The sequence below is a fragment of the Niabella drilacis genome (genome assembly GCF_900101395.1).
Taxonomy (GTDB): Bacteria; Bacteroidota; Bacteroidia; order Chitinophagales; family Chitinophagaceae; genus Niabella; species Niabella drilacis.
This window is the reverse complement of the sequence record NZ_FMZO01000003.1, coordinates 449745-502435: the sequence shown is the minus strand read 5'-3', so window position 1 is coordinate 502435 and position 52691 is coordinate 449745. Positions and strand designations below refer to the sequence as shown.

Genomic DNA, 52691 nt, shown 5'->3' with positions numbered 1-52691 from the left:
AGGACACCATGTGGATGAAAGGCTATATCCTTGCGGCCAATAATAATACTATAACCGACAGCACCGGCATTGCTTATATTGAACTCATCAACAATGCCGGAGAAGTAGTAAAAAGAACCGCAGCTCCCTGCTACTGGGGACGCTTTCAAAGCAGCATTCCGCTAACAGCAGACAATTTTCCACAGGGCAGCTATACATTGCGGGCTTATACCAGCTGGATGCGCAATTTCGGAGACTCTCTCCTGTATGAAAGTCGTTTTACCATCATTAATCCCAGGGCTGATGAATGGAACGCTCGTATCCGGGAAGTAAAATTTACGGGCAGTCGCATTACCTTAACTGCAGGGTTAACCACTAACACCCTCGCCCCTGTTGCGCGGAAGAAAATATCGGTAAAGATCCGCGCAAAAAACAGGAACCTGCTTCGTTTGCAAACCCAAACAGATGGCGAAGGAAATTTATACATTGATACAATGCTTAAAAACAACCCGGACAACAAGGATCTCGTAATTGAGATCGCGGATAAAGAAGACCTCAAAATACAGGTGCCCGTCAAGGCCGCCGGGCAGTCTGCCATAGATCTTCAGTTCCTGCCGGAAGGAGGCAGCTTTATTGCCGGCAAAGAACAACGCCTGGGCTTTAAAGCACTCAATGTATATGGAAAGGGAATGGAAGCAAAAGGAGTTATCCGGGATGCGCAGGGACAGGAAGTAGCAAAGTTCGCAACGATCCATAGAGGTATGGGCGTAGTGGCGTTTACCCCGAAGAACGGGAGTCATTATACTGCATTTCCCGAGAACGGGAAGCCGGTGCCGTTGCCCGACCCGCAACCCTCCGGCACACTGCTGCAGGTGCAGGCAGCCCCCGCTTCTGACAGCATCCGGGTAATGATCGACGGCACACCCGATCTTTATGGACGGAAATACTATTTTGCAGCAACGGCCGCGGGGATCTCATTTGCCCGGGGCTCCGTTACACTGTCGTCTAAACCCATAAGGCTGCATATTGCCAAAGAGATGATCCCTTCCGGTATCGCAAGACTGACCCTTTACGACAGTCTCATGCGCCCCGTAAATGAGCGGGCCATCTTTATCTGGCATAAGGATCCGCTGCAGTTATCGCTGGTATCCGACAAAGAAATCTACCGAAAAAAAGACAGCGTTTCACTCCTGCTCACTGCCCAGACCGCAGGGAAGCAACACCTCTCCGGAAGCTTTTCCATAGCCGTTATCGATACCAGCCAGGTAAACATCAACCAGCAATCCGAAAACATCCTGAGCTATATGCTCCTGAGCTCCGACCTGAAAGGAACCATCGAGGATCCCTATTATTACTTCCAGAGCCCCCTACCCCAGGCCGTTGACGCGCTGATGCTTACCCAGGGCTGGGTACGCTACGAATGGCAGCCCGCAAACTTTACATTTGACAGGGAAAAAGAATTTATGATCACCGGAAAAGCCACCAATATTTTTAATAAACCATTTGCCCGCACAAAGGTGACTGTATTTGGAAAAGAAGGGAAAAACGGTGTGTTCCTGATGGACACCACCACCAACGATAAGGGCGTATTTACGCTGGAGCACTTCCCCTATTTTACCAATGACAGCATCAGCATGGTCATCGAGGCTTTTAATAAAAAGGGGCGGGCCTTTAATATCGGTATCGAATTAAACGAACCCACATTCCCCTCCTATACCAATATCTCAACCGCCATAGCGCAGCAGAATATTTTACTGGACACCGCTACCGCTCATTTTGTTAATAAGCAAATGGACATCCGTAAACTGATCCGGAAGAACGGCGATTTCCTGGACGAAGTAGTGGTGAAAACAACCGCTGCGATCGCCGGTTCCAAAAACCTGAACAAGAATGGCGGTGCCGACCAGGTGGTCAGTGAAGCAACGCTGGATAAAACACCCAAACAAACCCTGCTGGATGTTTTATACAAACAGGTAAAAGGATTCCGCCTGAGTTCACCTCCCAGAAGCACGCAGCTGCTTTATATGATCAATACCAATATTGTGCGGTTTATTATCGACGGGGTTGATCTTCATTTTTTCTACAACCAGGAAGGTGGTGGGGGAAGCATGAACGACTACCAGCTCTTTGTAGACTCCTACCTAAAATATTTTTCAGCCGAGGATATACGGGCTATCGAGATCATGAACACCTCAAAATATAATAGCAACTACCGCTCTATGTACTTAACTATGGAGGAACAAATGAACTCCGGACCCGCAACCAGGGATTTTTCATTTGTGGAGATCACCACCCGGTCCGGCTCTGGTCCTTTCTTAAAGAAAACCCCGGGTATTTACCTGTACAAACCGGTGGCCCCGGTGCTGGCAAAACAATTTTACAGCCCGCGCTACACTACACCCGACGAAAAAACCGTTGTGCCGGACCTGCGCACTACCGTATACTGGAACCCGGAGGTCATTACCGATCATAACGGCAAAGCACGGGTCTCCTTTTATACATCCGAAAGTGCAGGCAATTATATGATCATTGTACAGGGCACCAACCTCGCCGGAGGGCTGGGTGTATTGTACCAGCCTCTGAAGCTTGAAGAGACCAAAAATTAAAAGGCCATGCTAGTTTTCTATGCAGGACGTTTTATGTAAACGCCCTCCTGTAAAGCTGATGCTGTCCCTGTTCTTAAAAGCCAGTTTCCCGTTTTTTTCTTCCATTGGACCATAGCCTTCAGTAGCAGTACTGTCGCCAAGCAGGAAAGCCACTTCACGCAGGGAGCTCTTTCCTTCTGAAACAAAGGTATAATCTGCGATCAGCGTATCACCGCTCAACCGCCCCTCAATGGTTCCCTGGTTCTTATCCTTTTCATAAAAATGATACGAAAGCGTGCCCGTTACCACATTGGGAAAAACTTCTGTTTTGAGAAAGAAAGTGTCACGGCCGCTTTGACTGGTATAACAAGTGGCTGCCGGTATCATTACATGGTTCTCTTCCTTATGTGCGGAGGAGTCTGCGGAGAGTGCTGCGGCTTCCTGCTGAGGGTTATTGCAGGCCACGCCAAGAAAGAACAGCAAGCCCCATTTGCCGGATGTGGTATTTATCTTTTTCATATTCATAAGGAAAGTTACACTATTGTTTACATACCCTGCACAAAGCAGCAGGAAACAAGTTGATGCATGCGGGTATTGGAGAACAAGGACGACCCGGTACAAGAACGGAATGTTTCCATAACATGCAATCATCACCGGTCCCCAAGATCACATAGTTTCTCATTTTGGCAGTACCCCCTGTTACAAATACTTTCCCGTGTAACTATTCTTCACTTTTTTTATACCGGAGGGTATACCTTCATATACCAGCTCACCGCCACCATCGCCCGCTTCAGGTCCCAGCTCTATCAGCCAGTCGGCACTTTTGATCACATCGATGTTGTGCTCAATCACCAGTACGGTATGTCCCTGCTCGATCAACGCATTGAAAGAGGCCAGCAACTTTTTGATATCATGAAAATGCAAACCCGTTGTTGGCTCGTCAAAAATGAAGAGTACCTTATGATTGTTTTTTCCCTTCCCCAGGAATGAAGCCAGTTTTACCCGCTGTGCTTCACCACCGGAAAGTGTATCAGAGGACTGCCCCAGTTTTATATAGCCCAGGCCTACATCACTCAGCGGCTGTATGGCTTCGCGGATCTTCTTCTCGTCCTTAAAAAATTCCAGCGATGCATCCACGCTCATCTCCAGAACGTCATGAATGTTTTTATCGCGGTATTTTACTTCCAGTACCTCTTCTTTAAAGCGTTTGCCCCCGCAGCTTTCGCAAAGCAGGTGCACATCTGCCAGGAATTGCATTTCCACGATCTGTTCGCCTTCTCCTTTACAGGTATCGCAGCGGCCCCCGTCCACATTAAAGGAAAAGTGTTTCGGTTGAAAGCCCCGCATTTTGCTTAGCGGCTGTTTGGCAAACAGATCGCGTATTTCATCATAGGCCTTTATATAGGTTACCGGGTTGCTCCTTGATGATTTACCGATCGGGTTCTGATCCACCATTTCTATCTGCTGCACACTGTCTACATCACCCGTGATCGCTTTATGAAAACCGATCTTGTCTCCCGAAACCACCAGCTCGCCTTTGATCTTTTGCAGGGCAGGGTACAGGATCTGTTTTATCAGCGTTGTTTTTCCACTGCCGCTCACGCCGCTTACCACCGCCAGCACATTGAGCGGAAAGGTAACGGTAATATCTTTCAGGTTATGTTGCCGTGCACCTTCCACCTTTATGAAGCGGGTCCACTTACGGATTGTTGCCGGCGGATCAATAGAAAAAGTACCACTCAGGTATTTTCCCGTAAGGCTGTCCTTATCTTTCAGCAGCTCTTTATAAGTACCTGCCGCAACCACTTCTCCACCCAGGTGTGCTGCAAGCGGCCCCATATCGATAATATGATCTGCATGGCGCATCACCATATCATCATGCTCCACTACTACTACTGTATTGTTGAGGTCACGCAGTTCTTTCAGCACTTTGATCAGGTTATCGGTATCCCGTGAGTGTAATCCTATTGACGGTTCATCCAGTATGTATAAGGAATTGGTCAGGTTACTTCCCAGGCTCCGGGTAAGCTGTATCCGCTGGCTTTCACCACCGCTGAGCGTATTGGCAACACGGCTCATGGTCAGGTAACCCAATCCCACTTTTAACAGGGTATCCAGGCGGTTGGTGATCTCGAGCAGGATCCGTTTGGCAATGGCGGCTTTATGCGCCGGCAGTTTCAGTTTTTCAAACCAGGTTTTCAGATCCCTCGCGGGCATGGCTCCCAGTTCTCCAATATTTTTGTCGCCTACTTTTACATAAAGGGCCTCTTTGCGCAGCCGGTATCCGTCACAATCCGGGCAGGTAGTACGTCCCCGGTAACGGCTCAATAACACGCGGTACTGTACTTTATAAAGGTTTTGCTCCACCTCTTTAAAAAAATCATCCACACCATAAACAGAGCCGCTGCCCTTCCACAAAAGCGCATATTGTTCTTTTGTAAGGTCTGCTACCGGTTTGTGAACAGGAAAATCGTATTTAGCAGCAGCCTTTATAAAGCGGTCTTTCCATTTCCCCAGCTTTTCGCCCTTCCAGGGTGCCACGGCGCCTTCAAAAACACTCAGCCGTTTATCGGGGATCACCAGGTCGGCATCAATGCCCAGCACCAGGCTAAAGCCCTCACAGGTAGGGCAGGCGCCCAGCGGGTTATTGAAAGAGAACAGGTTGGGACTGGGCTCTTCAAATACGATCCCGTCCAGTTCAAAACGGTTATTAAAATCATGCAGTTGAACCTTACCAGCGGGGGTGATCGTTTGTACAAACACGGTGCCCTCCCCTTCATAAAAAGCAGTGCCGATCGAATCTCCCAGGCGGTGGCGGTCGTCCTCATCCAGCTCACGTGCAATGATCCGGTCAATCAATATGAATACCTGTGCCACGGACCGGCTTTTTGTGCCTGCCTTTGAGGCTCCCAGCAATTTTGCCAGGGCGGCATCTTCCTGCTCCAGCAGCTCTTCAACATCCAGGATCTCCAACGCGGCTTCCCTGGAACCTTCGCCCGCCGCAATCCTTGTAAATCCTTTTTGCAGCAATATATTCAGTTCCTCCCGTATATTCCGGTTGGAGTGCAATTTGAACGGGACCAGTATAAACACCTTGCTGCCGGCTTCCAGTTGCTCAATGGCAGCGATCACATCGGACACATCGTCTTTTTTTACTTCCTTCCCCGAAACGGGAGAAATCGTGGTACCCGCCCGGGCAAAAAGCAACCGGAGATAGTCATAAATCTCCGTCATGGTGCCCACCGTGCTCCTCGGCGTCCGGGTAATGACCTTTTGCTCGATAGCGATAGCCGGGCACAGGTTTTTTATATAATCCACATCCGGCTTGTTCATGCGGTTCAGGAACTGGCGGGCATAGGCACTCAGGCTTTCTGCATAGCGGCGCTGGCCTTCAGCATACAGGGTATCGATGGTGAGGGAAGACTTCCCGGACCCCGACACGCCTGTTACCACAATAAACTGGTTCCTGGGAAACCCTACTGTTACATTTTTCAGGTTATGTACCCGGGCGCCTTTCACGAAAATCTCATCTTTCTTTTCCACGGTTTTTGCCTTCGCCATTCCATTTACAATTTAAGAGGGCACAAATTTAGTCCTTAAATACCTGAAAACGGCGCCCCTTTTTTAAGGACCCGGATATTTTAGCCCGGCTGTGGAAATGCTTCCGCCTCTTTAACAATCCATATACAATACTGTTTATCAATGAATTACAAATAATGTTAAAAAACTTTAACATTATTTTGAAGGTTTTGGGGGCAATTTCTGCCGGCAAGCGCGGCCCATAAACGTTGAAACTCCTATTTTCGCAACACTCGTTTACCCAGAAAGTGTAAAAGAAGATTGTAAAGGGGGTAAATTCGGAGGTTATTGAAATAAGTTTTAATCTAAAATGCAGGAAGCAATTGCTGCAACAATTGAACAACGGATGATAACTTACTTAAAGAAGACTGATAACGAGCTCATAAATTTATTTTCAAAAGGACATACGCCTGCGCTGGATTCATTGCTGAACCGCTACCAGGAAAAATTGTTCAGTACCATATTGTTCCTCGTAAAGGATAAATATCACGCAGAAGATATCTGTCAGGACGTTTTCATAAAGATCATCGAGACATTAAAGAACGGGAAATACAAGGAAGAGGGTAAGTTTTTGCCCTGGGCCATGCGTATTGCCCACAATCTTTGTGTAGACTATTTCAGAAAGCTGAAGCGGATCCCGTTTACAAAAAACAGTGTGGACCACGAGGTGCTGGATACGATCAACTCCTCTGATCAGAATGTAGAAGAAAAGATCATCACCGTCCAGAACATTGGCAAGGCCCAGGATATGCTGGAGCAGTTGCCGGAAGAGCAGCGCGAGGTTATTATCCTCCGCCACTTTGCCAACCTGAGTTTTAAGGAGATTGCCGACATGACCGGGTGCAGTATTAATACGGCATTGGGCCGGATGCGGTATGGGCTGCTGAATCTCAGGAAAATGATGACGGGTAAATAAAGAGCCTGTCATCTTGTAACTCCTGGTGGAAAAAGTAATTCACCAATTGCATTTGGAATTGTTTGAATTTATTTGCCGAATACCACCCGGTTGTTACAAGATGACGACTAATTGAAGCCGCCCCGGAACAAAGTCCGGGGCGGCTTTTTTTTGCCCGCTCGTCCCGGGGCGCAGATAGCACCGGCGGCAATCCCGGCGGTAACCGGCATTATCGGCAGCAATGCGGCACTGCACGCGGATGATCCCGGGAACGTCCTGATCCGGATTGCCGGGCCGCAATTCATGACCGCTTCAACCGGATTCACTTTATTTCAAACGTTGTAGTAAAAATAGCCGCTTTTAATTCAGCACCCTGTCAGCGAAAGTTGCTATTTTAGTTATCCGTAACAACAACAGAAGTGCCTGCAATGATTGCTTTTCAAAACTTTGTTGCTATCAGGCATTCACACAACAGCATCAATACCTGTTTTAATTTTTAAGAACATGTCTAACGCAAAAAGCAGAAGAAACTTTATCAAGAGCTCCGCTACTCTTTCCGCAGGTGCATTCCTGCTGCCTAAAGTGCCCATGATCGTACCGTCCTCTTTTTTTACAAGGGATGCCCCCAGTAACAAGATCCAGATCGGGCAGATCGGTTGTGGACGTATTGCAATGACGCACGATCTTGTCGAAACCTTTAAACACGAATCCGCAAGGATTGTGGCGATGGCAGACCTGGACCGCTACCGGCTCGAAGCCGGCAAAAAAAGAGTAGAAGGCTGGTATGCAAAAAAGACGGGGAAAGACAACTACATTGATATCAAGATGCATGACGATTATCATGAGATGCTGATGAATAAAGATATTGATGCCGTGATCATCAGTACCCCGGATCACTGGCACGCGCAACCCGCTATGGAAGCCGCCCTGGCAGGCAAGCACATCTACCTGCAGAAACCCACCTCACTCACCATCGAAGAAGGCCGCTCTATGAGCGATGTGGTACGCAGGTCTGGTGTGGTCTTTCAATTGGGAAGCCAGCAGCGTTCGGTAAATCCATGGCCCCAGTTTAAAAGGGCCTGCGAACTGGTACGGAACGGGCGTATCGGCAAATTGCATACGGTACATGTAGGATTGCCGGCAGATCCTCCCGGAGGTGTTGCCACAGAAATGCCGGTGCCGGAAGGATTCAATTATGATATGTGGCTGGGCTCCACCCCCTATATCTATTATACACTGGACCGGGTGCACAACCAGAAAGATGTGGAGTCAAGAGGTGGCTGGCTGCGGATGGAGCAGTTCGGAGCCGGTATGATCACCGGGTGGGGTGTGCACCATATCGACATTGCACACTGGGGAATGAATACAGAATTAACCGGGCCTGTTGAGGTAGAGGGTACTGCGGAATTTCCCAGGGCCGGCTTATGGAATGTGCACGGCGATTATGAAGTAAAAGCAAAATATGCCAACGGGGTTACCATGCAGATCAACAGCAAAAACCCGAATGGTGTCAAATTTGAAGGCAGCAACGGCTGGATCTTTGTAACCCGGGGAAATGTAGGCGTAACGGCCTCCGACCCCGGTGCCGGTTCGGGTGCACAGAGCAAGGCCTTCTCCGCCAGTGATCCCAAACTCCTTACCTCCGTTATCGGTCCCAATGAGGTTCATTTATATGAAAGCAGGGAGCAGCACCTCAACTGGGTCGATTGCATCATTAACAAAAAACCCACCATCAGCCCCGCAGAAGTGGCGCACCGCTCCTGCAGTGCCTGCCTGGTAGCACACGCTGCCATGAAGCTGGGAACCAAATTATACTGGGATCCTAAAAAAGAGGTCTTCAAAGACAATATTGAAGCAAACAAACTCTTGTCGAGGCCGCAACGTCATCCGTACGGAACCAATTATGTATTGAATAAACTGAAAAAATAAATGAAGAAACTCGTATTACCGGCCGCATTGCTCGCCCTGATGATCTCCTGTAAAAACAAAGAATCCGGCAACTCCGATGGCTCCGCAGCCAAAGATTCATCAGGGATCACCCTGGTAACGCTGGACCCCGGGCACTTTCACGCAGCCCTGGTACAAAAAGAAATGTACCCGGATGTGGACAGCAATGTATATGTATATGCCCCCGAAGGCCAGGACCTGGACCTGCATTTGAAAAGGATCGAATCCTATAACACCCGTGCAGAAAATCCAACACACTGGAAAGAGAACATTTATACCGGCGCCGATTTTTTTCAGAAAATGGTACAGGAAAAAAAGGGCAACGTAGTGGTCATGAGCGGCAATAATCAGAAAAAAGCAGAATATGTGCTCAATACCGTAGAAGCAGGGTTGAACGTGCTGGCAGATAAACCCATGGCCATTGACAAAGCAGGCTTTGAACTGGTAAAAAATGCTTTTGCAAAAGCCGCTGAGAAGAACGTGCTCCTCTATGATATCATGACCGAACGTTTTGAGATCAATACGATGCTGCAGCGGGAATTTTCACAGATCAAAGAAGTATTTGGCGACCTGGAAAAAGGCAGCCCCGAAAACCCCGCCGTAACAAAGGAAAGCGTGCATTACCTGTATAAATTTGTTTCCGGATCCGTACTGCAGCGGCCGGCCTGGTTCCTGGATGTGACCCAGCAGGGTGAAGGCATTGTGGACGTAACCACACACCTGGTAGACCTGGTGCAATGGGAGTGCTTTCCCGAACAGGCGATCGACTACCAGAAAGATATTGAAATGGTATCTGCAAAACGCTGGACGACCCCCATTACCCTCAGCCAGTTCTCAGAGATCACCAAACAGCCGGCCTTCCCGGACTATCTTAAAAAAGATATCAAAAACGATTCGGTGCTGAACGTTTACTGCAACGGTGCCTTTAATTACAAGCTGCGGGGCGTAAATGCAAAAGTATCTGTAACCTGGGGGTACAAAGCACCGGAAGGAACGGGGGATACGCATTACTCCATTATGAGGGGAACCCGCGCCAACCTGATCATCCGCCAGGGTGCCGAGCAAAAATATAAACCGGTACTCTATATTGAGCCGGTGAAGCAATCAGATGCCGGTTTTGAAAAAGAACTTACTGCTGCCCTGGCAGGTATACAGGCAAAATACCCGGGCGTTGAACTGACAAAGATCGCCAAAGGCTGGCAGGTAATGGTCCCTGAAAAATACAATACCGGGCATGAGGCACATTTTGGCCAGGTAATGCAGCGCTATCTCCAGTTCCTGAAAGAAAAGAAATTGCCTGACTGGGAAGTACCCAATATGATCGCCAAGTATTTCACTACTACCTCGGCGCTCGAACTGGCAAAAAAATCGGAAACCAAGTAGTATCATGATAAAGAAGATCCTTTACCTGCTGGCGGTTGCCCTATCAGCCGGCGGAACGCCGCTTTATGCGCAACACATCAGCAGCTGGCAGGTAAAAACAACCGGCAAGGAGGCCTTTTCCATTCCAATGAGTATGGACCTGGATGCCGTTACTTTTGAAGCGGACAGCAGCCTGCAGCTCCTGGAAACAACCGGCGGGCAAAAGACCTCCGTACCGTTCCAGGTCGAAACCGGTGGCGGCCGCAGATTGTACTGGATGCTGGAGCCCGGTAAACAAAAGATCCGCACGTTCGAGCTCATAAAAACCAGGGCCGGTACTGCCGCAGCTACCAGCCTGCAGGCCCGGCTGGATCATGGCGCCCTTACGGTTCAGTACGGCAACAAACACCTCCTGCAATACCACTCGGAAACCGTATATCCTCCCAAAGGGATCGATACGGCCTACAAACGCAGCGGGTTCATACATCCGCTATGGACCCCTAACGGGGAAGAGCTGACCCGCATCAACGCGCCCGATCACTATCACCACTGGGGCATGTGGAATCCCTGGACGCATGTTTTGTTTGAAAAAGATACCGTAGACTTCTGGAACCTGAAAGACCGTAAAGGGACTGTACGGTTTGCAGGATTTGGCGCCCTGTATAACGGGGCCGTTTACTCCGGCTTTGAAGCGCTGCACGAACATATTGCCTTTAAAAAAGACGGGACAGAAAAAAATGCGATCAATGAGCTGCAGACGGTCAGGATCTACCGGCCCGACGACCGCAATAACAGCTACTATATTATGGATGTAACAGTACAGCTGAGCTGTGCCGGCGCCAGCCCCGTAAAACTGCTGGAATACCGCTATGGAGGGCTGGGGATCCGTGCTACCGCAGCATGGAATAAAGACAACAGCGTCATTTTTACCTCCGAAGGCAAAAACCGGAAGGAGGCAGACGGCAGCACGGCACGCTGGTGCGTGGCGCAGGGACAACTGAACCAGCAATATGGCGGATTGGAAATGATGAGTTACCCGGCTAATTATAACTACCCCGAGCCGCTGCGGGTGTGGCCGGAGAATATGAATAACCGGGGAGATGTATTCTTAAATTTTTCTCCAACCAAAAACAGGGACTGGCTGCTGGAGCCCGGAAAGCAATATATATTACGATATCGTTTCCTGGTGTTTAACAACCAGCTGCCCAGGGCCCATGCGGAAGAAGCCTGGCAATCTTTTGCCCATCCGCCTAAAATCATTTTTAAATAAAAAAGGTCATGAAATTACGCAACGCGATTCTTTTCCTGGTGGCTTTCCTGTTTACCGCTACGACGGTCCAGGCCCAGGAAGTCAACTGGAAAAAAGTAAAGATACTGGTGTACACCAAAAACGGGACGGGATTTGTACACGACAATATTCCCTTTGCCGTTAAAGCTATTCAGCAGCTGGCTAACGTTCATGGCTTTAAAATAGACACGAGCTCCAACCCGGCGGTGATGACTGAGAAAAATTTGCAACAGTATACCCTGCTCCTGTTTCCCAGTACCAATAATGATGTATTTGATACCGACGCACAGCGGGTGGCCTTTCGCCGGTACATCGAAGCGGGTGGCGGGTTTGTTGGCCTGCACTCGGTAACCGGAACAGAAAGGAACTGGCGCTGGTTCAAAATGATGCTGGGCGGAACCTTTTCCTGGCATGCACGGGGCCAAGAGTTCACCGTACGGGTTATTGACTCCAAACATCCTTCCATGAAAGGCGTTCCTGCGGTATGGACAAAAGACGATGAGTGCTATTTTGCCAAGGAGATGTACCCGGGTCCAAGGGCCTTGATGGTGCATGATCTGCGTACGATTGACACAACCAACGCAGCACAGAAAGCAAATCTTCAAAAGAATCGAGGAAACTATGGCGATTTTTATCCAGCCGCCTGGGAATATCCGTTCGACGGCGGTCACACCTGGGTTACGACACTCGGGCACGATAAACAAAATTACAGCGACCCGGTTTATTTAAACCATATCCTGGGAGGGATCCGTTTCATCGCAGGACAGGTGAAGAAGATCGACTTCAAAAAAGCCTACGCACAGCACCGGGATGATGAAGTAAGGTTTTAAGCGGGGAGCGTCACAGACTTCAGATATCAGATTTGAGAACCGGGTGCACGATACCTGAAACTTTAAACAGAGCATACGGGTCTTCAGCAGGGCCTGATCGCCTGGCTTCCCTGTCGCGCCAAAACCATGACAAATCTGCTTTGAGTCATCCTGAGTTATCAATTAGCTGTGCAAAATCAATGAGGCGATGAAAAAATACGCTTCTTACTAGTGGTTTGTGAGGACACAAACCACGGCCCACGCCACGGTCAGTGAGGACACTGACCGTGAAAAGAAATAATTTTGATGCCGGCTTATTATCAGGGTCTATTGGAATGATCCATATAGAAGCTGAAACAGGTTCAGCTTGACAAAAGTATAATGGGTCTTCAATGCATAACGTAATCTGTCATTGGCAACCCGCCGCGCAGCCCTACTGGCACAACCAGCGGTCAGTTTATCAACATAAACAACCTTCGGCTCTATTAAACCAGAAACCCCACCGGTGATCAGAGAAAAGTGCAATGCGGCTCTAACGTAATCCCGGAGGCCCCGGATCTCCCGGACGGAAAACGCGGAACCTGGAACCGAAGAGAGTTCCCCGAAATCCCCAATATTCAGAAAGGAGGATAAAACAGGACCCGGCGTGTCCCCATGGCTACCGGCATTGAACCGGGAACATGAAACCTTTTCTCCCCTTTTTCCGGATCTCGCAAACGAATTTTTCCCGATCTCGTAAATCAATTTCCGCATTTTGAAAACGAAAAAGCGGGAAATGGCCGTCTTTTGCCGCGAAAATTTATAGGAAAATGAGAAGATTTTTGTTGTTTTTGATGACGCTAATGACGTTTTTGAGTGTAAATGCGCAAACCAATACCGGTAATATTGAGGGAGTGATCACAACCCCTGAGGGCAACCCGGTTCCGAATGTAAACGTGACGATCAAAGGAAAAAAGAAGCACGTGGTAACCAATGAACAGGGGCACTTTGAATTCAACGAGATCCCCTACGGAGAATATATACTGGTGTATTCATTTGAAGGAGAAACCAGCCAGGAGATACCGGTTACCGTTCCCCCGGTAAGCACGGAGACCTCCAAATACAACCTTTCCCTGAATGCCCGGGAGTTAAAAGAAGTGATTGTACGCATCGGGGGCAGCATCAACCAGGGAACAGCGCGGATCGGGAAATCCAATATCCCGATCATGGACCTGCCGCAGGCCGTTACCATCATCGGGCAATCGACCATCGAGAACCAGCAGGCGCAGCGTTTAAGTGATGTGATCAAAAATGTAAACGGCGTTTACCTGGGCGGGGCCCGTGCCAGCACACAGGAAACCTTTTACGCCCGCGGCTACAACCTGGGTAATACCAACACCTTTAAGAACGGGTTTCGTGTCAACAGTGGCGCTATGCCGGAAATGAGCGCTATTGAAAGCGTAGAGGTTTTAAAAGGCGGAGCCGCTCTTTTATATGGCAACGTGGCCCCCGGCGGTATCGTAAATATGGTTACCAAGAAACCCCGCTTCAATTTTGGCGGTGAGGTAAATATGCGCGTGGGCAGCTATGATCTTTACAAACCTTCGGTAGATATTTATGGCCCCATCAGTCAATCTGTAGCCTTCCGCCTGAACGGCACCTATGAAAAAGCCAACAGCTATCGCGACGAAGTGCATTCTGAGCGGTATTATGTAAACCCCTCTCTCCTTTTTAAATTAGGAGAAAAGACAAAACTGCTGGTACAGGGCGATTACCTGCAGCATGAGTTTACACCCGATTTCGGGATCGGGACAATGAATGCGGAGGCATCCAGGCCAACCGCTACCGGCGGCAAAAGGGTAACCCCGGTATCGAGGAATACTTTTTTCGGAGCACCCTGGCAATATGCAAAGACCACGCAAGCTACCGCTTCCATAGAGCTTAACCATCAATTCAATGACAGCTGGGCGCTGAACGCATTGGGAGGCTTCCAGAATTACGAAAGGGATTACTTCTCCACAGAACGGATACAGGCAGATATAAACGGTAAATGGAAAAGGCCCCTGGGCAAAACCAACAATAAGGAAGACTATGTTACCGGGCAGCTAAACCTGAACGGAGATGTAAAAACCGGTTCAATCGGTCATAAACTGCTCATAGGCGCCGATCTTGAAAAAGTGACCAGCACAGCGCTTGCATCAGACATTGCTACTGTTGTGCCTAACGGCATCTATGATTCTATTAACCTGCTGGACCCAACAATGTATGTACGCAGAACAGATATGCCCCAGGCCAGCTGGATCACGAGCACTAAAAACCCCGTAACCCGTTTTGGCGCCTATGTACAGGACCTGGTATCACTGTCCGAAAAATTCAAATTACTGGCAGGCGTACGCTGGTCTTACCAGCAGGCCAACCGCTCTAAAGCAACAACCCTTGCTACGAACGCGGTAAAAGAGGGTGCTGTATTCCAGATCGACAAAGCATTTTCTCCCAGGATCGGCCTGGTTTATCAGCCAACCGATCATACCACTGCTTTTGCCAGTTACTCCAATTCCTTCTCTCCAAACTCCGGCATGGATATCGACAGCAATACATTAAAACCTTCCGTCATAGATCAGTTTGAGATCGGTATAAAAAATGATTTCTTCGACGGGCTGCTGAGTGCCAACCTGACGGTTTACAGGATCATCAATAACAATCTCTCCCAGCAGATCCAAGTTTTCAAAAACGGGGATCCGGTTCAGGGAGCTACCACATTGAGAGAGCTGACAGGGCAGACGACCAGCGACGGTATCGAGGTAGACCTGAAAAGCCAGCCCATAAAGGGATGGGATATCCTGGCCGGTTACAGCTACAATAATATGCGCTATACAAAAACTTCCGGAAGATTCGGAAGCTATGTAGAGGGAGAGCGGCTGGTGAACAGCCCGGCACATACGGCTAATGCCACCACGTTCTATACGTTCCAGAACGGCGCCGTTAAAGGCCTGAAAGTAGGCGCCGGTGTTTACTATGTAGGCGAGCGCAACGCAGGCTGGAATACGACTTATTCCGACAATAACGGAGCGCTGAACGACCGCTTATTCCAGGTAAAAGGTTTTGCAACTGCCGATGTTTCCGCAGGCTATACTTATCAAAAATGGTCGTTGCTGGCCAAACTGGCAAATATCACCAATACCTTTAACTATTACGTGCATGAGAACTACAGCATCAACCCCATTCCTCCGCGGAGCTTTGTGGTAACCGCTGCATTTAAGTTCTGATCTACCACTTCTAAACAGACAGGCCCTGCAATGTAAGTTGCGGGGCTTTTTTATCAGGTATGAGACTTGAGATATGGGATTTGAGACTTGAGAGACAATATTTCGGGAGTACCTGAAACTGCAAGAGGCAAGCGGTCAGCCTTCAGAAAGTTGCTCCGGATGTTCGGAAAAAATTCTCTTCAGATATAAGAGCCTGTTTAAATTTTATTGATGGAATTTATTATGAAGCTATTTTGGAGCGAAACAAGGAAAATTTTGCAGGCATAGTAGGCCACTATGGCGAAAAATTTAACGCAGTTGCAGCCCAAAACAGCCATAATAAAGCCATTGAATGAATTTTAAACAGGCTCTTAGACCAGATACAACCCGCGCCGGCGGGCCGTCTCCTCTGTCTTACCGTGGGTTATGCCCTCATAAACCATTGGATCGTCATTATAATAAACCTGATGCCGGCTTATTATAAAACGCAGGCGCCCGGAATACTAAGCCTGAAGAGCTCCGCCCCGCTCAATAAACTGCCGTTTTACGGTTGCATACGCCGCAGCGTTGATCGGCAATGTGGCAGATTCAATGATCACAGCCCTCAATCCCAGCCCTAATGCATCCAGCGCCGTAAAATTAACGCAAAAGTCCGCCGCCAGTCCGCATACATGTACCTCGTCAACACCCCTGCCCTCCAGGTAGCTGCCCAGGCCCGTTGCTCTTAAATGGCCATTGTCAAAAAAGCCGCTGTAGCTGTCAATTTCAGGGTTCATACCCTTACGGAAGATCGCTTCGATCCGGCGCTGATCAATATCCCGGTGCAGTGCAGCCCCCGGGGTTCCCTGCACACAGTGATCCGGCCAAAGGGTTTGCCGGCCGCCTTTCCAATCGATCACATCGAAAGGATTTTGGCCCTTGTGCTGCGATGCAAAACTTTTATGATCCGCCGGATGCCAGTCCTGGGTAGCCACTACCAGCGCGTAATCCTGCTGCAGCCGGTTGATCACCGGGATCAGCCGATCCCCTCCGGGCACGGGCAATGCGCCCCCCGGCAAAAAATCATACTGCATATCAACAATGACGAGGCATTTCATAATATGTTATTTCTTGAAAGGTAGGGTATAGCATCGGAACGAGGAAATGCTCCGGGCCGGATCTGAAAGCGAAACCTTAAACTCCGACTCAATCCCTCGTTCTGAAATTATTGCTGATCAGCCATCCCTTTTCGAGCAGATGATCCTTACGGTAAGCTTTACGTTCCCTGCGGAACTGCTGCTTTTTATAAGGCTGCGCCACCAGGCTGCCGAGGTCGGGCCTGCCGGCATTGACCCAGGCAGTGTACCAGAAATCGGACAAAGCATTGGCACTGCGGATCAGCTGTGCCTCAACAGAACCGTTTAACGCCTTATTAAAGGCCACGGCAAATTCCCTGGAATAGAATCGGCGGTTCTTTCCCCAGCGAAATTCCCAGCGGTATTTCCGCGCCGTATCAGTAAAACTTTTGGATACTTCTTTCTCTGCTGCAAACATAGCCGGCAGCAGCGAGTGCGTATGTTTCATAATGCCCCATATCGCGTTCTCAACCGATGGCAGGTACTGCGCCTTATGCCGGCTCCTGATGGCAAAACCCGTCAGTTCCGCCTCTGGCACAGAGGTTTCCCAAAGGTCGTGGATACCCCGCTGGTCCGTAAGCTGCCCGTCATAATTTAACGAGGTATGCAGGGGCACATGGGCGTCGCCGATATAGTGCCCCAGGTCTGTGGCATAAAAAATAATACTGTCCTTGTCCTTCCGCCGGAATGCTTCGGTCAGTTTTTGTTGTGTTGCCGCCACCACATAAGGCAGGGTTCCATATTTCTTCAGCGTATCGGCTGTATATTTTGCCACCGCATCTTCCCATTTGTGCGGAACAATATCAAAAGCATTATCACCATAATATTCACCATCCAGGAAATGCTTATTTCCTTCGGCAGGATCTGTGTTCCTCCGCTGGTCCGGCCGGGGAGCATTGTACACCAGGCTGTCAATATGCGAATAAAAAAAGGCCTGCATTTTCCTGGGCAACCCGTAAATAGCCAGCTGATTTACGGTGCGGTGTACGAGAAACCCCCAGCTGCTGAGGCCGGCCATCAGTGCTATCAAAAGGATCCCGATCAGTTTGTTCTTCTTCATATTTTAGAATAATGCTGCAAAGGTGCGGTAAAATCCTCAAAGCAATTCACAAACAACCGGGGCTGTTTGCTATATTTACATTATTAAATCGTTCATATGGACTTACTGCAGGTTGCGCATCTTAAAAAATACTTTGCCACGCAAAAAGCCGTTGATGACATTAGTTTTTCCATTTCGCAGGGGCAGATCTTCGGTCTGCTGGGTCCTAATGGTGCGGGGAAAACAACCCTGATACGTATGATCACCGGTATCTTTTATCCCGATGCCGGGACCATTACACTGGACGGGGCTCCTTTTGACCCTGTCAACGATATCGGCAAGATCGGGTACATGCCGGAGGAAAGAGGCTTATACAAAAAAATGAAGATCGGGGAACAGGCCCTGTACCTGGCCCAGCTGAAGGGACTCAGGAAAAAGGACGCTATTGAAAGTTTAAAAACCTGGTTTGCCAAACTGGAAATGGATTCCTGGTGGAACAAAAAAGTAGAAGACCTGTCCAAGGGAATGCAGCAAAAACTGCAATTTGTGACCACGGTGCTGCATCAGCCCAAACTGATCATCCTGGACGAACCTTTCAGCGGCCTGGATCCGGTAAACAGCAACCTCATCAAGGATGAGATCTTTAACCTGGCCAAAAGCGGCTCTACCATCATCTTCAGCACACACCGGATGGAGCAGGTGGAAGAGATCTGTGATCACATCATCCTGGTAAATAAAGGGCAGAAGATACTTGATGGTACCGTACAGGGCGTAAAACAGGAGTTTAAGGAACACCTGTACAATATCACCTTTGCATCGGCCCCGCCCCAAACAGAAGCGGCCGGTTTATTTGACATAAAGCAAACAACCGCCAATGGGCTGATCCTGCAAAAGCACCCGGAAGTAAGCAACAACCAGGTACTTTCTCATTTTTTAGCCCATGGGGCCAGTATCGATTCTTTTAATGAGATCCTCCCCACCCTGAATGATATTTTTATCCGCAAGGTGGAAGGCACTCCGCTGGCACGTCAATTCCAAACGATTCAAGATTAATTTTCCATGAACAAGATATCCTTAATCATACAACGCGAGTACCTCAGCAGGGTCCGCAAAAAAACATTTATTATCACAACGCTGTTGTTCCCGCTGCTTTACCTGGGTTTGATCTTTGGCACTTCCTACCTGTCGGAAAAAGCCGGAACAAAGCTGAAGATCGCCATCATCGACTCATCCGGAAGCTTCACCCAGCAGCGTATCGATAAAGCCAATAAAGATTATCCCGGCAGTACCTTAACGCTGCTGCATGAAGATCCTGCCGTACTGGCCAGGACCTTTGATCAGAAAGGGTTTGACGGCTACCTGGTAATACCTGCCAATACCATGGTGGACCATGCCCCGGACAATCTTGTAGTCAGGTCTAAAAAAACGCTGGGTACCGTATCGGATGTTCAATCCAAACTGAATACCATCTGGAACGAGATCAAATATGAGGACCTGGGGATCGACGCCCAAAAACAACAGCTGCTGACCCAGAGCAAGCTCCAGATCAAATCAGAGAACACGGAAAATAAAACCACAGATGCCTCCCTGGCTTATGGGATCGGGTTTGTATCCGGCTTCCTGATCTATTTTATACTGATCATTTACGGGGCCCAGGTTATGATGGGTGTTATGGAGGAAAAGACCAACCGTATTGCTGAGATCATTGTATCTTCTGTAAAACCGTTCCAGCTCATGATCGGCAAGATCATTGGCATTGCCTGTGTGGCGCTGACCCAGTTCCTGCTCTGGATTGCCTTTATTTTTATTATCTATAATGCTACCAGGGCCGGTTCGGGGGCTCTGAACAACAGCGCCCTTACCGGCGCCGTAGGCGGGATACAAAAATTATTCACCGATACCAATGTGCCGGCGATCCTGCTCTTTTTTGTATTCTATTTCCTTGGGGGCTTCTTCTTTTACTCCTCCATTTACGCAGCGGTAGGCAGCACGGTAAATGAAGATATGCGCGAGGCGCAATCACTGAGCTTCCCCATTACCATGATCATTATTTTTGGATTCTTCATAATGATGACCGCAGCCAAAGACCCCGGCAGCCCGCTGGCGGTATGGGGCAGCATCATTCCTTTTACCTCCCCCCTGGTCATGATGGCCCGCATTCCCTACGGCGTGCCCGGCACCGTTCCTTACTGGCAGCTGGCCTTAAGCATGGCAGTGCTGGTGGCCTCCTTCCTGTTTGTGACCTGGTTTGCCGGCAAAATCTACCGGACCGGCATCCTGATGTATGGCAAAAAGCCAACCTGGAAAGAAATGATCCGCTGGGCGGTGCGGAAGTGATAGAGCCGGTTAAAAGTCTCCGGTTGACAGGATACCTGGTTGCACACAGCGGCGCGTTGCGCTGTGTTAAACCCGGGTGGTCCTATCATTCGCATCTTCCGGTTCCTCCGTTTTCAGCTGGTGCAGGTACCGCTGTTTCAGCCAGTCGTACAGGGCGTGTTTGCTAAAAAGGATGGTGGCAAAATTAGCAACGATCGCAGCGGTCATCAAATGCAGGATCAGGCTGTGCCGGTCAGTCATTTCCAGTACCAGTATTGCAGAGGTAAACGGAGCCCTGGTAATACCCGTCAGGAATGCAACCATCCCCGCAAGGATCAGTACATTGGTGTCTGTATTGGAAAAGTTGAACCACCCGGCTATAGAGCTGCCAATAGTAGCCCCTATGCTAAGCGCAGGTGCAAAAATGCCGCCTGCAGCGCCGCTGGTAAACGAAAGCGTGGTTCCGATGGTCCTCAGAAGCGGCGCATAGGCCGGTGCATGCTTATCCCCGGTAAAAAGATAGTGCTCCATCAGATCTTTTCCGGATCCCAGGATCGCCCCGCTTACAAAGTATCCGATAGACGCAATGGTCAGCGCGCTCAGTACCAGGAACAAAAGGTGCTGACCGTTATTTTTAAATCGTTGTTTCCACCTGAAAATGCCCATGATCATACGTGCTATATAAGCTGCTGAGATACCGGTTACCACCGACACCAGCAACACCGCAAAAAAAACAACATTCGAGATGCTGTTTATCTTAGGATAACCCAGGTACAGGTACGGCCCCAGGAGCTGCTGGGCAGTAAGCCCGGCGATGATCACCGCCGTAAAAATGGCGGTCTTGAAATATTTGAAATGCACTTTGGTAAGCTCTTCCACGGCAAATACAATACCACCCAGCGGCGTATTGAAGGCCGCCGACAACCCGGCAGCAGCGCCGGTAAGGATCATATTTTTATTGGCGATCTTCGGCCACCATTGGGGCAGCAGGTCATTGATCTTTTTAAAAACCGAAGCAGCGATCTGTATCGTAGGCCCCTCCCTTCCTACTGCGCCTCCTCCCAGTACCATCACGATACTGGAAGCTGCTTTTACCAGGATGATACGGATGCTCAGCAGCTTACGGATCTTGTATTGCTCGCGGGTATTGGAGCGCTCCAGTGCAGCCATTACCTGCGGGATACCGCTGCCTGCCGCGTAGGGCTGTAATTGCTTTACCAGCCACCATGCTCCCACAAAGCAAACAGGCATTATAATAAACAGCAGCCATTCCCGGTGATGAATGGTCGTTAAAAACAACTGATCTGCCCACTGGAACAATTTAGCATAAAATACAGCAATACCACCCACCAGCAATGATCCACCCCAGAACGGGATGGCTTTGAGCAGCTGTTCCCGCATATGCTCATTACGGATCCGGTCAAAATAAACCTTCACGGTTTTACGCAACCAGATAAACAACTGAAACAGGATACCCCGTTGTTCTTTCATATATAGAGGTAAATAATGATCAAAACAGAATGAGATCAAAATTAAAAAAAAAGCCGGCATACAAAACCGTTCAGGTTTGGAATGTAATGTTGGATGCTGGTTTTATGCCTGAGGGCCGATTTTGACAAGCATCTCAACCGGTTAAAGATGCTTTAAAAGCGGAACACCTATAGCCAACGCTGTTCAAAGTTTGCCTTTTGACGATGCCTTTAACGTTCCTGCCCGCTGATCACCAAAGGCTGAATGCGAAACGCCGTTCAATGCAAACCAATCGAAAATAAACCGACGGTTACACCGCCGGCTATCCGGGTATAACCTCACTCAGGGTTTTACCGCTTATCCTGACGCGCATGCGAAGCTTTGTGATTCAAATTCCCCAATCCATCCCGTTAACCTGTCAACTTACCGATTAACCGCCGTTTGGCTTCCGCTTACCGATATCGGTTTTACAAACAGTGCCGGAGTTTAGTAGATTTGTGATATGAAGCTACGGTCATTTATGCTACAATACGGGGAAGCGGTCACCTGGACGGGGGCACTGGTCCTGTTATTTTTCATGAATACCGAAAGTACCTTTTCGCTCTGCCCCTTCAAGGCTTTAGGCATTAGCTGGTGCCCGGGATGTGGCATCGGGCATTCGATCCACGATACGCTCCATTTCAATTTCGGCGCAGCCTGGCAGGAGCATCCGCTCGGCATCCCTGCCACCGCTGTGTTGATCTGGCAACTCGTCAAATCGCTACCCATAACCAACAAAAACAATAATTATGAACCAGGAACAAGTATTACGGGTCATACCGGATATCGAATACGATGAATTGGTAATGATCCTCAACATTACCCGGGAAATGAGCGTACCGCAGCAGGAGCAATTCCTGATGCTGTACCAGCGGAGAAGGAAGTCGCGCCAGGAGCTACTCCTGTTATCCCTGCTGGGATTCGTTGGGGTGGCCGGCATTCACCGGTTGATTATCGGGGACATCGCGCTGGGGATCATTTACCTGCTTACCGGTGGATTGTGCCTTATCGGCACGATCGTGGATATCATTAACATTAATTCCCTTACCACCCGCTACAATATGAAGCAGGGCTACGAAACGGCCACACTGGTAACTGCGGCCTTTAACCAGCCTCGTAATTTTTAATTCTTTTGTACCCGTATGGCGGCCCCCAGGTAGTAGTTCCTTGGCGGCGCCGCGTTATAGTAGCGGCCGCCCGCGGCATTAATATCGTTACCCAGGCTATAGGTTTCATTAAACAGGTTATCGACACCCGCATACATATTTACCTGTACGGCATGTATTTGTTTCCTGTACCCCAGCTTTATCCCCAGCAGGTGATAAGCCGGCGCCCTTTCAGCATTGGCATCATTTAAAAAAACAGAAGAAGCCGTATAATAATTGATATCTGTATAGATCCCCGGCTTCAACACCAGGTCCAGCTGGGCATTCAGCGTATTCATCGGCACACCGGGCACCCAGTTACCGGAATAGCGCTGCGCTGCCTTTACAAAATCCTGGTATTTAAAATGGCTGTGCGCATAGTTGGCGGTAATGTTCAGATGATCCGGCAGGCCTGCTTCAAAATAACGGGCGTAACTGGCGTATAGCTCCAGCCCTTTTTGCCGGATATTTCCCGCATTGGTAAAGTAATCGGCACCCGAGGAATCCCTGCGCTGCACCAGGGCCTGGCTCAGGTTAAAATAAAAGCCGGTGGCCTCCAGGCGCAGCCGCCCGCTCAACAGTGCCTTCCTGGCTGTAATTTCATAATTCCACCCATGTTCTGCCTTCAGATCCGGGTTGATAATGGTAGTGGAAGGCAGCACTTCTGCAACTGTAGGCGGAGAAAATCCCCGGGACACCGTCGCCAGCAGGTCTGCCGGCCGGAACTTCTTCAGGATCGTGAACCGTGGCGCCACCTCATTATTATAGCGGAACACCTGTTCGGTAACGGGGTATTCGTTCAAACGGGAAAACAGCAGCCGGCTCCGGTTGAAGCTCACACCAGCCGTATAGGTCCAGCTCTTCCGGGAAAGGATGCCCTGCGTAAAAAGGCTATAAGTGCCGATGGTTACATCATCATCCGTTTGCAGGGTATCCGGCCGGCCATTCCTGTTATCCGATACGCGGATGGTGGAATAGCCCTGCTGGGCCTCCGCGCCGGTGCTCCATTGCAGGCTGGTCTCTGCCCATTTTTTTTCAAAGTCAAAAACGGTACGCCCACCCCAATGCGGTTCCCTGCGTTGCTCAAAATTGCGTACCGCACTGTTTTTAACCAGGGCATAGGAGCCATAGCCGGTTGTGGTATTGCTCCAGTAAGATCCGAACTTTTGCTTATGGGTCACCCCTGCAGTGATCGTTTTTTGCCAGATAGCAGCATTGATCTGCGCTGCCCCCGGAAAAGCGCCTGCTTTGGGGCGCGCGGCGCGGGGATCCTGCTCAAACTCTTTCAACGTTAATGCCCCCGGGGTCTGGTAATATAAATCTGAAAAAAGAACAGAAGCCGTCAGTTCCTGGCTGTTCCATTTCAGCTGTGTGTTCCAGCTGAAATTATTCCGCTGCATGGCCGACTGTGCGCGGTATCCGTCGGACTCATCATGCGCATACGTAACCGTATTGGTATAATTATCTTTTACCCAGGTACCGTCCGCCAGGATATGGCGGGCATTGTAGCTCCCGGTAAAATACTCCAGGCCCAGGCCCTTTTCCCTTTCTGCAGGCGGTTCCACAAGGATCAGCCCGCCTGTGCCGGCGCCATACATGCTGGAGGCTGGACCCTTAAAGACGGTAACCGAATTAAAATTATTAAACGCCAGCTGGTTAAAGTACGTGTTGCCGCCCGGGTCCGTAAGCGGGATCCCTCCCCAATATACTTTTACGTTCCTTACGCCAAAAGGCGAGCGCAGCGAGCTGCCCCTGATATTGATGCGGTAACTTCCGGGGGAACGTTCCTCCATCCGCACACCGGCGATCGTGTTCATTGCAGTAACCAGCGACGCCTTGCTCGAAGGCGGCTCGTAAGTTACCCGGCGCACTACTGCTGTCGTAGCTTCTTTTTTTTGCTGAAAGGCCTGCACCGTAACAGGCGTTATCGTTTTAACAGAATCAGTTTCCTGCGCAGCGGCCTCCCGCAGGTTAAAAAAAAGGAAAATAAGAATTAAATACCTCACGCTATAAAAATGCAACTTTTTTACCGAAGAACAAATGTATCATACCTGCTTTTACTACCGGCATTCCCGCAGTATCCGCCATGCTCCCCGAAAACAGCGATTTTAACCGGTGATACATTGTAGTATATTTAGGATGGAACATGTTCAACTCAATCCAAAACTACAAAGATGAACACTTTTTTTCTTTCGGGTCTGATGCTGTTATGCATTTCCTGTCTTCATGCACAAACTGACACCCTGCCACAGGTGCAAAGATTAACAGATCAATACCAGCAGCTGTCGGCACGCAGGTACAAAACCGGCCGGAGTTTGCTGATTACGGCGATCAGCTGCAGTGTGGTGGGAACGGTGTTGGTTGTCATTGGCGCAGAAAAGGCAAATAGCAGCAGCAACGAATGGTTTGCCGGTCTGGAAGAAACCGCAACGGGTGCTATTTTTTATATAGTGGGGCTCGGCACCGGAATCGCTTCCATACCGGTGCTGGCCAGTGCAAGAAAATATAAACGCAAGGCCGCGGCACTAACGCCGCAGCTGGGTGTGCAGCACATCTTGCTCCCGGCAAACCTGGTAAAAAACCAGCTTGCTGCAGGGGTGGTACTGCATTTCTGATGACCATCCGGTAGCAGGCCCCTTATTGCTCCGTTGCCACCGTCGTTATATATAACGTTCACTGCGCCCGTTCCATCCTATTTGGTATGATAAACCTGGGACGGGCTGCCAATTCATACTGTTATCTTAGGTCTGGGCCCCGGCGCCCGGAATACATTTTGAAATTGCATTCCCCGGGTGAATGTCTTGCCGATTTGTTATCTTCACTGTTGCCGCTCTTATCTTTTTCATAACACGTTTACATGAGCCGATTCATAACCATTAAGGACATTGCCAGGAAGCTGGACATTTCTGTATCAACGGTTTCCCGTGCGCTGAGAGACACGTATGATGTGAACCGGGAAACAAGGGAAAAAGTTTTAGCAATGGCCAATGCACTCAATTACCGGCCGAATTTTAACGCTACGGGGCTGGTAAACCGTAGTTCGCACAACCTGGCAGTAATCCTGCCCTTTGTGACCAATTATTATTTTTCAGCGGTTATCACCGGTATACAGGAAGTTGCCTACCAGCAGGATTACAATATCATCCTGCACATCACCAATGATTCCCCGGAGCGGGAACGTGCCATCATCAAAAACCTGGCAGCCTCCAATCTTGACGGATTACTGGTGGCTATTTCGTCGGATGCCGATGCCTGTGCGCATTTTCAGCAGGTGATCGACAGCGGTGTGCCCATTGTATTTTTTGACCGGGTACCGGATGCCATCAAAACTTCAAAGGTGATGCAGGACGATTACAACGGTGCTTTTGATGCGGTAGAACACTTAATTGGAAGGGGATACCAGAAAATTGCCCACATCGGCGGTCCCCAGGGGCTGGGGTTTACCCGGAAACGGAAAAAGGGATTTCTGGATGCCCTGGCCAAACATGGCCTGCCGGTAAACGAGGAGTGGATCATTCACTCCGGCTTTTCGCGGGAGGATGGCGAAGCTGATGCGCTGAAATTGCTAAAGCAAAAAAAGCGCCCGGATGCTATTTTTGCAGCGAACGACCGCAAAGCCATCGGGGCCCTGATGGCATTGAAGAAAAGCGGCATTAAGATCGGAGCACAGATGGGGATCATCGGTTTCACCAATGATCCGGCATCCACTATTGTTTCCCCAACGCTTTCCACTATTGCAGAGCCGGCTTTTGAGATCGGCAAAAGAAGCTGTGAGCTCCTTTTAAAACACATCAGCAAGCGGAATTTCATCCCCGAAGAAGTGATCCTCCCGGGTACGCTGATCGAACGGGAATCTACCCTGCGTTAACCTCATCCCTGCTGTAAACAACCCTTCCGCCGATAATTGTTTTGCAAACATTTATACCCGCGTCAAAAAGCACAAGGTCCGCATCCTTACCGGCAACAAGCGCACCTTTTTGCTGATCGATGCCCATAATACGCGCAGGGGTTACTGTTATCATACGCACCGCATCAGCCAGGGGCACGGCTGCAAGTTCAACCATATTCCGTACCAGGCTGCTTGCGGTGGCCACGCTGCCTGCAAATGCGCTCCGGTCCGGCAGCCAGGCCACTCCATTCTCCACAATTACCGGCAACCCGTTCTCCCTGCCGCCCAGTATACTTGCTCCCTCCGGCATACCTGCTGCGCGCATAGCATCTGTGATCAGCGCAATATGATCGGCCCCTTTGATCTTAACGATCAGTTGTAGCAACGGTGCGGGCAAATGAATGCCATCGGCAATCACTTCCACATCCATGGCATCGATCAGGTAGCCGCTTTCGACAACACCTGCATAACGGTAGCCATTTCTTCTTGAAACACCCGACATGCCCGAATAAAAATGTGTAGCCAGTGTATACCCGTTTTCAAAAGCATTGACCACCTCCTCATATACCGCATCTGTATGTGCAATGGCCGGAAGAACGTTCTTTGACCGCAGGTACCGGCCCAGCTCAAGGGCTCCTTCCAGCTCCGGGGCAGCACTCCAGCGTTTGACAGAAGGGGAATACCCGATCACGGCTTTATACTCTGCGGGATCCGGGTTGCGGATATAGCGCGGATCCTGGGCACCGCGCTGGCTCATAGCAAAATAGGGGCCCTCCAGGTGCATACCCATGAACCGGGCACCGCAATGGTTGCGTTGTTGTACGCTCTCAAAAACATCCAGTGTATCCAGCAGGCGCTGCTTTTCACTCGTAAGCGTTGTAGGATACAGCGCAGTAGTACCATACCGGGCGTGCGTTTCCGCTATTTTAAGAAAGGCCTCTTCCGTACCATCCATAAAATCATATCCCCCACCGCCGTGTACGTGCAGGTCTATAAACCCCGGGGCCAGGTAGTTGCCCTGCGCATCCATTTCCTCCGCAGCAGCTATCTCCGGGTTTTGCGTACCCACATATACGATGCGCCCCTCCGCGGCAACCAGCGTACCCTCCTTAATAACCCGGTGGGGTGTAAGGATCCGGGCATTGATGATCTTCAGATAACGTTTCATCCGTTTGAATTTACGACCATTTTTTTATCCCATGTCCATAGAAAGCATAAAAAACGAGGTAGCAGTAACAGGGTACCAGTACCCAATAAGCTTCGCGCGTTCCATAGAGGTCTGCCATATGACCATATACCAGGGGCAGGATGCCATTACCGCAAAGCCCCATGATCATTAAAGACGCACCCAGTTTTGTAAACCGGCCCAGCCCGTTAATGGCCAGCGGCCAGATGCCGGCCCAAATGAGGGAATTGGCAAGACCCAGCAGCGCCACAAACCAGATGGAAGCATCAATGGTATGGCCCAGGAATGTACTGCGACCCTTTACAAAAAGGATCAGTAACGAAAAAAGGGTGCCCAGCAGGGTACAGGTCTTCAATGCCTGCTTTTGACTGATGAACCGGGGAATAACAATTACTCCAAGCAGGTAACCACAGATGGTGGCAAACAGCGTATAGGAAGGAAAGAACCGGGCTTCCAGCAGGGGCATATGCATAGAAGTGGCATAGCCGATGATGGTATCAATAGAGATCACCTGCGTGCCTACATGCAGGAAGATGGCTACCGCTCCCAGTACCAGGTAAGGAAAAGCAAAAATATTTTTCTTATCCGCGTTGGCCCTTGAAAGTTCCGGGTCTTCTTTTTCTGTGTTGATCTCCGGCAAAGGCGATCGCAGGATCAGCAGCCCCAGCAGTAACAGCACTACCCCTACAACAAAATAGGGCACCATTACCCGCTGAATGAGTTCATCCAGCACTTCCTCCCGCCTGCCCGGTTGCATAAACGGGATACGGCTGAACAACTCATTGTCCGTTTTGCGCAGGATAACTGCCGCAAAGATCAGCGGCGCCAATATACCGGCGCCTTTGTTACACACGCCCAGGATGCTGATACGCTGTGCCGCACGATCCATAGGCCCCAGGATCGTGATATAAGGATTTGCCGCCGTTTGCAGCACCGATAACCCCACTCCCAATGCAAACAGGCCGGTTAAGAACACCCCATAAGTCCGCACAGCTGCAGCCGGTATAAACAGGAAAGCCCCGATGGCCATTATTCCAAAACCAATAGCCATGCCCCTTTTAAAACCGGTTCGCTTCAGAAGGTAGGACGCAGGCACTGAAACAAGCAGGTACGAAATATAAAACGCGAACGTAACAAAATATGACTCAAAAGCAGTAAGCTCACAGGCGATCTTAAAAAAGGGGATCAGGATAGAATTGACCCATGAAATAAAGCCGATCACAAAAAATACCACGGCAATAATGCCGATGGAAACACCCACCTGTTTATTCGTAAGCGCTGTTGCAGTACCAGTATTTTTTTCTTTCATATTTATCGTTAGGATAAGGCCGGGAGCCGTTTCCGCTAAGTTATTAATAATTGATGCCCTGCCTCTTTTTCCGGGGGATAAATAACCGGTAACGTTACCATTGTTTTATTGGCCGGCCCTGTTTCATTCTTCCGGGTTAATGGATACTTTTGACGGAGCGATGCCTCATCGCTTTACCGTTAAACGCATCTTATTATGGAACTGATCATACAGGAAGACCCGCACACGCTGGGAAAAGCGGCCGGGGAAAAAGCGGCAGCGCTCATCCGGGACACCATTGCAGCAACGGGAAAAGCCCATATTATCCTGGCAACGGGAACCAGCCAGTTTCAGACGCTGCGGCAGCTTAGTGCTGCAAAGGACATCGACTGGACCAAAGTGATCATGTTTCACCTCGATGAATACATCGGGCTGCCCGCTACCCATCCGGCGAGTTTCAGAAAATATCTCCGGGAGCGGTTCCTGGATAAAGTGCCGCCTTTAAAAGCCTCTTACCTGATCAACGGCGAAACCGATGCCGGGGCGGAGGTACGGCGTTTAAACACGGTTATGGACCAGCATCCCATTGATGTGGCATTAGTGGGCATCGGCGAAAACGGGCACCTTGCCTTTAATGACCCACCGGCCGACTTTGATACCGAAGATCCCTATCTTATAGTAAACCTCGATGAAAAATGCCGCCGGCAGCAAATGGATGAAGGCTGGTTTGCGACACCGGAAGATGTACCGGCACAGGCGATCAGCATGTCGGTAAAGCAGATCATGAAATCGCAACATATCATTTGCTCAGTGCCGGACAGCCGTAAAGCGCAGGCGGTGAAGGACAGTGTAACGCAACCGGTAGGCCCGCTGTTCCCTGCGAGCATTTTGCAGCAGCATCCCTCCTGCCGGTTATACCTTGACCGGCACGCGGCTGCATTACTGGCACCGGAACATCCATAAAACACCTGCGGTATCCCCGCAAAACGAACCGTTCTTTTATTTACCGTTCATGAATACACATGATGTTTTAATTTTGTGCCGGGTTTCTACAAAATAAATACGCATGAAAAAGACATTCCTGTTATTCCTCTTTGTTCCGGCCCTGTTCTTCAGTTGCGGGCAAACGGATAAAAAAAGCGATACAGCAGCGGCCGGCCGGGATTCGGTTATGGCGGCGGATCACTACTATATGCAATACCAGGGTACCATTGGAGGCCAGCCCGTTACCATGCACGTGGTAAGATTTGGGAGTACTTATGACGTCAATTATACCTATGATAACGACGGTCAGATCAGGGACCTGCTGTTTCAAAAAGACAGCCTGCTCAAAAATGACAGCTTGTTTTTTACGGAATTTGCACCGCGCAACGCTGGCAACGGCCAGGAGGATACGGATCCGCAGCTACGCCTTGTGATCCATCCGGACCGGATCGACGGGTTCAAACGGATCGGTGAAAAAGACCCGCAGCCGGTAGCGCTGCTTGCCTCCCGAAACGGCAACGCGTTTATCCCCGTGGGCTACCTGGATTCTATCCGGCTTACAGGATTCAAACAGGATACGCCCTCAGCTTTTACCAGCCTTGTATTGCTGGAGCCCGGAGGAACAACAACCCCGCAACATTGGTTTACCGCACTCATAAAAAGAACGATACTGGCAACGCAAAAAATGGATTCCACATCCCTGCAAACGGCCATGACACAGTTTGGCAGAAGTTTTATTGAGAACTTCCGGGATGATGTTGATACCATGAAGGCCTCCGGCAACGGGGACGAGGCCCCCGTTTCGATGATGCACTACGACCAGCAGATCAGCTCCAACCTGGTATACAACAATCATGGTTATGCTGTGCTTAGCGTGGGTAACTATGCCTACACAGGCGGTGCGCACGGGATGTACGGGCAAACCATGCTTTGCCTGGATATGAAACAGCAGCGGGAGCTGACGTTCCGCGATGTGCTCACCATCGATTCTGCAACCCTGCAGCCTATACTGGAACACCATTTCAGGGCCCGGTATAAAATTGCAGACAACAAACCGCTGACGGAGATCCTCTTTGATGAGCGGCTGGCCCTTACCGATAATTTCTATTTTACCCCCGGAGGCATCGGGTTTATCTACCAGCCCTATGAAGTAGCCGCTTACGCCTTTGGCCTGATCGATGTTTGGGTGCCCTATGCCGATCTTAAGCCCTGGCTCCAGCCGGCGTTTGCACAGCGGATGGGGATCTAAAATTAGTTTTCTTTAACAAATAGCAAAGGATCACTAAAAAATTTGATAGTATCTTAGCGCCAATGGTAAAACTGCTTACAGTACTTTGCTGCCTGCTGTTTGCGCTGAAGATCTCAGCTCAATCTGATAGTGCTGCCCGCCGGTTGCCTTCCGGACAAACAGGAACAGCAACCCCCAAAATGAGCGACTATATTGCCATCAGAAAGAAAAACGGGGTAACCGTACGGAACTTTTACGCGGGCATGGACATCCGGTTTATTGCCACCGACGGGTTTACCTACGAGGGGCCCCTTACGGCTATTGCCAGGGATTCCATTTTTATCGCTTTCTATAAAACCTCCCGGTATCAGAATATACTGGGCTATGTGGTTACCGATACCCTTCAGACCGATATTGTTCCCTTTCATTACAAACAGATCAGGATGGTTTACGTATCTAAGACCCGGGGAAGAAAAAGTGTTTTAGTACCTGTTGGGGGCCTGATGGCCCTCGGTGGTTTTGGTTACGACGCCCTCAATATCATCAATGGCCTCCGGTCGAACGAACCTGTTTTTAAAGGGAGCAACCTCACCCGCCTGGGAATTGCCACAGCCGCTTCTGCAGCCGGTATCTGGATCCTGAAGAAAACGACCGGGATGAAGAACCGGTTCCGGATCGTGTATGTGGATATGCAGTAGACTGCTACCAGCCAGGCTTTCAGCGACCAGATGCTTTTACCGGAGCATCCGGATACCGATTTCTGATGTCTGATTGCTGCCTGCTCAGTTCTGGATCTTTCCAAAAAAATCGGCCGGCCGTAACCGGATACCAAAATTGTAGGGGGTATGGTCCAGGCCACGCTTATACATACTCTTAAACGCATAGGAACCATATAAGGTAACCATTCCCAATGTTATATCTCCTACATAAGATAGTTTCCACGGATCCAGGTCAAAATCGCCCTTTGCCTTTCGTTTTCCTTCATCAGAGGTAATGGTCTTGTTCCTGGAAGCATACAAATATCCCACACTAATGCCTGCGCTCAGCTCAAAAGGATACAGCCGGTCCGGGGTCAGGTTAAAATTCAACATCAGCGGTACCGTTATATAGTCTGCGGCCAGTTTGTTCTTCCGGTAACTGCGGCCCGGTGTTTCATCTATAGAAGCAACCGGCGGACTGGTGATATTTGTGGCCGGTTGTGGATTCAACCGCACCGGGTTTTTAAACCGGTAGTTGTTCAGCTCCAGGCCTAACCCATATTGGAGGTTCACAAAATGGCGGATCAGGTTGTACCGCTGGGTTACCACCCAGATATTGATATTCCTCGACTTAAAATATTTCGTTGCAAACCACTGCTCATTTCCCCCGGGTGCATACCCCTGTGCAGCCGCCCCCGCATAATCCGTTCCGTCTGTAAAGCCAGACATACCGATATCCACCATTCCCCATTCGGTTGCCACATTTTTCAGGCTCCTTTTGGTATGAATGCTTTTAAATAACCTTTTCCGGGGTTCCTGTTCCACCGGTTTATTGTCCCTTATAATGGTAACCCCATTGATAACAAGGGTATCCGGTTGATCCTGGGCCTGAGTGTTGATCACAGCGGCTATCAGAACCATCAGCAGTAAAGTCCTTTGAATCCGTTGCATTGTTCTGTACGTTTGCTGGTTGATTATAACGGTTAAAGATAGGAAAGAACTTGTTTACAAAACTATAAACCTAGGCGCACACCGATAATATAGGGTGTAAGATCCAGCCCCTGCTTAAACATACTTTTGGTGGCAAACGAACCGTACACTCCAAGATAACCCAGGTTCACTTCCCCCACGTAGGCAATTTTCCAGGGATTTAAACCAAAATCGTCTTTCAATTTATGTTTTCCTTCATCAGAATTAATGTATTTATTCCGTGCTGCATATAAATAGCCCGCGCTGATGCCTGCACTGAAACCAAATTCCTTGCTGGCTTTTACCCGTACATTTTTACGGTTCACTTCCACTACCTTCCGGTTCTTTGTGGGGATGGTAAAATTCAGCATAACCGGCAGGGTAAGATAATCAGCCGCCAGTTTGTTTTTCCGGTAACTACGGCCCGGTTCCGCATCCATATACACCACGGAGGGGATGGCGGCTTCCGTACCCGGTTTTGGATCGAACCGCACCGGGTTTTTAAACCGGTAATTATTCAGTTCCAGTCCCAGGGAGTATTTGAAATGAACCACATGTTTTACCAGGTTGATCTTTTGCGAAAGCAGCCATATATTTACGTTTACCGACTTACCGCTTCTCAGATCCAGCCAGGATTCGTTGCTTCCCGGGGCAAAGGCCTGTGTGGCGGCATCCGTATAAACGGTATTATCTACAAAATTCACAAAGCCCAGGTCGATGCCGAACCAGCTGGTGCTCACGTTCTTTACCCGCGTAGCTTTTACCCAGGGCTGGCCGTTGCCGCTGATGATCACAGAATCCTTGCTGCTCTTGGAGATCACTTTCACCGTTATTTCGGTTGTATCAATTTTCGCGTTACGCTGCGCCCACAGGCAAAAAGGGGCCATCAAAATTGTAATACATACAATTATTCTTATCGTTTTCATTGTTTCTATTTTACATTAACCGCAAAACCGGCAATAGTTACCTGGTCTTCGTTATCGGTGAGCGTTTCCGTTATCCGCTCTTCAATGCGCTGGGTTAATTTTTTAAATAAGGATTTTTTCGTTTTGGGTTGCTTTTCATCACTGGCTGCGGCTATGGCCTGCTGTGTCAGCGGATCCGGCTCCGCTACAGCCGGTGGGGTGGGGTCCTGTTTTGCAATGGCTGGCCGGGTTTCCGGTTGCAGCGGCACATCGGTTTTGCGCGGAACCGTTGTGGACTGGCCGGAAACAGTTGCTGGTGATTTGGCAATTGCTGATGGTGGCTGCAGCAAGGGAGCCGGGGTGGTTTCCGACTTCGCTGTTCTCTGAGCGGTGCTGTGATCAGTTGCTGCATCTGCGGCAACCGCGTTCTTTCCCGTATCACCGGCTGGCGGTACAGTATCGGGCGGGGGCGCTTCGGGAATAACGCGGGCTATCACCGGTTGAGAAGCAGTATCCGTGGCGGGCTCAGCGCCTGCCAGACCCGGTCTTTTTTGCCGCCCCGTCATCCAAACCCCGGCGCCCATCGCTATTACAACCACCGCTGCGGCAGCAACCATTCCCCATTTTCTGAATGCGGTCAGCCTGCGGGTCCTGTACAGGCGGGTCTTGTCCGGGAACACGATCTGCATATCCGGTTCGGAGCGGGTGTTTTCGAACGCCTGCAGACGTTTTGCCAGCTCCGGGGACGGGTCTTTCAGTTTTTCCAGCACGGCTGCTGAAACCGCTTCCTGATCAATATAAGACAACAGTTCTTCCTCTGTAACCTGCTCCGTGCCAAAGAGCAATTTTGACCGGTCCGGAAAAACAATCATTGGATCAGCAGCCTGCCGGGTGCAGATCAATGCTTCCAGCAGGGGCATCATATCCGGGTGCTGCTGAAGAAACTGCTCTACCGCAACCCGCTCTGCACTGCTCAGTTCATTATCAACATATAATAGAAAATATGCTTCAAAATTGGTCGGATCTATTCTTCCCTGCATGGTTATAATACGTTTTCAATTTTAACCAAATAATCTTTTAGCTGCAGCCGTGCCCGGTGAAGGTACACTTTTACCTGGCTGGCAGACAAGCCCGTTATTCCACCGATCTCCTCGTAACTATATCCTTCATAATCCTTTAATAACACCAGGGAGCGCTTCGTGTCATCCAGCCGCTCCAGGGCCCGGTTCAATACTTCTTTCAGATTGCGGTTGCCCTGTTCCGTACCCCGGTCATAATTCCCCATCGATTCTTCATAAACCATTCTTTTATACTTACGGATGTGATCGATCATTTTTCGGTAGGCAATAGTAAACAGCAGCGACCGGGAGCGGTCATAATCCACTTCTGTACGCTGTTCCCATAATGCCTGGAACGAAGACTGTACCACATCTTCCGCATTTGCCGTATGTTTCAGGTTTTTCAAAATAAACCGGTACACATTATCAGCATACATCTTCACACATTCGTTATATTCCTTATCCGTCATAGATCCTGTAGCAGGGTTGTAGTTATTTGTCTTTTTGAACCGGTTTATAAGTAATACGGATCAGAAAACGAAAAGTTACAGAGAAATATTTTTTTTTCGGGATACAGGTTTTTTAGTTCGGGGCTGCACGACCGGAATAATTTGAGAATTTGACAATCCGGGAATAAACGCCAGGTCCGGAACCGGATCTGAGCTGCGCCAACAGGCAATAGTGAAGGTTCAAGGAGCATGAAAACGGGCCTTGCGTCAAACACAAGACCTCCAAACAGAAACCAATGCTACCGCAGCACCATCTGCCGGTCGGCATCCAGCCGGATAAGGATAAAAAGCAATATCGTAAAGGTAAGCAGGGACGTGCCTCCGTAGCTGATCAGGGGCAGGGGAATGCCGATAACCGGGGCCAGCCCGATGGTCATAGCCACATTTACCGCTATATGAAAAAAGAATACGGATGCCACTCCATAAGCATAGCACCGGCTAAACGTGCTCCGCTGGCGCTCCGCGATCCGGATGATCCGGAATAAAAGCAGGATATACAATCCCAGCAATGTTATACTTCCCACAAACCCGAACCCCTCCCCGATGGTATCAAAAATAAAATCGGTCCGCTGCTCCGGCACAAAACCATAACGTGTTTGCGTACCGCTGAGCAATCCCTTTCCATACAGACCACCGCTTCCCACTGCAATTTTTGATTGCTTTACGTTATAATCCGCCGTATTACTTTGCTTGCCTGTTTTGGCATCAATTTCCCCCATATTGCCTTTCAGGTACTCCTGGGGAATTTCTTTTCCGATGGTGCTGTAAATACGCTCTACCTGGTGTTTGCCCAGTACATGCTCAAAAAGAAAAGGCACTCCAAACCGCTGGATCCCCACGCATAATACCCAAATAAGAATGATCTTAACCAGCACGGCCTTGTCTCTCCTGATCTGGCGGAGGCTGAATAATACGACCAGTGCAGCTATAACCGTAAGGATCACAGCCAGCAGGTTTTTGTCCATCAGCAGGGTTGCTACCACAAGGGCAGCAATGGCAAAGCCAATGACCAGGATGATGGCCGGAAGCCCCTCGCGGTACATTACAAAAAAGAAGGAACAAAAGACCAGCGCCAGTCCTGTTTCCTTCTGGAAGATGGTGAGTATCGCCGGCGCCATTACAATAGCCGTAGCAATCAGTTGTGAACGGGTTTTAGAAAAATCCAGCTCCGGGTCCGACAGGTACTTGGCCAGGGCCAGGGCTACGGTAACCTTACAAAATTCAGCAGGCTGAAACTGGAAGCCTCCAAATCTGATGATCGATTCCGTTCCCTTTACAGAAGAGTGGAAGGGGAATACCAGCAGCAGCAGCAGGATACCCCCTGCGTACCATAAATTGGCCGTTGCAGGAAAGAATTTACTATCTGTCAAAAGGATGAAAAGCCCCAGCACAAGGGATATACAGGCATAAAAGAATTGCCGGCTGTAATCAGTTTTATAGCCGATAAAGCTTTGTACCACCGGATCTCCTTCCGTATAAGTAACCCCAAAAATGGCCATCAGCCCGGTGGCTACCAGTACCAGGTATACAATAATAAGGATATAATCTACACCTTTGGATATTTCAGCTTTTTTCTGGCTCATATTAATTCTTCGAAAACGGTAACAGGTCGGGTATATTTACGGTCTTCCGTCATAAAAACGATCAGTGCCGACGGCTTTTTGGGAGCCGGTGCCGGCGCCGGCTTGCGGTTATTACCGGCCTGCGCAGTATCCTTCCCGGGCGCCGTTTTAATCCCCCCCTTCAGGTAACGGCGTAAACCGGTACTGTCCTTGCGGATCCTTGCCATTTCCTCGGCCCGTGCAGAGTCGGTTACATACTGCAGCCGGTCATAATAGGATGGCATCAGGTTGGTATTGGAGATGCGCTCCAGGTCGGCTTTGCTTTTATTGGTTAAGCTGTCCAGCAGGAATTTTTCCATCAGGATCCTTGCGATAGGACCCGCCCAGGTAGCACCGTAGCCGGCGTTCTCCACCGCCACAGCTATCGCTATTTTTGGATTGTCCTTGGGTGCAAAACAAACAAACATGGAGTTATCCTTTAATTTGATGCGCCTGCGGTCCAGGATCGTATAGTTCTCGGCCGTTCCGGTTTTGGCACATACATCAATACCGGGGATCATGGCCACCCGCGCGGTACCCCGTGTTACCACATCATTCATCCCGTTGATGATGGCATTATAGGCGGTATCGGAAATATGCGTCAGCACCTCATGCTTCTGCCGGTATTTTGCCAGGATGGGCGCATCTGCTGCGGTTTCCCCGTCGATGCTGTCTACAAAATGAGGCGTATAATAAGATCCCTTATTGGCAATGATACACATGGCATTTGCCAGCTGCAGCGGGGTGGCCAGCATCTTATCCTGGCCAATACCGAGCGTTAGATTGGTGCAGGAGGTCCAGGCCCCCCGGTACTCCTTATCATAAGCAGCAATGGTTGGGATATTGCCTTTGTCCTCACTGGGCAGGTCTACCCCCAGCCGTACCCCTAATCCAAACTTATGCATGTAGTCTTCCCAGCCTTCAAATCCTTTGCGCATATTGCCAATCCTGGGGTTATCCACTGCCATCCGGTATACCTGCACAAAATACGAGTTACAGGAGTTGGCAATGGCCAGGCGCAGGTTGGCGGCGTGTCCGCCACCCGAATGCGTGCACCCCACCCTTCTGCCGCAGGCATAATACCCGCCGCCGCAGGGGTACCCATAAGCCGGGGTGATGACCCCCTCATCCAACGCTACCAGTCCGCCCAGGGGTTTAAAGGTGGAGCCGGGGGGATACCGGCCCTTAATGCCCCTGTTCAGCAAAGGCGCCCGGACATTCAATACCATTTTGGCATAGTTCCTGTTTTTTTCCGGCCCGGTGAGGTCATTGGGATTAAAGACCGGCCCCGATGCCATGGCCAGGATACCACCGGTTTTGGGGTCCAGCGCCACTACGGAGCCTACCTTATTGGCCAGTAACTTTTCGGCCAGCACCTGCAAGTCCACATCCAGGTGGGTTTTCAATCCCCTGCCTGCTATCGCCGTGGTATCGAACTCCCCGTTCTCATAATGCCCTACCAACCGGTTCTTATTATCCTTGATCATGTATTGCACACCCCGCTGACCCATCAGCACTCTTTCATAAGAATATTCCAGACCATTCTTGCCCACATAATCGCCCATGCGGTAAAAATTGCCCGAACGCTCTATATCTTTCCCATCCACCTCACTGATATAACCCAGGATATGCGCCCCTACATTAAACGGGTAGGTGCGGACGGGGCGCTGCTGCAACACAAAACCCGGGAAACGCCAGCTGTTTTCCTCAAAGCGGGCCTGCATTTCGGGGGTGAGCAGCGAGTGAAAGATGGAAGGCCGTACCCGCGAATTTTTAATGATGGCATTAACAATACGCGTTCTGAATTCGGTGGTATCGATCTGCATCAGGTTGCAAAAAGCGGTCGTATCAAAATTTTTCACCTCCGCCGGGGTCACCATCAGGTCAAACATGATCGTATTGTTCAGCACCGCCTTGCCGTTGCGGTCAAATATGATCCCCCTCTCCGGGTAAACGATCTTCTGGAATACCGCGTTATTCTTGGCCAGCTCCAGGTACTTATTGCTCACCAGCTGCAGGTTGGCCAGCTGCGCAATAATAACTATAAATACGGACAGAAAAATAATCCGTATGATATAACTTCTTGACTTGTTAAACACCGACATATTAAAACCTGAGGGAAACTTTTATAAAGAAAGGTCAAAAATAGTGCAAAACTGTTTAGAGCCTGTTTAAAATTCATTCAATGGCTTTATTATGGCTGTTTTGGGCTGCAACTGCGTTAAATTTTTCGCCATGGTGGCCTACTATGCCTGCAAAATTTTCCTTGTTTCGCTCCAAAATAGCTTCATAATAAATTCCATCAATAAAATTTAAACAGGCTCTAAGATTTCTGATTTGAGTCCCGAAGGTTCGCATGCGCGTCAGGTTAATTTTAGGAATTTAGTGGTTAACGGCCAAAGCCGCAGCGCAGCGTTACTCTTATTAGCAACGTACACGAGATGGAACAGCGGTGCAGCGCACCGGTACTATAAGCCTCCCCCGAAAAGATTCCCGCCGCGCTGCGGCTACGGGCAGGTCCCTGGGAGTTCTTGTTCCCATTATTTGCGGCGCGCTGCGCCTGCCATCAAAAGATCCGGTCTTTTTCGGCCTCCAAAGGCTTATTCATACTACTGTGATGTTAAGTCTGTTTTGCCGCCACTGAATACACAGAATCACTGAGTTCTTTTCTATGCTTCCGCGTTTCTGTCGCAACTATAGTGCGCCTTTTTATGCTTAACATAACACTTTATGGCAACAGGCCTGCTTTTTATCCTGACGCGCATGCAAAGCTTCGGGATTGATTTGGAATCTGAGACCCGGGCAGGCAGTCTTCAGCGGTCAGCTATTAGTTTTGATCATCGGGAAGAACATACATAATCATCATCAATAGAACATTTAGGCATGCACAACGATCTAACATTGAACCCTGAACCTGAAACTTTAAACGAACATAGGAGTTTTCAGTGCCCTTTAAACAATATTAAACCACCTTCAACAATGTTCAACCATATTAAACCAGGAACCCACCGGTGATCTTTGAGGGGTAAAACACGGATCTGAACTGAAACCACACGGAAAACCTCTACGCAGTATTTGTGCGATACCGCTGCTTACGGAAGAACAGCAGCTCTGTAATAAAGATCAGCAACATGCTGATGGCTGTGGTGGTCAGTACTTTCATCAGGAAATTTATCAAAGCACCAAACGATAACCATTCCAGGAAAAGAAGGTAAAAATTGTGTGCAAAGGAAAGGAGCAGTGCATACAGGCTATAGGCGCTCCATCCCATTGCTTTTGGCGAAGGCTCCTGGTACGTATACCCGGCAGCGTCTTTGGGTGAAAGCAGGTGAATGATCAGGGGCCGTAAAAAAGCCACCAGTACACAGGCTGCGGCATGCAGGCCCGGCGTCATGGTAAAATAATCAACCGTCATCCCCAACAGGAAGCCCAGCAGCAGCAGCCAGCCCCGTTTGATCGAGAAAGGCAGCCATAAAAGGTATAAAAAGTACAGGTAGGGAGTAATCAGCTCATGCAGGTGCGGCATTACATCAAATACATATACCTGTACAAATACAAATAATGAAAAGCGGATGATATTTTTTACAAGATCGCTCACTTATTTCCGGATTTTGCTTCTACTTTCCTGCCCGTTTCCTCGCCCAGTTGCTGCAACGCCTCGTAGTTCAGGTTTTCTACGACAAATACCTGCTGCAGGCTTCCAAAGTTAGCAGCAGGCTTTATTTTAAGAATAAAAAAATTAGTTGCCTCGTCCTTTAATACCCTCGAAACAGTACCCACCATTTTACCGGGAGGGTAGCTGAGCGAGTAATTACCGGTTAGGATTGTATCACCCAGGCGTACAGAATCCGTTTTCGGGATGCCATTCAGTGTGAGCTCGGTTGGCATTTTGCCATCCCAGGAAATGATGCCGGAATTGCCCGTTTTTTTGAGCTGAACACTCAGCTTGTTCATCACATGCAGCAAGGTCATCACCTCGCTGAAATCTTTCCCGGCATTCACCACCTTTCCTACCAGGCCGCCATTAGAGCTGAACACCCCCATATCGTTCCCGATGCCGGAGCTGGTTCCGCGGTTGATCTGCAGGTAATTTTTATCACTGTTCACGGTTGCATACAATACCTGTGCCGGCCTCCAGAGATAGCGCCTTGCCTTACCCGTGGTATCCACAGCGGCGGTATCATGTACCAGGATGGCATTGGTATCGATCTGCACAAAATTCGCCTGCATCAGGTTCAGGAGGGAGTCGTTCATCTGGTGCACCCGTTTGTTTTCCGCCTGCATACGGAAAAAATCTTCCAGCGAATTGTATTTTGAATTGAAGTAACTGGTTACCCTCCCCGCCGCCTCCAGGCCTTTTACACGGTGTAACCGGTTGTACGTAAATAAATTGTACAAGCAGATCCCCTGTAGGATAAGAAAACCTATAAAAACCGAAAACCGCCTGATGAACAAAAATATATTACGCACCGGGTGTTGAATTTAGCGCTTGTTTCCCCCAGGCGGGAACAAAACGGTTGATGGATTAACGCATTACAAAAGGATACCGATCGTAATTCTTCAATGCGATGCCCGTACCCCTTACCACACTTTTCAACGGATCGTCTGCTATATGAACCGGTAATTTAATTTTTTGGCTCAGCCGTTTATCAAGGCCGCGCAGCAGGGCGCCACCGCCTGTAAGATATAAACCCCTGCGATAGATATCGCCCGCCAGCTCCGGAGGTGTTTGTTCCAGGGCTTTCAGGATCGCCTCTTCTATTTTAAAGATGCTTTTATCAAGCGCTTCCGCAATTTCCTGGAAGCTTACCATGATCTGCTTGGGAATGCCTGTAACCAGGTCGCGCCCGTTTACCGGGATATCATCCGGAGGATTTTCCAGGTCCTTCATTGCGGCTCCTACCTGTATTTTGATCTGCTCAGCAGTACGTTCCCCGATCAGCAGGCTGTGATAACGGCGCAGCGCTTCCATAATATCTGCGGTAAACTCATCGCCCGCAATACGGATGCTCTGATCACATACAATGCCTGCAAGGGCAATCACCGTAATGCCCGTAGTACCACCGCCAATATCAATGATCATATTTCCTACCGGCTCTTCCACATCAATGCCGATACCCAATGCCGCAGCCATCGGCTCATGGATGAGATACACTTCTTTTGCACCGGCCTGCTCCGCGCTGTCCCTTACCGCCCTTTTTTCTACCTCGGTGATGGAGGAAGGGATACAGATCATCATCCGCCAGCTGGGCGGAAATAAGGGTTTTTTGGGATAAACCAGCTTGATCAGCTCCCGGATCATGAGCTCCGCCGCGTTAAAATCGGCGATCACCCCGTCTTTAAGCGGGCGGACCGTACGGATGCTTTCATGTGTTTTTTCGTGCATCATCAATGCACGTTTTCCAACAGCCAGCACTTCCTTGGGATTATTGCGGTTCAGCGCCACAATACTGGGCTCATTTACAGCCACTTCGTCGTTGTGTATAATGAGGGTATTAGCGGTACCCAGGTCCATTGCTATTTCTTGTGTAAACCAGTTAAACAGTCCCATTCCTTATTAAATAAATTTCTTGTGTTTTCGTGAGGAGCAAAGGTGAAGTAAATAATCCAAATTAACAAAGCAAAACCCCAAGTACAGAAAGGATTTTTAAGCTTATACTTTTTATTAACAAAAAGCCCGGCAGATGCAGGTGGGCAAATCACTTCAGCCAACAATGTAATTTCTTCAAATATAACTGAATCTGCCTAAAACTTATGCCTGATTCTATAGGAGAAACATTACTTTTGTAACCTCAAAAATAATTTATGGCGTTAAAGGATATTCAATCTACAGGAAAAAAAGATACCCGCAGCGGGTTTGGTGACGGTATAGTGGAAGCTGCCCGCAGCAACGATAAGGTTGTGGCATTAACTGCAGACCTGCTCGGATCTATGAAACTGAACCAGTTTATCAAGGAATTTCCTGACCGTTTTGTACAATGCGGCATTGGCGAAGCCAATATGATGGGCGTTGCAGCCGGCTTAACCATCGGGGGACATATCCCTTTTACCACCACCTTTGCCAACTTCAGCACCGGCCGCGTGTATGACCAGATCCGTCAATCTATTGTTTACAGTGGCAAAAACGTAAAAATATGCGCTTCGCATGCCGGGGTTACCCTGGGTGAAGACGGCGCTACCCACCAGATCCTGGAAGATATCGGTATGATGAAGATGCTGCCGGGCATGTCTGTGGTAGTACCCTGCGATTATACGCAAACCAAGGCGGCCACCAAGGCCATCGCCGAGACCGAAGGACCGTTTTACCTGCGTTTCGGACGTCCCTCCTGGCCGATCTTTACCAATGAGTCTGATTTTGTACTCGGAAAGGCCCAGCAGTTCTCAGAAGGAACAGATGTATCCATTTTTGCCTGCGGGCACCTTGTATGGAATGCCATCCAGGCCGGTGTGATCCTTGAAGAGAAAGGGATCAGCGTGGAAGTGATCAATATCCACACCATCAAGCCCCTTGACGAAGAAGCGGTGATCGCTTCCATTAAAAAGACCAGATGCGCCGTTACCGCAGAAGAACATAATATCATCGGCGGCCTTGGCGACGTAATAGCACAATGTGCAGCAAAACATTTCCCTGTTCCTATTGAATATGTAGGTACACTGGACACATTTGGCGAAAGCGGCACCCCCGACCAGCTGCTGAAAAAATACCACCTGGATGTACCCGATATCGTGGCAGCTGCGGAAAAAGTGATTGCCAGGAAGAACGGTTAATCCTTTTAAATAGATTCCTGAAGGAGCTGTCAGCAAACCTGGCAGCTCCTTCTTTTTTGATCAATTTGAAGATTTGGGTCCCGATGACTGCCATATGCGCGTCAAAGTAATCGGTAAAACCCCGAATGGGATTATGCCCGGATAGCCGACGGTATAACCGATGGTTTATTGGCGATTGGTTTGTATTGAACCCCGGACGGGGTTCAACCAGGATCCTGATCATTCGCCACGCATTTCACGCGCGGTGAATCAAAGAAAACCCTTTACGGGTTTCTCATGGCAGCAGCCCCGGGGAAAAACAGCAGTTTGGCGGTCAGTAATATATAGAAACGGTACCAGGCCTACGCCATGGCTGCCCGCAATCCCCTACTGGCCAACATTAACCTGACGCACACGCGAGGGCTGCCGGGAGCGGGAATGGGGATATGAAACCGGGAGCATCCTGAAACCCTGTCTCCCTCAGGAATTAAAAATCGTCCCCATAAAAGTGAAGATCCCGTTTACTACTTCGTAACCTTTCCTCAAATAAAGACCCACATCCCGGACATAAGAATTGAGCTTTGCGTGCCTGATCAGGCATTAACCGAGCCTGTCCTTACAAACAACGGGCTATGCACCATTGACTCAATGCTCATTTCGCCAGGAAACGGCCTTCTCACATTTTCCACATTTCCAAATTTCCGCATTTTCAAATTCACTGCGAATAAACTTTTCCCTATCTTACCCGTCAAAGAACAGCAGGCGTCTGAATGGAACAGTATCAAAGTGATGAATCTTTACTGGCACTTTTTCGTAACCCCGGCACGAAAGAGGCGGCTTTTACGGCTATAGTAAACAAGTATAAAGAACGGCTTTACTGGCATATAAGACGCATGGTCGTTATACATGAGGATGCGGATGACGTGTTGCAAAACGTTTTTATAAAGGTATGGAAGGGGCTGGAGCATTTCCGGGCGGAAAGCGGGCTTTATACCTGGCTGTACCGTATCGGAACCAACGAAAGTATTACGCACCTGCAAAACCAAAAGAAAAAAAAAGCTGCTATATCCTTTGGAAATGAAGTAGATCTGACAGACCAGATCCGTGCAGATCCGTACTTTGACGCAGCTAAGATAGAATGGAAATTGCAGCTGGCTATCCAGCAGTTGCCGGAACAGCAGCGGCTGATCTTTAACCTCAGGTATTTTGATGAAATGCCTTACAATAAAATGAGTGAAATACTGGGCGTAACCGAAGGGGCCTTAAAAGCCAGCTATCACCACGCCGCAAAAAAAGTAGAAAATTATTTACGGAAGAGTTAAACAAAAGAGCAAAATTCCGGTCTTAAAGTTAAGCGCAATGAAAGAGGATGCCTCATATAACATCTTGGACAGGATCCGGCAGGAGCAGCAATTGAACCCGGGCTTTACCGTTCCGGACAACTATTTTGAATCCCTTCCCGGCCGCCTGATGGCAGCGATCAGGGAAACCGATACAGACAACACGCCGGTACTGGATGGAATTTCCAGGATAATGCCTTACCATGTTCCCCAGTATTACTTTGCCCGGCTCCGGGTGAACCGGGCGCGGGTTGTTGACTTTAAAAAGGGACTGACCATTGCAGCAAGTTTTATCCTGCTGGCGGTTTCATCCATATTCCTGCTCACCCCCCGTAGCCCTGCATCCACCGCAGGTGTTGCAACAGTAAACGAGCTGACCAATGAGCAGCTGGAACGGTTCATACAGCCCGATGAGGCCACACCCAGGGATAAAGCAATCACCACACATGCAGTAAAGATACCCAATACCGATATGGCCACACTGCTTAAAAATGTTCCGGACGCAGAGCTGACCAATTTTTTAAACGAGACCGCAGAAGGTACCGAAGAAATATTTCTGAACTAATGAAAGCTGTTCTTATTTTTTTATTGTCATTCGTTACTGTTGCCGGTGCGGCACAAACGCAACCGGCTCCATCCTCCCCGCATAAAATACATGAGGTATTCCTCGACTATCTCACTGAAAAGATCGACCTGACCCCCACCGAAAAAAAACAACTGCAGCCCCTGGTGATCCGCTATCTCAGCGAATCAAAAAACCTCTATAAGACCAACAGGGATCCGCTGCTTCGGGAACAGGAGCGCATTAAGCTGAAGATCAATTACCGCAAACTCTTTACACCCATTATCGGAGAGCAGCGGGCAACCCGTTTCTTTGGCGAAGAGCAGCTTTTCAGGAGAAAGATCAGGGAAGAGTTGAAGAAAAGAAATGTTAAAGAAAACTAAAATTTACGCATGAACAATGTTTAAACAATTATTTATGTACAAATATTTGTTTTGTAACAAAGCTGTACATATATTTGCATTGGTGTTTTTCATAGGTTAGCAACGGCCAGCTCTTTTTAGGGCAGGCCTTTTTTGTATCCGGCCCTTTTACAGCCCGGGTTCACTGCCCGGACGGGCTACAGGTTTACGGGTATCATGATAAAACAGGAACTGCCAGTCTTCCTTCTTCCCTTTCTCCCACCAGCCGGATCGTAATTCCATCGCTTTTTTGCCATCATAGTCATATTTGGCGGCAAACCGGTGTTTCATCTGTTGATATTGTGGTGCATCATCGGCCCCAAAGAACAGGGTTTCCCCGTCTTCCCGGATCCAGAATACCTGGTGAAATTTTGAATGCGCGCCGGTAACCTGGTATTGGATATAACCGTCAATAGATCCTTCATCCGCTTTCAACAGCTCCACCTTCCCCGCCAGCACCGGCTGTACTTTTGAAAAATCGTACGAGGCCCCGTCTTTTTCGCGGGCAAATGCCACTTCTCTTTCCTGGATACAATAAGTGGCATTTTCAAAAGTGGGCTTCCCCGTGGCGGGATGCACCATTCCCCCGGTATGATCTTTATGCAGGTGGCTCATCAGCACTTTTGTAACATCGCCGGACTGGATGCCATGCTCCGCAAGATGGGCCAAAAGCTGCATCTGGTCCCCGGACCGGTGGTTAAAACCAAGGCCTGTATCCAGCAGCAATATATCTTTTGAGGTGAGAATCAAAAAGGGCTGTATCTCCACCAGCAGGCTTCCCTGCGGGCGGGCGCTCATTTCATCTTCTGATAACCGGAACGGGATAAATTTTTTAGTGGCATCCACGGTAAAGCTGCCTTCTGATAGCGGGATTATTTTCATGTTTACAATTTCTGGCTGCAAAATTAGAAGAAATAAACCCGTTGCAGCAAGAATGGCTAAACAGCAGCAACCCGGTACCGGATGCACACCTGCATCAATACAGCCGTCACTCCATTTTGGCCGCATTAAAAATGAGCGGCATCCATGTCTGAAACGTAGAGGCCTCTGCACCATTACCGGCAGAAGCATAGTCGCAAAAGCTGGCCCAAACCGGCGGGTCTGTTTGCTCCTTATAATTCTCGGCCTGAAATTTTGCTTCAAACTGCAGCCAGCTATCACGGGCAGCTGCCCTGCTTTTTTTTAACTCAATATAGGATTCCTCTCCCTTCAGAGGAGAGATCACCATACCCAGGTTGGTGCCGGTAAAACGGGTATCCCGCGACAATACCAGCGGGCCGGAAAGCAATGCAAAATACCGGTGCCGGTCCCCCATCACTTTTACTCGGCCACGCATATCCAGCTCCAGACGGATCGTATCGCCGGTATTCCATTTTCTTTTCAGCTTCACATAAGCACCCGGCGTTACGTCCGGGTGGGCTGCCTCATTTACCTGCAGCACCGTTTGTCTGCTCCATTCCGGTATGCGTACCAGCAATGTCATATCCTCGGAGGCACTCATCTCAAGCCGGATCAGGATATTGCCTGATGCAGGGTAGTCGGTGGTTTGTACCAGTCTGATCCGCTTTCCTTGCGGAGTCGTTGTTTCCGTTGATCCTTCAATAAAAAAATTAACAGCAATGCCCTCCCTGCCGTGCATTGCTACAAGACCGGGCATGGCAAACAGGCCCCTGGGGCCATTGGCGCTGCAGCAGTTCAAGTCCATGCCGCACTGGCCGCTGCCGGGCAGCCGTCCGCCGTTCAGCGGGGTATACTTTGCCCATGTGGAGCCGTCGCTTTTTAATGCAGCCATCAAAGCATTATAATAAGTGGTTTCGATGGCATGAGCATATTTTGCTTCACCGGTCAGTTTTAACAAAGCCAGGCAAAGCTGCATCCAGGTTACGGTCACGCAGGTCTCCTGGTAGTGATATACCGGGGTGGTTTGCCGTTCCTTACCACCAAACCACATCTCTGCCGAGGCCCCGGAACCTGCAATATTGATCTCCGTATCCTGTATATTCTTAAAAACATCCAACACGGCCTGTTTATACGCCTCCTTGCCCGTTAAACGATACAATGCCAGAAGGCCCTCATAGCAAGACATCATTTCATAGGCCTTTTGGCCCTGCTCGGGGCTGTACCACTCTTTGGGCCGGGGAAAGCGTTCGCTTACATTTACAGCCGCCTTGCTGATGAGCTGCGGACCTCCGGGCGTTTCCCACTGCTTTACAATGGCCTCTGCAAAATCGAGGTACTTTTTATTACCCGTTGCCACGCTTAACCGCACCAGCGGTAATAATACAGAAGACGCCGCCATACCCCTGTAATTTCCTTTATCAACGATTGTACCGCCCTGCCTGTTGATTTCCCCGATCAGGTAATCGCACAACTTTACCGCTGCATCCAGGCTTTTTTTATCATTTGTGAGGTCATAATATTCCAGCAGACCCAGCAGGCAATATTTCATTCCCCAGATATCCCATTGCTTTAACCTGCTTTGTGCGCTGTAATTTCCGATATACCCATCCGGCGTTTGGGTGGCGATAAGACCGGTTACAGCAGCATCTATTTTAGCCTTTAACTGCGGATCGGGTTTGTATTGATAGGCCAACAGGGACGCCATCATGCATTTTCCCCAAAACTCCGACTGCCATAGATGAGTTTCTGTTCTGCGCCGGAATGGTTCAATAAGATGATCAAAATTTTTTGTAAGGATGTCTGCCTGAAAGCACTGCTCCAGCCTGCTGCCAATATACCCGCTCAGGACAGCAGGTCCTGCTGTTTCCAGCCGGTTGGCAATAAGATAGGTGCCGGCGCCAGCGGCCTGTTGGGCAAACAGGGAGGGTGCCAGCAGGCCGGCAGCCGCGGCAATACCGGTTTGTTTTACAAATGCCCTTCTTGAAAGCGGGTGCAGCCGGGTCGGTTCTTTTTTACTCATCCGTTTTATTTTTCTATTTGAATGCGAACGGGTCCTGACAGTCCGCTGTTTGTTAATGCCGCCGTTGCAGAAGGGCCGTTGATCGTCCACGTTTTTCTCTGGTCCTCCGGCAAACCGGCATCATATACCAGGCGGTTAAACCAGGTGCTGGTTACTTCCACGTTCAATGTATTGACTCCCGGGCGGATGGCCTTTGTTATATCCAGCTTGTAGGGTGTGGTCCACAGGGTATGAAACCGTACTCCGTTTAAAGATACCGAAGCGATCATGTTCACCTGGCCCAGGTCCAGGGTATATTTCGCATTCCGCTCAACGGTATCCACCCGGAAAGCTGTTGTGTAAACCGCGGTGCCCGAAAAGGTTTTCCCTTCATTGGAAAGATTCAGTTCCTTCCAGGGTTTCAGCTCCTGCACTTCAACAGCGGCCGGCGCGCCCCAGCCTTCAGGAAAATGAATGGTCCAGGGTTTTGTAAATGTAACCGATACCGGGTATTGCCGGGGTACCGGGAGTTTATTTTCCTTTACAGCCGCCTTATGATGAAAAACAACAAAACCCGCACCTGCTTCGGGCAGGTCCAATGTAAGAACGGTCCGGCCGCCTTCCTTTTTTGCAGCCAGCGGCAACACCCCGCCCGAAACAGGATCCCAAAACTCAACAGAGCCCGTATTCCGGAAGCTTAGCGTACCCGCAAACGTTCCTCCCCTGGGTGCACAAACAAAATACCAGTCGGCATCTTCTGCACTGCGGTGTACCCATTGAACCGGCCCGCCCAGTACGCCGGGTGTCATCTGCAGCTGTTTGAGTGCATCTGAAAGGCTCATACCCGAAACAATTTGTCCTTTCCCGATTTTACGAACACCCCGTTTAGCCTCTCTGCTCCAGATAGCGTTTACAATGGTATTGAACTGCTCCTGCGCAACACTGCCGCCGCTAAGTGTTGCGATCCCGGAGGGCGCATCACCAACCACTGTGGCCCCCGCCCTTATTAACGCGGCGATCTTTTCTGCCGTTTTCGGCAGCATCCGGATGCTGGCCGGGAGCCATAAGACCCGGTAGCGGATACCTTCGGGGGTTGTAATACAACCATCCTTTACAGTTAGCCGGTTCCATAAAACATCCGTATTGCAATAGTCATATTTAAACCCTTCGGGGAACGGTGCATTCTGATCCGGTTTGTGATCGATCTCATCTCCAAGATACCAAAGTACATCCGATACCGGTTTACCCCGCTCTAGTAAATAATTGCAGCGGGCAAAATATTCCGTAAATGCAGGCATCTCCTTCCACCAGGTTTGTCCCCTCAAAAACGGGGTGCCAATGCCTGCGCCAAAAGATGTGCCGGGCTGCCGAAAGTTTGTTTGCGGATTATGGGTATAGGTATGAAATACCAGGTGGGTAACCCCTTCAATCATATTCACATTGGCCACTTCTTTCAGCATCTGCCATTGCTCGTTCCAGGTAAGTGCAAATGATGTAAACGCCTCCGCCGAAACGCGGGGCTTCCCGTACAGCCGGGCTGCCGAAACGGTTGGCTTCACCGGCTTAAAATTCAGCGACCCCACATAGCCATCGGTAAAGGGCTGCCAGAACTCGCACATAGGTACATCTGCATATTTATAATATTCCATAATATCCGCGGGAAACACATCCCCCGCGGCTGTTTCATAGGTAATGGATAAATTACGGGCCTTAGCCAGCTTCGACATCTGACCATAAAACTGATGGGTAAAAAGGTCATTGATCGTAGCCCTCCAATCCCTGAGAAAACGGAATGTGGTCTCTTCATCCTTGATTACATAACCAAAAACAGCAGGGAGCCATTTGCGGAGGGGGTAGGAAGCCACCCGCTCAAATTCCGGCTCCATATCCTCTGTCCAGGTTTGCGTTTCACACTCCCAGCTGTCTAAAAGCATCCCGTTCAGCAACCCGTTTACAGGCCCGCTATTACCGGCCAGCCGGCCTATATACCCCTGGAAATGCGCCTGCGCCCCCTTCACCGATAATTTGTTGCACTCCCATCCGGTACCTGCGGGTGGAGCCGGCCCGTTCTTGCGGCCGGTATTTACATGCCCGATGCGCAGGATCGTCCAACGGCCTGCGGGTGCTTTCCAGTTCAGCAACCCGTTGCTATCCATCAATGAAGTGAGGTCAAGTATTTTGCCCGGGTCTACATAAGCATCCGGCGGGCGGGTATAAGCATCCCCCGATCGTTCGATCGTCCTTAGGGTCCAGCCCGCCTCCGATTCCCAGTTATTTTTCCGGGCAGCTGAAAACAATTTGATAAACCCAAGCCGCATATCGTGCCGGTTCACGATCTCAAACCGGTATTTTTTGACGCCCTGTGTTTCCCTGCAGGCCAGGGTTACCGGCGATTGATCCTGCCAGTTGCTCTGGGGCAGTACCGTGTTCAGGATCTCTTTTTGCTGACCATTTTCAGAAAGAGCATACCCCCTGATGGTTACACCGGGCTCATAGCACCAGCCATGATTGAAACTATTGATGCTGGGGAGCGTAATGGAGCGGATGGTAACGCTGGTACTAAAATCAACCGTTATCTTATAAGGATCGGAAGGAGGGGCGGGAGCCAGCTGAACGGGTTTATTTCCCTTTCCTGAAAAAAGATCATTCCATAATATATTGGTATTGCCTCTTACCGATACCGGTACCAGCGGCTCTCCGGTATCATCCTTAGGAGTCGGGAACGCCAGTACGGCAACCTCCCGGTAATCGCGCCAGGACTCAGTAACAGCATCCGGTTTCACCAAACGGATATTTGCGGGTCCTCCACCTGCTCCCTCTATATCCTGGCGCTTCCACACCAGGTGACGCATGGCGTTCTCCGGCCTGATCCAGGGACCGCCGGCCATGGCCCAGCCGGGACAGTTTTGCAGGGTAAACCGGAGCCCTAACCGCTTACACTCCTGAGCCGTAAAGTTTAAGGCATCTTCCCAGGCAGGGCTCAGGCAGATGATCTCCGGGCCCACACCCGGCCATTTCCCGCCAAACTGGCCATGAAAAAGCTGGATACCCGAAATGCCTGCCCTGGCAATCGCTTCAAGATCGGCAGTGATCCCTTCCTTTGAAATATTTCCTCCGATAAAATGAAACCAGGTCTCCGGGTGATAACCTTGTGACGGGTTCTCAAACAGCTTCCTGTCATGGACGTCAAAGCGGCCGTTCAACTCCTGTAACCGCGGCACAACAGGAGCCACCTGAGCGGTTGCCGATATGGCGTTCGCAATAATCCATACTTTCAAAAGCAATCTTCTTATTAACATCTGCATTATTCAAAATATACTACTGTTATGGGGCTAAACAAGGCCGCTATTAAATATAGGCCGGGTTTTTAACAGAACCATCCTGTACTATCCTGAAAATAATTTTATGTAACTTTTCCTGCTATTTTGCAGCACACAATGCTATTTTATCCTGATAATATTGCGCATATGATTTGCAAACAGGCCGTTCTGCTATTATTGGTTTTAACCGGGATGCCCCGGTTGCTCCCCGCACAAAAAGTCATCAACCTCCAGTGTGAACATTTGATCAACCCGCTGGGCATCGACAATAAAACACCCCGCTTCAGCTGGGCCATTGATGATCCGCAGGCGGGC

42 protein-coding genes (1 of these 42 only partly in view) are annotated in these 52691 nt (G+C 49.5%); 21 read left to right on the top strand and 21 right to left on the bottom strand.

The features are described 5' to 3' along the window. Positions 1-2585, top strand: a 2585-nt coding sequence (locus BLS44_RS08400) for a Plug domain-containing protein (RefSeq protein ID WP_090389634.1), incomplete at its 5' end; no start/stop codon positions are given. Between the two features lie 9 nt (positions 2586-2594). Here BLS44_RS08400 and BLS44_RS08395 read toward each other — a convergent pair. Beyond that, complete coding sequence (locus BLS44_RS08395) at positions 2595-3083, bottom strand: hypothetical protein (protein WP_143019702.1); 489 nt, start codon at positions 3081-3083, stop codon at positions 2595-2597. Positions 3084-3263: 180 nt separating this feature from the next. Beyond that, a complete protein-coding gene (gene uvrA, locus BLS44_RS08390; protein ID WP_090389591.1) occupies positions 3264-6125 on the bottom strand; it encodes an excinuclease ABC subunit UvrA in 2862 nt (953 codons plus the stop codon). A gap of 328 nt (positions 6126-6453) precedes the next feature. Between uvrA and BLS44_RS08380 the strand changes: the two genes are divergently transcribed. From BLS44_RS08380 to BLS44_RS08345, 6 genes are all read left to right on the top strand, one after another. Beyond that, positions 6454-7059: an RNA polymerase sigma factor gene (locus BLS44_RS08380; protein ID WP_245729146.1), complete on the top strand. Its 606-nt coding sequence runs from the start codon at positions 6454-6456 to the stop codon at positions 7057-7059. Between the two features lie 483 nt (positions 7060-7542). Then, positions 7543-8967: a Gfo/Idh/MocA family protein gene (locus tag BLS44_RS08370; protein WP_090389588.1), complete on the top strand. Its 1425-nt coding sequence runs from the start codon at positions 7543-7545 to the stop codon at positions 8965-8967. Continuing rightward, the gene (locus BLS44_RS08365) at positions 8968-10368 is read left to right on the top strand and encodes a putative oxidoreductase C-terminal domain-containing protein (protein ID WP_090389587.1); all 1401 of its coding nucleotides are present in this window, start codon (positions 8968-8970) and stop codon (positions 10366-10368) included. It begins immediately after the preceding gene. A 4-nt stretch (positions 10369-10372) separates the two neighbouring features. After that, entirely contained in the window at positions 10373-11617 is a 1245-nt protein-coding gene (locus tag BLS44_RS08360) for a DUF6807 domain-containing protein (RefSeq protein WP_090389586.1), read from the top strand. Positions 11618-11625: 8 nt separating this feature from the next. Then, a complete protein-coding gene (locus BLS44_RS08355) occupies positions 11626-12465 on the top strand; it encodes a ThuA domain-containing protein (protein WP_090389585.1) in 840 nt (279 codons plus the stop codon). 788 nt (positions 12466-13253) lie between these two features. Further along, complete coding sequence (locus BLS44_RS08345) at positions 13254-15689, top strand: TonB-dependent receptor (RefSeq protein WP_245729145.1); 2436 nt, start codon at positions 13254-13256, stop codon at positions 15687-15689. A 482-nt stretch (positions 15690-16171) separates the two neighbouring features. Here the strand turns inward: BLS44_RS08345 and pncA are convergent, their stop codons facing one another. Continuing rightward, positions 16172-16765 carry a bifunctional nicotinamidase/pyrazinamidase gene (pncA, locus tag BLS44_RS08340; RefSeq protein ID WP_090389582.1) on the bottom strand — a complete coding sequence of 198 codons (594 nt, stop codon included), beginning with the start codon at positions 16763-16765 and terminating at the stop codon, positions 16172-16174. Between the two features lie 88 nt (positions 16766-16853). Beyond that, positions 16854-17843 carry a zinc dependent phospholipase C family protein gene (locus tag BLS44_RS08335; RefSeq protein ID WP_090389581.1) on the bottom strand — a complete coding sequence of 330 codons (990 nt, stop codon included), beginning with the start codon at positions 17841-17843 and terminating at the stop codon, positions 16854-16856. Positions 17844-17939: 96 nt separating this feature from the next. Here BLS44_RS08335 and BLS44_RS08330 point away from each other — a divergent pair, with 96 nt between their 5' ends. Further along, a complete protein-coding gene (locus BLS44_RS08330; protein ID WP_090389580.1) occupies positions 17940-18875 on the top strand; it encodes an ABC transporter ATP-binding protein in 936 nt (311 codons plus the stop codon). A gap of 6 nt (positions 18876-18881) precedes the next feature. Continuing rightward, positions 18882-20159, top strand: coding sequence for an ABC transporter permease (locus BLS44_RS08325; RefSeq protein ID WP_090389579.1), 1278 nt, complete (start codon positions 18882-18884; stop codon positions 20157-20159). A gap of 66 nt (positions 20160-20225) precedes the next feature. Here BLS44_RS08325 and BLS44_RS08320 read toward each other — a convergent pair whose 3' ends face one another. Further along, positions 20226-21629 carry a chloride channel protein gene (locus BLS44_RS08320; RefSeq protein WP_218127710.1) on the bottom strand — a complete coding sequence of 468 codons (1404 nt, stop codon included), beginning with the start codon at positions 21627-21629 and terminating at the stop codon, positions 20226-20228. Between the two features lie 481 nt (positions 21630-22110). On the opposite strand from BLS44_RS08320, the gene BLS44_RS08315 reads away from it, so the two are divergent. Beyond that, positions 22111-22446: a DUF2752 domain-containing protein gene (locus tag BLS44_RS08315; RefSeq protein WP_090389578.1), complete on the top strand. Its 336-nt coding sequence runs from the start codon at positions 22111-22113 to the stop codon at positions 22444-22446. Beyond that, positions 22397-22774, top strand: a complete 378-nt coding sequence (locus tag BLS44_RS08310; protein WP_090389577.1) for a TM2 domain-containing protein — start codon at positions 22397-22399, stop codon at positions 22772-22774. The genes BLS44_RS08315 and BLS44_RS08310 overlap by 50 nt, the downstream gene beginning before the upstream one ends. On the opposite strand, the gene BLS44_RS08305 is transcribed toward BLS44_RS08310, so the two are convergent. Then, positions 22771-24798 carry a TonB-dependent receptor gene (locus BLS44_RS08305; RefSeq protein WP_090389576.1) on the bottom strand — a complete coding sequence of 676 codons (2028 nt, stop codon included), beginning with the start codon at positions 24796-24798 and terminating at the stop codon, positions 22771-22773. The genes BLS44_RS08310 and BLS44_RS08305 overlap by 4 nt on opposite strands. 168 nt (positions 24799-24966) lie before the next feature. On the opposite strand from BLS44_RS08305, the gene BLS44_RS08300 reads away from it, so the two are divergent. Together BLS44_RS08300 and BLS44_RS08295 are read left to right on the top strand one after the other, a co-directional pair. Next, positions 24967-25407, top strand: coding sequence for a hypothetical protein (locus BLS44_RS08300; RefSeq protein ID WP_143019701.1), 441 nt, complete (start codon positions 24967-24969; stop codon positions 25405-25407). A 242-nt stretch (positions 25408-25649) separates the two neighbouring features. Beyond that, entirely contained in the window at positions 25650-26660 is a 1011-nt protein-coding gene (locus tag BLS44_RS08295) for a LacI family DNA-binding transcriptional regulator (protein WP_090389574.1), read from the top strand. On the opposite strand, the gene nagA is transcribed toward BLS44_RS08295, so the two are convergent. Both nagA and BLS44_RS08285 read right to left on the bottom strand, forming a co-directional pair. Continuing rightward, entirely contained in the window at positions 26647-27849 is a 1203-nt protein-coding gene (gene nagA / locus BLS44_RS08290; protein WP_090389573.1) for an N-acetylglucosamine-6-phosphate deacetylase, read from the bottom strand. The two genes, BLS44_RS08295 and nagA, sit on opposite strands and share 14 nt — an antisense overlap. Before the next feature lie 10 nt (positions 27850-27859). After that, a complete protein-coding gene (locus BLS44_RS08285; RefSeq protein WP_090389572.1) occupies positions 27860-29176 on the bottom strand; it encodes a sugar MFS transporter in 1317 nt (438 codons plus the stop codon). Positions 29177-29371: 195 nt separating this feature from the next. Between BLS44_RS08285 and BLS44_RS08280 the strand changes: the two genes are divergently transcribed. The 3 genes from BLS44_RS08280 to BLS44_RS08270 all read left to right on the top strand — a co-directional run bounded on the left by BLS44_RS08280 (position 29372) and on the right by BLS44_RS08270 (position 32065). Further along, entirely contained in the window at positions 29372-30118 is a 747-nt protein-coding gene (locus BLS44_RS08280) for a glucosamine-6-phosphate deaminase (RefSeq protein WP_090389571.1), read from the top strand. Positions 30119-30221: 103 nt separating this feature from the next. After that, a complete protein-coding gene (locus BLS44_RS08275; RefSeq protein ID WP_090389570.1) occupies positions 30222-31388 on the top strand; it encodes a DUF3298 and DUF4163 domain-containing protein in 1167 nt (388 codons plus the stop codon). 62 nt (positions 31389-31450) lie between these two features. Continuing rightward, on the top strand, positions 31451-32065 hold the full coding sequence (locus tag BLS44_RS08270; protein ID WP_090389569.1) for a hypothetical protein: 615 nt from the start codon (positions 31451-31453) through the stop codon (positions 32063-32065). An 84-nt stretch (positions 32066-32149) separates the two neighbouring features. Here BLS44_RS08270 and BLS44_RS08265 read toward each other — a convergent pair whose 3' ends face one another. The 10 genes from BLS44_RS08265 to BLS44_RS08225 all read right to left on the bottom strand — a co-directional run bounded on the left by BLS44_RS08265 (position 32150) and on the right by BLS44_RS08225 (position 42658). Then, the gene (locus BLS44_RS08265; protein ID WP_245729144.1) at positions 32150-33016 is read right to left on the bottom strand and encodes an outer membrane beta-barrel protein; all 867 of its coding nucleotides are present in this window, start codon (positions 33014-33016) and stop codon (positions 32150-32152) included. A 62-nt stretch (positions 33017-33078) separates the two neighbouring features. Beyond that, on the bottom strand, positions 33079-33960 hold the full coding sequence (locus tag BLS44_RS08260; protein WP_090389568.1) for a hypothetical protein: 882 nt from the start codon (positions 33958-33960) through the stop codon (positions 33079-33081). Between the two features lie 5 nt (positions 33961-33965). Beyond that, positions 33966-34979 carry an anti-sigma factor gene (locus BLS44_RS08255; protein ID WP_090389567.1) on the bottom strand — a complete coding sequence of 338 codons (1014 nt, stop codon included), beginning with the start codon at positions 34977-34979 and terminating at the stop codon, positions 33966-33968. Between the two features lie 2 nt (positions 34980-34981). Beyond that, positions 34982-35467, bottom strand: coding sequence for an RNA polymerase sigma factor (locus BLS44_RS08250; protein WP_090389566.1), 486 nt, complete (start codon positions 35465-35467; stop codon positions 34982-34984). 278 nt (positions 35468-35745) lie between these two features. Continuing rightward, a complete protein-coding gene (gene rodA / locus BLS44_RS08245; protein WP_090389565.1) occupies positions 35746-37089 on the bottom strand; it encodes a rod shape-determining protein RodA in 1344 nt (447 codons plus the stop codon). After that, positions 37086-39212 carry a penicillin-binding protein 2 gene (gene mrdA / locus BLS44_RS08240; RefSeq protein WP_090389564.1) on the bottom strand — a complete coding sequence of 709 codons (2127 nt, stop codon included), beginning with the start codon at positions 39210-39212 and terminating at the stop codon, positions 37086-37088. Before mrdA ends, rodA begins: the two co-directional genes overlap by 4 nt. Before the next feature lie 73 nt (positions 39213-39285). Further along, positions 39286-39465 carry a hypothetical protein gene (locus BLS44_RS26215; protein WP_143019700.1) on the bottom strand — a complete coding sequence of 60 codons (180 nt, stop codon included), beginning with the start codon at positions 39463-39465 and terminating at the stop codon, positions 39286-39288. A 706-nt stretch (positions 39466-40171) separates the two neighbouring features. Further along, a complete protein-coding gene (locus tag BLS44_RS08235) occupies positions 40172-40705 on the bottom strand; it encodes a rod shape-determining protein MreD (protein ID WP_090389563.1) in 534 nt (177 codons plus the stop codon). Next, the gene (mreC, locus tag BLS44_RS08230; RefSeq protein ID WP_245729143.1) at positions 40702-41505 is read right to left on the bottom strand and encodes a rod shape-determining protein MreC; all 804 of its coding nucleotides are present in this window, start codon (positions 41503-41505) and stop codon (positions 40702-40704) included. The genes BLS44_RS08235 and mreC overlap by 4 nt, the downstream gene beginning before the upstream one ends. 127 nt (positions 41506-41632) lie before the next feature. After that, the gene (locus tag BLS44_RS08225; RefSeq protein ID WP_090389562.1) at positions 41633-42658 is read right to left on the bottom strand and encodes a rod shape-determining protein; all 1026 of its coding nucleotides are present in this window, start codon (positions 42656-42658) and stop codon (positions 41633-41635) included. Between the two features lie 254 nt (positions 42659-42912). Between BLS44_RS08225 and BLS44_RS08220 the strand changes: the two genes are divergently transcribed. From BLS44_RS08220 to BLS44_RS08205, 4 genes are all read left to right on the top strand, one after another. After that, the gene (locus BLS44_RS08220; RefSeq protein WP_090389561.1) at positions 42913-43875 is read left to right on the top strand and encodes a transketolase family protein; all 963 of its coding nucleotides are present in this window, start codon (positions 42913-42915) and stop codon (positions 43873-43875) included. 749 nt (positions 43876-44624) lie between these two features. Beyond that, positions 44625-45176, top strand: a complete 552-nt coding sequence (locus tag BLS44_RS08215; protein ID WP_090389560.1) for an RNA polymerase sigma factor — start codon at positions 44625-44627, stop codon at positions 45174-45176. Positions 45177-45213: 37 nt separating this feature from the next. Continuing rightward, positions 45214-45759 (top strand): hypothetical protein, encoded by a 546-nt coding sequence (locus tag BLS44_RS08210; RefSeq protein ID WP_090389559.1) that lies wholly within the window; start codon positions 45214-45216, stop codon positions 45757-45759. After that, positions 45759-46139, top strand: coding sequence for a hypothetical protein (locus BLS44_RS08205; protein ID WP_090389558.1), 381 nt, complete (start codon positions 45759-45761; stop codon positions 46137-46139). Before BLS44_RS08210 ends, BLS44_RS08205 begins: the two co-directional genes overlap by 1 nt. A 147-nt stretch (positions 46140-46286) precedes the next feature. Here the strand turns inward: BLS44_RS08205 and BLS44_RS08200 are convergent, their stop codons facing one another. The 3 genes from BLS44_RS08200 to BLS44_RS08190 form a co-directional block, all read right to left on the bottom strand. Then, positions 46287-47039 carry an MBL fold metallo-hydrolase gene (locus BLS44_RS08200; RefSeq protein WP_090389629.1) on the bottom strand — a complete coding sequence of 251 codons (753 nt, stop codon included), beginning with the start codon at positions 47037-47039 and terminating at the stop codon, positions 46287-46289. A 106-nt stretch (positions 47040-47145) separates the two neighbouring features. Next, entirely contained in the window at positions 47146-49077 is a 1932-nt protein-coding gene (locus BLS44_RS08195) for a glycoside hydrolase family 127 protein (RefSeq protein WP_090389557.1), read from the bottom strand. A gap of 5 nt (positions 49078-49082) precedes the next feature. Further along, the gene (locus tag BLS44_RS08190; RefSeq protein ID WP_218127709.1) at positions 49083-52334 is read right to left on the bottom strand and encodes a glycosyl hydrolase; all 3252 of its coding nucleotides are present in this window, start codon (positions 52332-52334) and stop codon (positions 49083-49085) included. Positions 52335-52523: 189 nt separating this feature from the next. Between BLS44_RS08190 and BLS44_RS08185 the strand changes: the two genes are divergently transcribed. Then, on the top strand, positions 52524-52691 hold the beginning of the coding sequence (locus tag BLS44_RS08185; RefSeq protein WP_090389628.1) for an alpha-L-rhamnosidase. 2493 nt of this gene lie beyond the right edge of the window; only the first 168 of its 2661 coding nucleotides appear in the window; it begins with the start codon at positions 52524-52526; its stop codon lies off the right edge, out of view.

Coding starts and splice junctions, on each gene's coding strand:
- rodA (WP_090389565.1), bottom strand. CDS start 37,089: ATGAGCCAGAAAAAAGCTGAAATATCCAAAGGTGTAGATTATATCCTT.
- BLS44_RS08260 (WP_090389568.1), bottom strand. CDS start 33,960: ATGAAAACGATAAGAATAATTGTATGTATTACAATTTTGATGGCCCCT.
- BLS44_RS08225 (WP_090389562.1), bottom strand. CDS start 42,658: ATGGGACTGTTTAACTGGTTTACACAAGAAATAGCAATGGACCTGGGT.
- BLS44_RS08380 (WP_245729146.1), top strand. CDS start 6,454: ATGCAGGAAGCAATTGCTGCAACAATTGAACAACGGATGATAACTTAC.
- BLS44_RS08280 (WP_090389571.1), top strand. CDS start 29,372: ATGGAACTGATCATACAGGAAGACCCGCACACGCTGGGAAAAGCGGCC.
- BLS44_RS08295 (WP_090389574.1), top strand. CDS start 25,650: ATGAGCCGATTCATAACCATTAAGGACATTGCCAGGAAGCTGGACATT.
- BLS44_RS26215 (WP_143019700.1), bottom strand. CDS start 39,465: ATGCGAACCTTCGGGACTCAAATCAGAAATCTTAGAGCCTGTTTAAAT.
- BLS44_RS08310 (WP_090389577.1), top strand. CDS start 22,397: ATGAACCAGGAACAAGTATTACGGGTCATACCGGATATCGAATACGAT.
- BLS44_RS08365 (WP_090389587.1), top strand. CDS start 8,968: ATGAAGAAACTCGTATTACCGGCCGCATTGCTCGCCCTGATGATCTCC.
- BLS44_RS08315 (WP_090389578.1), top strand. CDS start 22,111: ATGAAGCTACGGTCATTTATGCTACAATACGGGGAAGCGGTCACCTGG.
- BLS44_RS08205 (WP_090389558.1), top strand. CDS start 45,759: ATGAAAGCTGTTCTTATTTTTTTATTGTCATTCGTTACTGTTGCCGGT.
- uvrA (WP_090389591.1), bottom strand. CDS start 6,125: ATGGCGAAGGCAAAAACCGTGGAAAAGAAAGATGAGATTTTCGTGAAA.
- BLS44_RS08250 (WP_090389566.1), bottom strand. CDS start 35,467: ATGACGGATAAGGAATATAACGAATGTGTGAAGATGTATGCTGATAAT.
- BLS44_RS08255 (WP_090389567.1), bottom strand. CDS start 34,979: ATGCAGGGAAGAATAGATCCGACCAATTTTGAAGCATATTTTCTATTA.
- BLS44_RS08275 (WP_090389570.1), top strand. CDS start 30,222: ATGAAAAAGACATTCCTGTTATTCCTCTTTGTTCCGGCCCTGTTCTTC.
- BLS44_RS08325 (WP_090389579.1), top strand. CDS start 18,882: ATGAACAAGATATCCTTAATCATACAACGCGAGTACCTCAGCAGGGTC.
- BLS44_RS08285 (WP_090389572.1), bottom strand. CDS start 29,176: ATGAAAGAAAAAAATACTGGTACTGCAACAGCGCTTACGAATAAACAG.
- mrdA (WP_090389564.1), bottom strand. CDS start 39,212: ATGTCGGTGTTTAACAAGTCAAGAAGTTATATCATACGGATTATTTTT.
- BLS44_RS08215 (WP_090389560.1), top strand. CDS start 44,625: ATGGAACAGTATCAAAGTGATGAATCTTTACTGGCACTTTTTCGTAAC.
- nagA (WP_090389573.1), bottom strand. CDS start 27,849: ATGAAACGTTATCTGAAGATCATCAATGCCCGGATCCTTACACCCCAC.
- BLS44_RS08200 (WP_090389629.1), bottom strand. CDS start 47,039: ATGAAAATAATCCCGCTATCAGAAGGCAGCTTTACCGTGGATGCCACT.
- BLS44_RS08355 (WP_090389585.1), top strand. CDS start 11,626: ATGAAATTACGCAACGCGATTCTTTTCCTGGTGGCTTTCCTGTTTACC.
- BLS44_RS08320 (WP_218127710.1), bottom strand. CDS start 21,629: ATGAAAGAACAACGGGGTATCCTGTTTCAGTTGTTTATCTGGTTGCGT.
- BLS44_RS08360 (WP_090389586.1), top strand. CDS start 10,373: ATGATAAAGAAGATCCTTTACCTGCTGGCGGTTGCCCTATCAGCCGGC.
- BLS44_RS08370 (WP_090389588.1), top strand. CDS start 7,543: ATGTCTAACGCAAAAAGCAGAAGAAACTTTATCAAGAGCTCCGCTACT.
- BLS44_RS08330 (WP_090389580.1), top strand. CDS start 17,940: ATGGACTTACTGCAGGTTGCGCATCTTAAAAAATACTTTGCCACGCAA.
- BLS44_RS08210 (WP_090389559.1), top strand. CDS start 45,214: ATGAAAGAGGATGCCTCATATAACATCTTGGACAGGATCCGGCAGGAG.
- BLS44_RS08345 (WP_245729145.1), top strand. CDS start 13,254: ATGAGAAGATTTTTGTTGTTTTTGATGACGCTAATGACGTTTTTGAGT.
- BLS44_RS08265 (WP_245729144.1), bottom strand. CDS start 33,016: ATGCAACGGATTCAAAGGACTTTACTGCTGATGGTTCTGATAGCCGCT.
- BLS44_RS08395 (WP_143019702.1), bottom strand. CDS start 3,083: ATGAAAAAGATAAATACCACATCCGGCAAATGGGGCTTGCTGTTCTTT.
- pncA (WP_090389582.1), bottom strand. CDS start 16,765: ATGAAATGCCTCGTCATTGTTGATATGCAGTATGATTTTTTGCCGGGG.
- BLS44_RS08195 (WP_090389557.1), bottom strand. CDS start 49,077: ATGAGTAAAAAAGAACCGACCCGGCTGCACCCGCTTTCAAGAAGGGCA.
- BLS44_RS08335 (WP_090389581.1), bottom strand. CDS start 17,843: ATGAAGAAGAACAAACTGATCGGGATCCTTTTGATAGCACTGATGGCC.
- BLS44_RS08300 (WP_143019701.1), top strand. CDS start 24,967: ATGAACACTTTTTTTCTTTCGGGTCTGATGCTGTTATGCATTTCCTGT.
- BLS44_RS08270 (WP_090389569.1), top strand. CDS start 31,451: ATGGTAAAACTGCTTACAGTACTTTGCTGCCTGCTGTTTGCGCTGAAG.
- BLS44_RS08220 (WP_090389561.1), top strand. CDS start 42,913: ATGGCGTTAAAGGATATTCAATCTACAGGAAAAAAAGATACCCGCAGC.